The sequence below is a fragment of the Flavobacterium terrisoli genome (assembly GCF_030167905.1).
GTDB classification, from domain to species: domain Bacteria; phylum Bacteroidota; class Bacteroidia; order Flavobacteriales; family Flavobacteriaceae; genus Flavobacterium; species Flavobacterium terrisoli.
On sequence record NZ_JARGNA010000003.1, the window covers coordinates 346,029 to 403,699 of the forward strand.

Consider the following 57,671-nt stretch of genomic DNA (forward strand, 5'->3'; position numbering starts at 1 on the left):
CCGATTTCTTTGGTAAAAAGAGACGGTAAAGTAATCAAATCAAGAATTAAGGAATTACACACTTTTGAAGGTCTTGGCCGTAAAAAAGTAGAAAGTGTAGTAGCCGGAGATATATGTGCGATTGTTGGAGTAGAAGGTTTTGAAATTGGGGATACCATCGCCGACTTCGAAAACCCTGAAGCATTGCAAACCATCGCTATCGATGAGCCAACAATGAGCATGTTGTTTACCATTAATGATTCACCTTTCTTTGGTAAAGAAGGAAAATTTGTGACTTCACGTCACATTAAAGACAGATTGGCAAAAGAATTAGAGAAAAACCTAGCGTTAAAAGTTGGGGATACTGATTCTGCTGATAAATTCATGGTTTTCGGTCGTGGAGTTCTTCACTTATCGGTTTTAATCGAAACGATGAGAAGAGAAGGTTACGAATTGCAAATCGGGCAGCCACAGGTTATCATCAAAGAAGTTGATGGTGTTAAATGTGAGCCAATCGAGGAATTAACCATCGATTTACCGGAGCATTTATCAGGTAGAGCGGTTGAGTTCGTTTCTGTTCGTAAAGGTGAAATGCTTTCTATGGAAGGGAAAGGCGAGCGTATGATTGTGAAATTCAACATTCCGTCACGTGGTATCATCGGATTGAGAAATCAATTGTTGACCGCTACTGCTGGTGAAGCAATCATGGCACACCGTTTCATTGGTTATGAACCATTCAAAGGAGAAATTCCTGGAAGAAATAACGGTTCGTTAATCTCTATGGAAAATGGAAAAGCGATTCCTTATTCAATCGATAAATTACAAGACAGAGGTAAATTCTTTGTCGATCCAAACGAAGACATATACGAAGGTCAGGTTATTGGTGAAAACACCCGTTCAGATGATATGACGGTAAACGTTACCAAAACCAAAAAATTATCAAACGTTCGCTCTTCAGGAGCAGATGATAAAGCCAGAATCATTCCGGCCATTAAATTCTCTTTGGAAGAAGCATTGGAATACATTCAAAAAGACGAGTATGTTGAGGTAACACCAAAATCGTTGCGTTTGCGTAAAATCTATTTGAACGAAAACGACAGAAAACGTTTCAAAATCTAAGCGATTTTAAATTACAATATTTAAATCCCAAATTCCAATTAGTGACTTTGGGATTTTTTTTTGAAGCTATTTCCCGCTGTTCGCGTCAATCTTTTGCTGTCGCTTCGCAAACTCAGCGCAAGCAAAAGGATTTTTGCTTCCATCGGGGCTAGGGTTATTTTTGCAATAAGAACTCCAGCGGAATATTCAATCTTTTCTGCCAGGCTTCTTCCGAATGATTTTCTCCGGGAAAGAATTTGGTCGTCCAATTGATTCTGCTGAATCCTTTTTCACGCATGACCAAATCCACTTTTTGCTGCAACGGCGGATACAATTCATCCAACGTTTTATCACCATAGTCAAAATAAATCCGGTTCGTTCTCGGATTCGGAAGATAGGTTCTCAAATAATCATTAAAGGCTTCCGGAATTGGATTGTTTTCTACCGCAAAAATCCCCGGCCAATGCGTCGAGATACAAGCAGCAGCTCCAAATACTTCCGGATATTCACATATCGCATACATCGAAATCAAACCGCCCATACTCGAACCGGCAATACATGTATTGTCTTTATCGGTTAAAGTCGAAAATTGGGAATCAATAAAAGGTTTCAACTCGGTGACTAAAAATTTCAAATACAAATCGGAATAAGGTTTGAAAACCGCTTTAGTTCTTCCGGCTTTTTGCAATTGAGCCGTAATGGTATCTTTCTGCGTTTGCGTTAAACTTTCGTAAGGTTTCTGCGGAAAATACTCAGGATGTCTTTTTTCGGCGATATTCCAAATGCCCACGACAATGAATTTCTTGACTTTGCCTTCGTCATTCAATTTTCCCGCGACTTCGTCGACTTCCCAAGCCTGCTTGTTCCAAGTGGTTTCGGCATCAAAAAGCATCTGACCATCATGCATGTAAACTACGGCATATTTTTCTTTTTCCGAATAATCATTGGGCAACCAAACATCAACATTACGGGCATCCACAAATTGGGATTTGAAATTCTCAAAACGCTGTACTTTTCCTCTGGAAACTTTCACGTTCTGGGCATTGGTAATCGTGGCCATAACCACTAAAAGGGTTGTGATTAATTTCGTTTTCATAATCTATCTTTTTAAGGCAAAATGCCCTTTGGCATTGCGGCCATCTTCAAATTGTATGGAGTACCAATAATCATCGGCTGGCATTTGGTGTCCGTTATAAGTACCGTCCCAAGCGTCTTGAGGTCCGAATTGTGTTAACACTTTTCCGTATCGATTAAAGATATAAATTTTACTATTGCCATTCACAGTCAGGTCCAAACCTTTTATTTGCCAATAATCCTGATAGCCATCACCGTTTGGCGTGAAATAATGGGGAATGCCCAATACAAATACGGTCTGATAAATCGTTCCACAACCGTTCATATCCTGAACAGAAACAATATGTTGTCCCGGAAGGACAGGAGAAAAGAAATTAGTTGGCTGATAACTATTGCCATCAAGGCTGTACCAGTAATCACCATTTCCGTTAACAAGCACTGTCACCGAATTGATTTGTACCAAATCATGAACTTCCACAGTATCTATAATGGGTGCTTCTGAAGCGTCTAAATGAACGGTAACCGTTTTGGCACAGGAAGACAAAACATCGGTAACAGTTACAGTATAATCTCCTGGCTGGAATACCGAAATGTTCTGTGTATTAGCTCCGTTTGGTGACCAATAAAAATCATAATTTCCGGGAGTATTGATTATAGTATGTAAGGTAACAGGATGATTGGGTAGGTTGGCACACAAGATTCCCTGTACAGCAACAGAGGTCTGAGGAATGGCGGAAACTTCAAGCCGGATGATGTGTATGCCGATGCAGTCATTTCCATTTTCAACCCTGGCATAAATATCCTGCCCTGAAAATTGATTGGTTGTTATAGGGTTTTGTTCCATCAGAGCATCATTGATATTGTAATAATAACTTGCGGAGTTGCCATTGACCTCAAAACCAGCATCTGCCAAATTAAAAGAAGCGATTCCGTCTTCGGCATTGTCATCACAACTTTGAAGCGTGACGGTAGTCGTTGGATTCAGGCTCACATTTAAGGTTAACTGTGTCAAACTATAGCAACCTGTAGAAGGATTTGTAACTTTAACCGTCAATGTTTGCGGATTGGTTGTGTTGTTGAATGTTGTATTTAGCGCATTTTGATTGTTTATGGCATCAGTTGGGTTGAGATAAAATTGCGTCGTTAGGGAATTGTCTCCATTGGTTAAAACCGAATTGGCCTGTGACAGATTAAAGGTAGTCATGCCATCAGGGAAAATCTCGAAATCACATTGGGTTATTTGTGAGGCAACTACTGTTGGAGCAGAGTTCAATATGATATTGAAGGATTTGTAAATAGTACATCCGGTAACTGAATTGTAAATTTTTACCCAGATGACTTCATTGGTAAAGGCGGTTTGATTGGTGTACAAATCGGGTAGGCTTATGGGATCAGTATTGGAATGATGAAAGCTAACGGCATTGTTTGGATTTGCGGTTAACAGATTTCGAATTACGGATAAATTAAAAACAGCAAAACCATTATTATCGTTATCGCATTCCTGCAAATCAATAAGATCAGGAACACTAAAAGGAATTACGTTCAAGATAAAAGAAGCGGTGCTAAAACAACTGGTGATTGAATTTTGCACCCTGATAAATAAGGTTTGAGGATTTGTAGTGTTACTGAAAGCGGTTGGATTTGCAATGGCATTTGTACCAACAATGGCGTCATTTTCTGTTAAATGATAAGTGGCTATCATATTGCTTTGGCTTCCTATGGCTAGATTTCCACTTTGGGTCAAATCAAATTCGGTTAATTCATCCGAAATAGCATCGCTGTCGCAAAGCTCAAGGTTCAACGCACCGCTTAAACTTTGATTAACCACAGGAGGTTCGCTAAAAGTTGCCGTTCCGGTCCATTCAAGCGAAAAATTGCCATTTCCCAGAGCCCTGTCTATGACAATGAAATAGGTTTCACCTACAAGAACATCTAACCATTGCACATAATTATTTCCCATTTCTGAAGGCCCTTCCCACCAGTCTGATTCTGTGTCAATCATTCCGGTTAGATTGCTATTGGATCCCGAAGCAATAGGATTTGTGGTAGAACATCTTATACTGGTACCTAAACTTTCACAGCTGGCATCGGGGCCAAAAACAAAAAAGTCAAAATCGGCACTAAGAAAAGTACTTTCAGGGGTAATTAAAAACCCTAGTGTTCCGTCGGTTTTAATGGTGACCTTAATCCATAACGAATTGTTTTCGCCACTTCCACAAGAATTAGCGCCGGTTACTTCCTGTATGCCTGCTCCCTGAACAGACAAGTTATTGAAGCTGGTATTTCCGCAGGAAACAATTGCATTCAGGCAATCATTTTGAGAAAAACCAAATTGAAAGCAAAGGAGTAAAAACAGAATAATTAATTTTCTGATAAAAGCCATTGGTCTGATTTAATTTAACGTTTTAAAGTAAAATGACCCTTGACACTGCGGCCGTCTTCCAACTCAATCGTATACCAATAATCATCGCCGGGCATCTGATGTCCATTATAGGTTCCGTCCCAACCCGGACTAAAGGCACTGATTTGTTTCAGCAATTTTCCATAACGATCAAAAACATAAATGATTGTATTGGTACTCGATAACATGCTGACACCTTTGATATTCCAATAATCGTGGATGCCATCACCGTTTGGCGTAAAATATTTTGGTATGCCGAGCACTGCAATCAGGATTGGTCCAAGTGAACCACAGCCGTTTTTGTCACGGACATATAATTCATGGAAACCAATCGGCACATTGTTAAAAAAATTACTGTCCCGGTAGGGTCCGTTGACATCATCTAAGGAAAATTCATAATCACCCGAACCGGTTACATTGATTAAAATCGAATTGATATCAGTCAATTCAGTCACTTCAATGGATTGAATCGTTGCAATTTCGGAACCGATAACTGTAATGACTCTGGTTCTGGTACAACCAAAACTGTTAGTCACTGTAACACTGTATACCCCTGGCGTGTTTACGGTTAAGGAATAGTTGATTTGTCCGGCCATGATGACATTGTTATCATACCATTGATAAGTATAGGCTGAAATCGGTGAGCCATCCACAATACCGGCATCAATAACCGCCTGGTTGGCAGGAACGCAAATAATGATTGTTTCTTCCTGATCAATTTTGGGTACCGGATTAACCACAAATGGAATAATGGTTTCGGCATAACAAGCGGTATTGATAGGATTTTCAACTACAACTCTCACGTTTTGTGTACCGGTTGTAAAAGGATTTGGTAATTGATTTGGAATTGTACTCGGGATAAGCACATTATTTTGGTCATAATAATAAACATTCATTCCAGTTTGCGTGCCTAGAATGGTATTCAGATAAGTAGTAGTGTCAAAGTCATACAGGCCGTTCTGTTCAATCGAAATGGCTTCATCATCACAGGTTGTCGTCAGCGCATTTGAAACAGCAAAAGCTTCGGGCAAATCATCTACAATGAATTGCAACGGCACTTCATCATAACAAGGTTGGCCACCGGTTTGTGTGGTATTATTGCTGACCCTGATGGTAATCGTCTGACTTCCGGTTACATTATACGGATTGGGAAACGGTTGGATTTGTGTTCCGTTAGCCCTGAAATAGGTGACATTTACACCGGTTTGACCATTCAAAACCGCAGCCTGGATTCCCGAAGTGTCAAAGCCATAAATACCATCCTGATTGTCATCACAATGACGGATTAAATTGGCAGCATTCACAGGATAAGCTGTCGGTAAGGCTTCAACAACCACATCAAAAGTCTTATAGCCAAAACAGGAATTGTCTAATGTGCTGTCGACACGAACCCAAATCGTCTGCGTATTCGGGAAACCGATATTTCTGTAATTAGTAATATTGGCAATGGCTAAAGAGTTTCCGCTGGCATCAGTTTCCGCTAAGAAATCGGCTTCGGTTTTATAAAACTTAACCGATACATTGGCCGGTAAAATGGCCATCAAACTATTTTGAATAGCGGTGAAATTAAATGGTCCCGAAATACCATCACGGTCATCATTAACTGCATCAAGATAATCATCACATAAATACTGATTTGGAACCACAAAGTTAGCCGGGATTTGCGTCACGGAAACAATCAAATCAATTCTTGCGACTCTAAAACAACCATTGCTGTTTTCCACATGAGCATAAACACTTGCGTTTCCGGAGGTATAGGCTAATGGCGTTGTAATTTCAAAAGTGCTGTTTTCACTATTGGCAGCCGCCAAAGTCGTATAATAGGTGAAAGTTTCATTGAGGTAATTGGTTGAAATCACATCGTTTTTCTGAGTCAGGTTAAAAACAGAAATCCCATCGGTATCATCATCACATTGTTTTAAAGTGATTGGCGTAGTCACTACCGGTAAGGCATAAGTAGTCAATACCGCCGCATCAGAATACAAACCGCAACTGTTCCCATTTTTATTGATAAACACACGGTATTTGTAACCAGCCATCAAAGGAGAAACATTGGAAACGGTTAGTGAAACGGTATTCACACCCGAATAAGTAGCGTTATTGACCAAGTTGGACCAACTGGTTTCATTATCGGTGGAAAGTTGCCATTGGTAACTGTCAACAGGAACAGAAGTAATTGTAAAAGTGGCAGATTGCAATTCGCAGGTAGTAATGTCAACCGGTTGTGCTGAAATAGATATAGGCGCCCCAATAACATAATTCCCGTTAGGTACTCCATAACCACTGGCGTTGACAACTACTCCGCTGCCGCCGATTACGATTGGGGAATCTTCCCCTAAAACGCCATCATTGTTCACATCACTAAAGCCGGCTTCTTTTACATCAAAACAATCGTCATCATCGCTGTCCAGTTCTATATAATTCAAAATGCCATCTCCATCTGTATCTGCAATGGTATAATTTACAACGCCACTGTCCGCTGAAGTTTCAAGACTGTTATCGAGACCATTGCTTCCAATAGGATTAAGGGTTATTCCATTGGTGTTGGATCCATTGCCCGGACTTCCTGATTCGATGATGTCAAAAATTCCATCGTTATCACTGTCAATATCCAAATAGTTTGGATAAGTATCATTGTCTGAATCAGCAGGAGTAATTCCGGTTCCGAAAATATCATCAATCCCGTCATTATTAGTGTCTGAGTTTGAAAGCGCTACGACGTTTTGGCCTTGCGATTCAACAAAATCCGGAATAGCATCATTGTCACTGTCATAATCCAGTTGGTCAGCAATTGCATCATTATCCGAATTTTTCGGAACGCAGGTTGCTATCAGTCGCAAAGCAGCTCTACTGGTGTTGGTATCTACCAAATTTACATTGGTTACAGTAATTGCATCGATTAAATTTCCCCTGATGGAAAAAGTTCCCGTTCCCGTTGCCAATGGCACATTGCTGTTTAAACGAATGCGAATTTCAAAAGAAGAATACTCTGTTATCCCGTTTTCAAAAATCCCATCATAATTGGTGTCAACCAAAACCTGATCATTTGGATTTAAGATGGTTAGTGTCCTATTAATTGGACAGGTAATCCTGATTTCTGTTGAAGCAGTAAATAAATCATTGGCCAATGCTGTGGAAGCATATTCAACCGCCAAACTGATCGGATTGTTCCAAGTGGTGGTAAAGCTTACTTTGTTTTGTTTTCCATTGGCGGCTTCTGTGACAAAATTGCCATTAGCGTCACCAACCACCGGAGTTGCAGAAGGTGTTCCGGTTCCGGCAAATGCTACGGTACCGACAAAAGAATTGGTATAACTGCCAACAGCAACTGTTCCATTGCTTGTATTGGTCAAATTGACTCCTTGATCTCCGTAGGATTCAGTACAATTGGTAATGCCATCATTGTCATTGTCCAAATCGGCATTGTTGTTGATGCCATCATTGTCTGTGTCAATAGGGCATGAGCTAACCGGGATTTCATTGGAATTTATCGGAGCACTACAATTGGAAATAGTTGCGGAAACCAAATAATAACCCGGTCCGAGAGCCGATGGTGTATAACTGCTGTTGGTTGCGCCAGGAATCACACTTCCATTAAAAAACCATTGAAAAGTATCAAATGGACTCAAAGTATTCACGGATAAAATCGTATTTGGAATGCAGCTGAGTTGTGTGATGTCTAATTGGTTAAAAGAAATTTCAGGTTCAAAAGTAAATCCTGAATAAAATCCACCAAAAGTTGCGGCACCACTGGTGCCATAAGCAGCCAGATACAATTCTTCAGTAGAGAATACCGAGACATCACCAGTCAACCCTGTGATGACATAGGTTTCATAATTCGTATTACCAACTACAGCGGTTGGTCCGTCAACATTAGCAAACGCTGATAAAGTGGCTAAAGTATAATTGACGCCGTCAATGATAAAATTTAAGGAAGCTCCGGTTTTAGTTACGATGGTTACCCTTCCGGTGAACTGTCTTCCGCCAACATAATCGATGGAAGGAATATTATCTATTATCCTTGGTGTCTGACAACTCAAGGGCGGCACAAAAAATAATTCCTGATTTCTTTGGTCTGTGGCACTATTGTCTCCTATACTCTGATAGGCAAATACTTTTTGACTGGTGTTTACATATAAATTTCCATTAAGATCAAAATTAGAACCATCAAAAACAACATAATCTCCAGCGTTTAAAATAGTTGCCGGTGTAGCTGATCCGCTCAGGTATACTTCAGTATTGTCAACATCTGCCACCAATAAAACAGTTTCAACCAAATCTATACCGGTACTTTTTATAAAAATGTATTCGGTTTCATTGATGCGCTCTACCGGTACTATTTGGTCAAAACCTAAATCGAGATTACCAACGGCATTAGTTCCTCCAAACGAACCACAGTTTAAGGCTATCGGTTTGTCTGAGGTTACTAATGAACCAATTAATCCGTCTTTGTTGGCCGGATTTGGTCCCTGAACTGCCATCACATAACTTTCACCACTATTTAAAACGATGCTGAATGGGGCATTCCCTAATGCGCTATTGATAGGCTGAGTACCGGTTCTCATGCCACTGAAATTGACTGTTGTATTATTTTCTGAGGCTAAAACCGAAATGAATGTAGTGTGAATATCGGTATAATTACCAACATTGAGATTGGTCAATGCTCCAACCCTGAAATGGGTTCCTAATGAGGCTTTTCCTTTGGATACCAATTCACCGGCCTGGTTTCCGGAGCCTGCGGTTACTCTGGCAGAAACATAAATTAAGTCATCTGCTTCGACGATATAGCCTTTATTGTTGAATACGGTATTGGCCAAACTGGCATCAACATGCAGTTGGGTATCATTGCCATAACCTATATCGTAAATGTAAGGCGCGCTTCTGGAAACCGTTCCGTTTATGACGCCTCCGCCCAATTCGATAATCCTGAAATTTATTGGATTTATATTGGGAGTTGAAATATATAAAAACTGATCCTCGGCAGTAACATTAGTTGATCCTGAAAGCGGCGGTATATAGTGTGTTTTACTAAACTGTGAAAAACAATTTATAGTGAAGAAGGCAATAAATGATAAAAAAAGTAACTTCATTTTCATTTGCTAAAATTAGCAAATAAAAAAGAAAACATAAAAGAAGTTTTCCTATTTATGTTTTCTTTAAGAATTGGTAAATGATTGATTATAAATCTCGTTTTTTGATTATCTGATAAGAAGAGAGAATGAAGATGGCTGTCCAGGCCAACACAATAAGAATCGAGGAAAAATGAACATCATAATCTTTGACACTGTTTTCTCCTACTGCGTTTTGGATATTTTGGATGGCACTCATTCTGGTAAATGGTTCAATGATTAGATTGCTCATTGATTCAAGAGGCGCAAAGGAATAAAACGTATCGACTCTCGGGTCTCTGTCAAAGAATTCAAATTTGGCGAAAGCATAGGATATTTTTTCACCTATAAACCAAAAGAATAAAAAACCTAACGCAAAAGCAGAGCGCTTTATCAGTACACCCAAAAACAAACAGAAGGAGAAAAACCCAAGAAGTTTCACAAAGTAAGCCAAAAGGTATTCCAACTCTGAAAATATTATGCTAGGTTCATTGTATGATGAAAAGCTCAAGCCCAGCAGTAGTGACATGACAAAGACAAATACTGTAGAGACTAAGGCAAAAAGCACGACGGTTAAAAACTTGGAAAGCATGAATTCCTTTTTGCTCATGCCGTCAATAAGGTTTTGCTTCAAAGTGCCATAACTGTACTCGTTGGCCATCATCGAGACGATGACTACCGCCAGGAAAAATTTGAGTAACGAAGCTACCCAGGTATTAAAATGCCAGATAAAGGGAAAATTGAAAATCCCCATTTCGGCAAAATGTATTTTAAAAGTTCCTATCTCAAACTTGATGGAAGCAATCAGGGCGATAAAAGAGAGAATGACAAAATAGCCTATAGTCAAAACTTTACTGGCGCGATTTTTCCAGATTTTTTGTAATTCAATGGCAAGTAATCTTTTCATGGTCGAGGCGTTTATTATTTGGTTAAAGCTAAAAATTGTTCTTCTAAACTCAGTTTTTTCATGACCAAATGATTCAGATAAATGCCTTTGCCAACCAGGTATTTGTTCAATTCGGCAGGATCAACATTTCTTTTGAAATGAACGATTACCTTACCTTCAACTTCCGAAATTTTTTCAATTTCCTGATGTTCATTGATGGTTTCAATCAGCTTGTTGTTGTCATTGGCTTGAAGTTCGAAATAAGCTTCGTGCGCTATCATTCCGTCAACTGTGCCATTGTACAGGATTTCGCCATAGCGCAAAACCAACACATGGCTGCACACTTTTTCGACTTCGTCCAATAGGTGAGAAGCCAAAAGAATCGTTGTGCCTTGAGAGGCAATCAATCTTATGATATCCCTGATTTGGTGAATTCCCTGTGGATCCAAACCATTGGTTGGTTCGTCCAAAATTAAAATTTCCGGGTCATTCAAAAGCGCAGAGGCAATGGCCAATCGTTGTTTCATTCCCAGGGAGAAAGTTTTGAACTTGCTGTCTTTCCTTTCCATGAGGCCAACAACAGTAAGTTTTTCATCGACTTTATCATAGCTGATGCCTTTGATTTTGCAAACCAATTCCAGGTTTTCTTTTGCCGTCATGTAAGGATAAAAATTGGGACGTTCGATGATAGCACCTACTTTTTTCAAAGCGTCGTGGGTTTCCATAGCGCCGTCAAACCAACTGTAGTCACCGGACGTTTTGTTGACCACATTCAAAACGATGCCTAAGGTGGTGGATTTTCCACTTCCGTTTGGACCGAGAATGCCATAAACATTGCCTTTGTGTATTTCGAGAGAAACGTCTTTTACCGCATGGATTTTGCCGTAACGTTTATTGAGTTTATGAATGGAGAGAATAGTAGATTCCAATGGTCAGTTTTTTTGATTTAAAATAGGACGAATGAAATCTTAATTTGTTACTGCTCTTTTTTTGGAAAGTAAAATTTATTGATAAATTGTTTTTTCAGATTCAAATAGAAAAGCGTTTCGTTAATGTCTTTGAGTTTAGAAGTCAAGGTTATTTTATGACCTCTGCTGTCATTGGTAGCCTGCAGTCTGCAAACTTCACATTCATACTCGCTGAAATGAAAATTGATTTTTTTGGTTTCCACAAAGCGATGTCCAAGAATGGAACAGCGATAATTCTTTTTCACCATTCCTTGAGTTAAGTAATTAATATTCATAGGATAGGGTTTTATTCCGCTACGCTTGTCACTAATTTACCGAATGTTCACTGAACATTCTCCTCTTAATATCAAATGTCTCGGGTTTGTTAGGCATAGTAAACTTATCATTTTGCCGTTTAAGTGCAAAATATAGTCGTTAAAATGCATTGTTTTAACTATTTAATAAGTATAAAACCTACAAAATTTAACAATTTGAAAACAATTAATTTACTTATAAGGAACAATGATTGGCTGCCCAATTTGGTAATCCGGAAGTGCTAAGTCATTGTTTTTGAATGAGTTTGACTTATAGATATTGCTTCCGTCAAAAGGAATAGACGGGTAATAAGAGAACGAAATTTGGAAGCTGTTGAACACCAAATAATCATTGTTGATTAAAACACCTAAACTGAATTTGGAATACAATCTGCCATCAAAAGAGTCATCGGTTTCATCTCCCAAAAGACCAAAAGTCATATTGTAAAACGGACTAAAGTGAAAACCATGCCAATTGCCCGGGGCATAAGTTTGGGTTTGAAAAGCCAATGATAATTTTCGGGTTCCATAGATCAGCGGATTATTAAACCCAGAAATACCATCGTCATCAGAGAGTTGAACCCGATCTTTTATGATTGGATTTCTGTGATTTCCGATGACCAAAATTGGTTTTATAAACTGTCTGATTTTCCAATCACCCCAAAACATAAGATTGGTAAAATAATTGCCTTCAACCCTGAAAGTGGTTTCTTCGGTACAACCATTGCTAAAAAAGCTTCCCCATTGGGCATTGATGCCAAAATAGCCCAACTTAAAGTAATCACCATAGGCAAAACGACCGCCAAAATAACTTCTTCTTCTATCGTTTTTATCCTGAAATCCTGCAGTTATCGAATATACTTGTCCATACGGAATATCTTCGATGATGCCAAAGTTGAACAAGTATTTGTCTTCGGCAAACTTTCGGGTATTCAAACCGATGGTGCCTAAATACAATTTTTCAGAAGCAAAAAATCGGGTCGGATCATAAGGCAATGTTGGTGTTTCCAAATAGTCTACATTCTTATAACCTATGGTAGTCACTAAATTGGTCGTCCTGAAATCTTCGTCTTTTCCTTTGAAAATCTTAAATGAATGGCCTAACCAATATTCCTGAGTTTCCAATTTGAATCGATGGTCTTCAAAAATACCGTTGGTATCCGGTAACGAATCAACGTAAAACTTATTTTCAATATAAACACCTCCGGCCAAACGGGTCAAAGGAGAGACAAACTGTCGTTCAAAACGCGCACTTTTGGTGGTATTGTTGTAAATTGAATTTTCATAAGTAAGAACCGTATTGATGTAAGTATTTTTAATATTACTAATCGAGTACTGACCGATATAAGCAGTTTGTCCCGTATCAAAAATTTTGGTGAAATCGTTTTTGAATTCGTGACCGAGACCAAAGAAATTACGCTCGGTGAGCTCAAAATTCCCTCGGGAACTCGACAAACTTCCGGACGGAATCAAACTCCAGGAATCCAAAACGCGTATCGAAATATCAACCGAATCTTTACTGCCGGGAATTTCTACCGGTTTGATAATCACAGAACGGGTATAGCGCTGGCGACGAATCAAACGCTCGGATTCTTTGACCACAATCGAATCTAAAGGTTCATTTTTTTTGAAAAGCAATAAGTTACGGATGGTCCAGTTTTTGGTTTTGAGATGCAGTCTGTTTCCAAATTTTTCAACGCCATTATGAGGTTCGTCTTTGTAATTGTCGACAGCATATCCAAACGGATCAAGGGTTTCTATATTGATGTTTCGGATGATTTTGCCTTCGCTTCTGTCGAATGCCTTTTTGATTAAGAACCTTTTCCTTTTGGCGCCGGAAGTAGGTTTTGGTTTTCGGCTGGATTTGAACAGTAATTTATAAACGGCTTTACTGAACTTACTTTTCTTGGAAATGGTTTCAATCTTCTTCAGTACTTTGGTAGAATCATTACCGCTATGCACTTCTTTTTCCTGCGCCAGGATATTTTGGCTGACAAGAAAAAACAGTAGGAAGTATGTGAAGTGTTTTAGGGTCATTATTGCTTTTATACAAAACGGGAAAGATATAAAAATATTGCCATGCATAAAAAAATCCCCAACCGTTTTAACAATTGAGGATGGTGTTTTTTCTTATGTTAGCTCTAAGATTTGTTTTCTTTATTGAAGTAAACCAAATAGTAATACATCTGTTTTTCTTCATCCCAACCTTTTTCAACAAATTTCTCTGCACTTTCCGGGTTGATGAAATCCAATTTGATTTGGATGTTGGTATCGAGATTAATCACGTTTTTGATTGACTTTCTCGCGTCGGTTACAGCGCTATTGGCAATCGGGAAGTTGGTAATGTCTTCGATGCTGTATTTTTCACCTTTGTCTACTTTATAGTTTTTAAACTCCGGAATCAAATCAGGATTGTCCAATACTTCGTTTAGAAAAGCCGTTTCTTCAAACTGGTCATTTTTGGCAAAATGATTCACCGCGCGGTTCATGAACATTACTTCTTCTTTTTTGTCTTCTGCAGGAAGCACCACATCTTTCGCAAAGCCCTGACAGAATTTTAAATACTTTTTGGTATAGAAATTCTCATCCTGGAATGCATCTACCGAAAGGAAATGCTCCAACCAATAACGCGCGTCATAACGGTTACTGTCTACAGTCAAAATCTTATAACCTTCTTCTTTTTTGTAATTGAAAATCAAACAGCCTTTGTCCAATTTGCTTAGGTTGATTCCCTGTTGTAAAATCATTTCCAAAGTAGTGCCTTTTTCTTCAAACTGCATAAAATCAGATTTGATTTCGCTTTTGAAAACCCCAATCGCATCCACGACATTATTGTCGATGGAAACATTGGTTAAATGCGCTACATATACTTCACCATTCTTGATGTGCGGATGATTTGATTGTTCGAAAAGGTGTTTGGTAATCTTTTTAGAAACCTCATGTGTATCACTTGGATTGGTGAAAAGCTCAGTCGCCAAGTTGAACATATCGTTGTATTCCAAATCTACATCGTGTGCAAACTGGAAATAGTTTTCTTCTTTTTCGCGGAACGATTTAAAGAAATATTCTTTTAAAAGCGGTACGATTTCGTCATTCAAACCATAAGGCTGGTCTGAAAGGAAAATGGCTTCGTTGCGGCTTTTGTTTCCAACACGGTGGATGGATAAAGATTCGATGTGGGCGTTAAATAGGTTGATCATTTGTAGCGGTTAGCTAGCTATCAGCGATTAGCCTTTAGCAGTTAGCTTTTTATAATTAATTAAATAGTGTAATGTTATCAAAGCTGAGCGCTAATAGCTTTCAGCTAAAAGCTAGGTTAATTCCAATTCTCCTCAAACCCATAGTCTTCGAAGCTGTCATCGCCGCCAAACATATCCAAATCGTCATCGTCTAAATCGTCTTCAAATTCCGCATAGAAATCTTCATTTTCGGCTTCAAATTCTTTTTCAGGAGCAATCGCAGGTAATACGCCGTGAGAGAACAATAGGTTTGGATAGATTACGCCAATTTCTTCCTCTTCAACTGCGGCCAATTCTACTAAAAATGTCCACATATTGATAAAGTCGTAAACGTAGATGATTTTGGTTTGGTCTTCGCCCAATAACTGATTCAATGGATAATCACTCATGATTTTTTGTTCGCCGACAATATCACCGGTATCAAACATCGGGATTTCCTCTTCCTGGTTCCATTGGTCATCACAAGTATAAAAAGAAGCCACTTCCAAACCGTCAAAACCAAACGCATTGACAATGGCATTGTGCAAATCTTCTAAAGTATCGGCTTCCTGAATCGCAATATCTCTGAAAACATCTTCTTCGGCATCAAGAATTGCTCTGAATTTATAAATCATAATCGTAATTTTTATAAGCGAGCAAAGATAAATTATAATTCATCATTATGAATTGTGAATTATGAATTGTTGAAAAGATTTTTTGAATTGCTACCCGAGTACGAAGTGCAAACGGTATGGAGCGAAGCGGAATAAATTGTTGAAAAGTATTTGCACAAAAAAACCTAGCGACTGTACTAGGTTTGCTTTATGGCTATTTTTTGGTTTTACACGTCTCAATGATTTTGTGAAATGTGTCGTTTAGCTTGGTTAAAGCTTTGGTTATTTCATCATCCGTCGCTTTTTCGAGTACCAATTGATTGACGGTCTTGGTTTCTTTTTTCAGAATGATCAAGGCTTCAATCAGCTTTGGACTGCGAAATTCCTGAGGCATGTTTTCAACCGATAAAGCTTCTGCTTTTTCCACCAGCAATTCAGAATACGTTTTAATCGGATCCAGATTTCCTTCTTCTGAAGAGTGAAATGTTTTTAGCATTACATCGTGGTACGCCTTAATTTGTGGCCATCTTTCGGTAATTGATAGTGCTGAAGCGCTATTAAAAGCAAAGAACGCGGCAAATGCAAAAAGCGATTTGAGAATTTTCATTGGTTAGGTGGTATATATTTGGCGGCACAAGTCTAACCATTTTTATTGATTATTTAAGTTAAAGCAGAAAATTATTTTAACAATTGTTTAGCTCAAAGATTTGCTGCGCGTTTGATTTTGTTTCTGATTTTGGTAAATCTTTTATCCGTTGGATATTGTCTGTTGGAAGTCATGTTGTTGAAAATCAAAGCCACTACGAGTAAGATAATCGAGCCAACAAATACAGGAGTGATGACATACCAATAGCCTAATTTTAGGATGGCTGGTGAACCGGTTACTGCTATCAATGCCGTTGCGCCACCCGGAGGATGTAAGGTTTTGGTGATTTGCATCATTACTATCGAAAGTGAAACAGCCAATGGTGCCGAAAGCCACAAAATATCAGGAATCAGTTTCTGAACTGTTACACCAACAATCGCTGAAATCAGATGACCACCAACCAGGTTTCGGGGTTGGGCTAACGGACTTTGGATTACGCCATAAACCAAAACACAAGAAGCGCCGAAGGAACCAATCAGAAAGACATAATCGGGTGGTGAAAATTTACCATACTGCAGATAAGCAATAATGCCCATTCCAATAAATGAACCCAAAAATGCCCAAAAGTGTTCTTTGAAATCAACTAAGGTTTCTTTGTAAAGTACGTATCGCGCCTTGCGGTAATTGCGTTTTATTTTTTCAACAGGCATGCAGCATTATGATTTAGCCGAAGCATTATAGGTATAAACCGTAAACGGATAAATGGCTTGCGCAGTATATTTGGCGACCAAACAAGTCAGGAATATCGGGAAAAACAAAGTGTAATCATTAATAATCCCACAGGTTAAAAAGATGGCTGTAAATGGGGCATTAATGCTGGCACTGAGCATAGCGCCCATTCCTAAAATCATAAAGTTAAGCGGAATCACATTGGTATTAAAAAAAGTATTCAGGCAAATCGCCAACAACAAACCAAGAAATCCACCGATAAAAATACTCGGAGCAAACACACCGCCATCGCCACCCGAAGCCAAAGTCGCCGAAGTGACAATGGGTTTCAGAATAATAATTCCTAAAAAAGTTATGGCTAATGACAGTGTCAATATCGTTTGATTGGCCACCAAAATATTTTCTTTAATGGCATGATATCCTTCACCGTACAATTGCGGAAGAACCAGTAAAGAAGCACTTAAAATGATAGTACCAAAGAGAATTCTGTTTGTATGTTTTTTGATTCTGGAAAAACTTTTTTTGAAATACAACACACATTTCGTCAGGTAAACAGAATGTAAACCAGCAATGATTCCCAATAAAACAAAATAGGGAATCGCATACCAATGCCAACCGTGAAGCTGTACCGCAAACAATGGTTTCTCATCCAACAGGAATATGATTAGGCAAGCAACGGCTGTGGCAATGGTGCAAGTCAACAGAAAAACGTTATTTACTTTTTTGGAAATCACTTCCCAGGCAAATAAAATTCCGGCAAACGGACTAAAAAATAATGCCGTTATTCCCGCTGAAACACCGGCGCAAATGAGTTCCGTTTTGTGTCGGTTGAAAAAGTTTTCTTTCTCTTGCGCGATAGAACCAATAGTAGCTGTAGCGACAACCGTAGAAACTTCAATCCCGGTTGAACCTCCAAAAATGACCGTAATAAAGCCATTGATAAAGTGCGACGGAATTTTGTAGAGAGGCAAACTATTTCTGCGTTGGGCTGTAGTTTCAAAGATTTCGCGTATGCCTTTGTTTTCTTTTTTCTGAAACAAATACCGGCGTAAAATATAAATAACCGATAAGCCCAACAGCGGGAAAAGGATAAAAAAGAACCAATTTTGGGTGGCTTTTCCTAAAAGGATGGTTTCATAATGTTCGGTGATTCGTTTCAGAACAATCGCCAAAAAAGTACTGAGCAACCCAATTAAAACCGCTACAAGAATCAGTTTTTGGTATTTAATAAAGTGGAATTTTTTTTTAATCTGTGCTGTGGTACTCATCCGGGGAAACTAAGTTTTTACAAAGTTACTCTTTGAAAAACGAAATCCTGACAGCAGAAAGTTAAAATTTTAAACCAAACCCAATTCCTTTTTAATCTTAAGCGATAGTTTTTCTTTGACTAATTTATACGATTGTTGAGTATAATGTTCCCATTCCTTAGCCGAGAGTGTGTTGATGTCTTCCACCAAAACCCATTTGTATTTGGCCACATAAGGCGCAGGTTTGATTCCGGTTCGGGTGTTCATTTCTTCAAATTCTTCTTCCAGAACCTTGAATGAAGCTGAAGTTGGCGATTCATTCAAACCAACGACACAAAACATTTTTCCGCCAATGCAAAAACACAAATCGTTATGCCACTTGATATCTTCAGTGACGTGAGGTAATTGGTTGCAAATGGCTTGGAGTTCTTCGATGTTCATCTGTTTTGATTTTCTTTAGACTGTAAATTTACAATTCATCCCATCAATATAACAATTCGGTAAACTTAAATTTCATAGTTTTATCCTTTGTCGGAAGTTTGCTTCATCAAAACAAAACCAATGAAATCGGAGATTCACGAACACAGAAAAAAAACAATAAGCAAAAGAGTGAGTAATGCAACAATTTGCACTTTTTTACTTTTCTTAATTGCTTTAAACAGCAATGCACAACAGATTATTTCGGGTAAAGTACTTGATGAAAAAAGCAAACCAATCGCCGGCGCCAATATCTTTATTGATGGCACTTACGATGGTGGTTCCACCGATGAAAAGGGTGAATTCAAATTTACCACAACCGCCAAAGGCAATCAGATTTTGGTCATCAGCTTTTTGACTTATGAAACGCTGAAAGTCACGATTGAGATAGCAACTTGCCAAAACAAATCATTCAAACTCAAAGAAAGTGTCAACACACTCGATGCGGTGATTGTTACCGCCGGAACGTTTGATGCCGGAGATAAAGCCAGGGTTTCTGTCTTGAAACCATTGGATATTGTAACTACAGCCGGAGCGATGGGCGATATTGTTTCGGCTTTGCAAACCTTACCCGGAACACAAACGGTAGGTGAAGACGGTCGATTGTTTGTTCGTGGTGGTGAAGCCGATGAAACCCAAACGTTTGTGGATGGGATTCGCGTGGCCCAACCTTATGGCGCAACAACCGCGAATGTGCCAACACGTGGACGCTTTTCTCCGTTTTTATTTAGCGGAATGTCATTTTCGACCGGTGGTTATTCTGCCGAATATGGCGAAGCGTTATCGAGTGTTTTGTTGTTGAATACCCAAGATGAAGCGACCGAAGAGAAAACCGATATTTCATTGATGTCGGTTGGATTAGGTTTGGCCAATACCCAAAAATGGAAAAACAATTCGTTGAGTTTTAATACCGCCTATATCAATTTGGAACCCTATCAAAAAGTATTTCCGCAACGCGCCGATTGGAACAAACCTTTTCAGTCGCTTTCGGGTGAAGCGGTTTACAGACACAGTTTTACCAATGGTATGTTCAAACTGTACGCTGCTTTTGATGCGTCGCAATTTGACATCAACAGCGAATCCATCAACAATCCCGATAAAATCAGAGTGGATTTGGATAACAATAATTTCTATCTGAATTCGTCCTATAAAGGCAACTTTGGTTCGCAATGGCAATTGTTTACCGGATTGAGTTATGGCTACAGCCAAAATAAAATCGGCTTGGATTTGGACAAAGTATCCAATTTGGAACATTCTTCCCATCTGAAATTAAAACTGAAAAAGTCTTTTTCCGACAGGGTAAAGTTGTCTTTTGGTGGAGATTATTTCATTACCCAATTTGACGAAGATTTCAAGCAATACCAAGGCGATACGTTCAGCAGTGGTTATAACGCGAACATCGCGGCATTCTTCACCGAAGCGGATATTTTCTTCTCTAAAAAGTTTGCCATAAAAGTGGGTGCCAGACTATCCAACAATGATTTGCTGGAGGAAACGGTGGTTTCTCCGAGAGCATCATTGGCCTATAAAGTTTCCAAAAACGGTCAGTTTTCGTTTGCCTACGGCAGTTTTACCCAAGCGCCAAGACAAGACTATTTGAAATACGCCGATTATCTGGAAAGTGAAAAAGCGCAACACTATATCCTGAACTACCAATATAGCAAAGACCGAAGAACTTTCCGTTCTGAGATTTATTTAAAGGAATATTCCGATTTGGTAAAATATGATACCGAAGCTTCTGAATTTGATACCAATTTCAGCAACACGGGAACAGGTTATGCCAGAGGTTTGGATATTTTTTGGCGCGACAATAAAACCATCAAAAATGTGGAATACTGGATTTCCTATTCCTATATCGACACGCAAAGAAACTATAAAAATTTCACGGCTGAAGTAACACCGAGTTTTGTGGCCAATCACAGTTTGAGTGTTGTAAGCAAATGGTGGATCAACAAATTAAAATCGCAGTTGAGTGTGACCAATTCGTTCACGACCGGAAGACCATACAACAATCCGAATGAGGCAGAGTTTATGAACGGCAAAACCAAAGGCTACAATAATTTGAGTTTGGGCTGGGCTTATCTGATGTCACAACAAAAGATTTTGTATTTTTCAGTATCGAATGTATTGGGAACAGCCAATGTTTTTGGGTATGAATATGCCAATTCACCAAATCCCGATGGCGTGTACAACCGAAGAACCATCAGGCCAACAGCAGATCAGTTTTTCTTTGTAGGTTTCTTTTGGACGATTAGTGAGAATAAGAAGGACAATCAGTTGGATAACCTTTAAAAGAACAATTCATCCATCAAAAATGACAGTTCGGTAAGTATAAGTTTTACAGCAAATAAAACCGCGATACTTTTGAACTATAAATTAAAAGAGTTTTAATCATCAATAAAATTAAAAGACATGACAAAAATTATCACCACAATCGCATTATTGGTTTGCTCATTATTAGGAGCGCAAACACAATTTGAACAAGGAATGGGAAAATCACTCGGGCTTTGGAAAGAAGGAAAAGCACAGGAAGCTTCAGATTTGATGGAGCGCATTGCGGCCGCAGAAAAAACCAATTGGTTACCGAATTATTATGTAGCTTTAATCAATACAACGGAGGCATTCAATCCGGCGAACAAAGCAAAAGTGGCGGCCTTATTGGAAAAAGCGCAAAACGCACAGGACGAAGCGTCAATGATCAGTTTGAATAACCCGGAACTTATGGTGATGCAGGCAATGATTTACACTGCATTGATTGTTCAGGATCCGATGGTCAACGGGATGAAATATTCTCCAAAAGTGATGGAATTGTATACCAAAGCCAAAATCATAGCGCCGGAAAATCCAAGAGCCGTATATTGTAAAGCCGAATTTGAAATCAATGGTGCACAATGGACCGGTGCCGACGTGAAAAAATTATGTCAGGATTTGCAAAGTGCTATTCCGTTATTTGAAAAGTTCAAACCGGAAAGCCCTTTTCACCCAAACTGGGGATTGGATAGAGCAAAGGAAGCTTTGAAGAATTGTAAATAAGAACAAAAACTAACCAATAAAATAAACAAATCATGGAAAATCAAAACCAAAACAAAGAAGTAAACAAATTAGCCGGAATGATATTCGTCGGATTTATGTTTGTCGGTATCGCCTCGGGAATGTATTTTGGCCACGTAGCAGTGGGAACTTTAGCCGGAATGGGTGTTGGATTTATTGCTTCGGCGATGTACCGATCGGAAAAGAATAAATAAAACACTTTAAAATTTCAGTAATGAAACCATTGATAAAAGAAATCCCAAGAGCAATCATTTTATCGGTCACTATCTTTTTAGTGCTGCAATTGATTCGGTTGATTACGGGAAACCAGATTCACTTCGATGCTGCTTTGTTGAGCAACTTTGGCTATACGATGTTGTATGGACTTTCGTTATACATGGCCAATGCAATGCTTTTCATGTATTTGGATCGCGTTTTCAAAGCCGACAGATTTACGCCGAAAAGAATATTTCTTGGTTTTACCCTGTCATTTCTGATTTCAATTGTCGTTATTTTTTTACTGAGGGTTTTTGAAGATGTAATTGTTGAAGGAAGATCGTTTGCCACTTTTTTCAACAACGAATCGTTTAGCAATTACCTGGTTTCAATCATCATAACGTTCATTGTCACCTTGGCATTTCATGCGATTTACTTCTATAAGGCTTATGCCGAAAGCAAAGTCAAAGAGCAAAAAGTTATCGCCGGAACGGCTTCGGCACAGTTTGAAAGTTTGAAAAACCAAATCGATCCGCATTTCCTGTTCAATAGCCTGAATGTATTGAGTTCGCTTATAGAGGAAAATCCGGATAACGCACAAAAATTCACGACTTCACTGTCTAAAATCTACCGCTATGTTTTGGAACAAAAGGACAAAGAGCTGGTTTCAGTGGATGAGGAATTGGCTTTTGCCAAAACCTATATGAACCTGCTCAAAATGCGTTTTGAAAACAGCATCAGCTATGAATTACCGGCAGAATTCGGGAATCCGGAGGCTAAAGTCGTGCCTTTATCGCTGCAGCTTTTATTGGAAAACACTATCAAACACAATGTTGCGAGCGAACAAAAACCATTGCACATCAGGATTTATATCGAGAACAATTACCTGATAGTTGAGAATAATTTACAAAAGAAAGAAGTCCTGCAGGATAGAAAAGGCGTTGGCTTGCAAAACATCGTCAACCGTTATGCCTTGATTTCGGAACGAAAAGTTTTGGTAGATCAGACCGAAACGGCTTTCAAGGTAAAAATCCCGATTTTAACCAAACAAATCGTCATCATGGAAACGAAAAATATATACAACGAAAATATGGCTTATATGAAAGCCAAGGAGAGAGTGGAAAAACTCAAAGGATTCTACGGTAACCTGATTTCGTACTGTTGTGTGATTCCGTTTTTAATCTTTATCAATCTCAGAACCGGCGGATTTCAATGGTTTTGGTTCCCAATGTTCGGCTGGGGAATGGGCTTGACGTTTCACGCTCTGGAAACCTTTGGCTATGGAAAATCATGGGAAGAGAGAAAGATCCAGGAGATTTTGAATAAGGAAGACAACAAAAACCAAAAATGGAGTTAGCCATGGAAACAAACAACGACTTCGAAAGATACCAACGCGCCAAAAAACAGGTAGAAAAAATCAAAGGGTTTTACACGCATTTGGCGGTTTATATAGTTGTTATGGCAGGCTTGATTTATCTCAATCTGAGGTATACACCACAGTATTTGTGGTTTCTCTGGACCTTTGTAAGTTGGGGAATTGGATTGCTTTTTCATGCCGCGCTTATTTATAATGTCTTTTCATTCTTGGGAAAAGACTGGGAAGAAAGAAAAATTAAACAATTCATGGACGAAGAAAATAAAAGAAATAAATTTGAATAGTTATGCTAAACGAAGACGAAATTAAATACCAGGAAGCCGCCAAACGCGTGAAGAGAATCAAAGGATTTTATACGCATGCCATAGTTTATGTGGTGATTAATATTATGATCATCATTGCGAAAATGCAATTTGGTGATAATGGACATTGGAGTTTTGAATTGAGACATTTTTCCACGGCTTTATTTTGGGGAATCGGTTTAATAGCGCACGGCATGTCGGTTTTTATGCCAGGCATTATCCTGGGTAAAAACTGGGAAGATAAAAAGATTAAGGAATTGATGGAGAAGGAAAAGAATAATAAATGGGAATAATTCAAAAAGCAGAATGCAGATTGAATTTATCAAATAACCAAATTGACGAATAACCAAATGAACATAATAATCATTGAAGACATTTGAAATTAAAAGGAGAATGTCCAGTGGACATTCGGAACTAATATGACCTCAATTAGCAAAAGGAAAATGAATATTATCATAATAGAAGACGAGAAGCCCGCCGCAAGACTGCTCCAACGCAAAGTCGAAAAACTCGGCCTGCAGGTCAATACCCTGTTGCATTCTGTAGAAGAATCGATTCATTGGTTCAATTCCAATACGCATCCCGATTTGATTTTTCTGGACATCCAGTTGTCTGATGGTTTGTCGTTTGAAATCTTTGAAAATATCGATATCAAAAGCGCGGTGATTTTTACCACGGCCTATGACGAATACGCCTTGCGTGCGTTCAAGCTGAACAGTATTGATTATTTGTTGAAACCGATTGACGAAGATGATTTGGAAACTGCGGTCAATAAATTCAAGACGAGAAATATGGCGGCGCCCAATCTTTCGCTCGACTTCGAAATGATCAAGAAAATGTTGGTCAACCCGATTGACAGAGTGTATAAAAAGCGCTTCACCATCAAAATGGGACAGCAACTCAAGATGATTAACATTGAGGAAGTCGAATGTTTCTACAGCGAAAACAAAGGCACTTATATCCATACGCTGGACAACCGTGATTACTTATTGGACATCACTTTGGAACAACTCGAAACCGAACTCGATCCGGCAGATTTCTACCGTGTGTCGCGCAAATTCATCATCCCGATGAAAACCATCAAAGAGATCCAACTCCACAGCAATTCAAGACTGAAAGTGATTTTACCGACCTACAAAGACGATGAGGTGATTGTGGCAAGAGAAAGAGTGAATGATTTTAAGGAATGGTTGGGGTAAGGCCTATTCTTTTAATTTTGCAATTCTGGAATTAATAAGTTCAATTTCAGTTTCTACATCAAATAACTCCGCTTTATATTCGTTGCGTTTGACAATTAACCCCCATATTAATACGGCTGAAAATATACTGCCAATAAATAAAATGCTTTTTTCGGTGCCCATTATACTGACCAGATTTTGGCCCTTACCTCTCAACGGGATGAATGGAATCACCAAAGTCGCTATGGGATAAATGAGAATGGGTTTGATTAGGAACTTAAATTTTGTTTTTTTCAGGTGGTTTAGCTTTTCCTGTAAGGCTGTTTTTTCTTTTTCCAATTGATCGAGGGCAATCCTATTTTGCATTTTTTTATGGCAGATTAAGAGGTTAGTGTAATATTAATTCCTTTTCTCAGCGTGTTGTGTACTTCCGCAATATTGTCGGTGTATTGTATCAAGTCCTCGATTTCGCGCTGCGGCGCCTCCGAAATGATGTTTACGGTATAGGTGAAATTGGAACCGGTTTCCCCTTCGGCGCCAAATTCGCCATGGCAGACCACTTCCACATCGGTTAGCTGCAAATTTCGCTTGGCGGCTTCCCTGTAAATGTCATTGCAGAAACAGGTGGCCAGCGACAACAGTAGCAGTTCTCCGCCATTGACCGAAGAACCAAAACCGGATGCTTTTGGGGCAATGCTTATTCCTTTCGCATCATTATTGGTCTGAACCAGGATGTCGTGTTGGTTAAAACTGCTTTTGATGGAAGCTGAGATTTTCATGTTTTAATATGTTTAATAGTTTTGGCAAACCTAACGGTTATGTCAGGCGTTCGTTTTTTCTATCTTTTTATTGTTTCTACTCCATTCACTCCAGGAACCGACATAAAGTTTTGGCATTTCCATTTCAGCGTATGCTAATGCTAATAATGTATGACAAGCTGTTACACCCGAACCACAATGAATGATAATATTTTCCGGTTTCGTTTTTCCAAACTTGGCCTCGTATTTTAATTGCAGCTCATTTGGTTTTAGGAATAGCCCATTAGGGTCTAAATTTTCTGTAAAAGGAATGTTTATCGCTCCCGGAATATGCCCGGCAATTAAATCAATAGGTTCAGTTATGCCATCATAGCGTTCTGTATCTCTAACATCTACTACGATATGACTTTTGTCCTGAGATATTTTTTCTACTTCGTTAATTTCTATTGTTGGTAATTCCCATTTAACAACCTGGTATGGTTGAGAGTTTTGTTTAATAACTTCTGTTTTTGAACTTAATGGGAAATGATGATTTTTAGCTTCATTTTTGCCACCGTTAAGCACTTGAACTTTTTTGTGCCCGACTGATTTTAGCATCCACCAAAATCTGGCAGCGGCGTTTGAACCATTTTTGTCATCATAAATCACAATGTGGCTATCTTTAGAAATTCCAAGCTCTGTCAGGGTTTTAGCAAAACTTTCAATTTGTGGTAAAGGATGCCTTCCGCCATTCGAAAAGTCACTTTTTATGTCTGCGAGTTGAGAATTTAAGTCAACAAAAATGGCACCTTCTAAATGCTCCCGTTCATAATCCGATTTTGCATTTTTACTGTTGCTCACATCGAAAATTAGCACATCTGAATTTTTATATATTTTCAAAAGTTCATCTGCTTCTATAATCGGGGAAATTTTCATGGTAATTTGGTAGTTTCTGTTTGAATTGGGTTTCTGTTAAAATGATGTATAACGTTCCGCGGATTGGTACTGTTGCGGAAAGTTAGCAAAAAATATTATAAGAAATTGTAAAATTCAGCGTATTTTCCAAGACCCGCGGCCAAAGGCCGAACGGTGCGAAGCAAAAGACAAAACCAGTTATTACCCCAAACGGCTGTTAGTAGAAGGTGTTACTATTTGCTTTTACATATCATGTATTTGCAAACTTCATCACTTCTCTCAATAAAGATTTTATCTGTATTTAGTCTTTCAAAAGTATATTCAGGTAAACTATTGTCTGCTCTGTATTTTATAATATTTTGAAGAAATAAATCAATTATCTTTTTATCAGTTTCTGTAACGTTTTTCGAATCGAAATTCTCGATTCCTAAAATCCAAATATCTGTATATTCTTGTTTAGGCCTTAATAGATTTTGCAATTTTTCAGATAAGTCAAATAAAGTTGCTTTGTTAGTTAAAAACACGATTGTTGCTCGAGAATAACTATAACTGGCATTAACTAATTGATAAGTTGCATAGACTTTATCATCAATTTTACGGTGATAATCACTAATTTCTAACTTGACGTTTTGTCCAAAACAAATTCCAGTTTGAAAAAGTAAATATGTAAAGATTAGTTTTCTCATTTATGATGTTTCTTATGAAAAGCGACTCGTAAAATGCTTTTTGCTTACGTTCCGCGGCTTCGCGCAGTGCCGGCAAGTTAAAGAAAAATATAATAAGAAATGCTGAAGTTCAGAGTATTTCCAAGACCCGAGGCAAAGGCCGAACGGTGCGAAGCAAAAGACAAACTAGCTATTGTGCTAAACCGCTGTTAACGGTAGTACTTTTATATTACAATAAAACCTTTAAAATATGAGTAACTAAAAAATAAAAGAATGCTTATTTCAGCTAGTAAATATGTGATAAAATTTGTATTAAACTCCTTAAAATTTTTATATAGATTAAAAATTATTGGTGGAAATAAAACTATGTAGATTGATATTCTTCCCCACAACAAAGCCGTTGGACTCATTGAGCCAGCACCTTCTCCAAAATATCCCCAGAGGAACAAGAATGAAGCAAAAAAAAGTACAACAGAATAGAAAATTTCTAGAAATATAACTTTAACTAAAAGCTCAAAATCGATTTTCATTTTTAATATATGTTTGTCTAGCATTACCGCTAACTAGTCTATAAGTATGATAAAATCACCCCTATCTGTCTTCTTAGACCACATTGGGATGACAACCATCAGACATCAACAGCTAATATGTTCCGCTAAAATACTAATTATTTCCTACAGAATGGCGATATGTTAAAGTTGGTAAAATTTTGTTAAGTAAATGACAAGCTAAACCCTAACTCGCTAACTTCGTTACACTTAATTTTCTCCTATGAAGTTACTTTACACTTTGTCCATCTTTTTCACGCTGACCTTCGTCAATACTGCTTTGGCGCAAAAAGTGGTGTCTTATCAAAAGTTTGAGGCCTTTGAAAAAGCGGTAATCAAGGAAGATGAAAATGTGTATGTGATTAATTTTTGGGCGACTTGGTGTGCTCCGTGTATCAAGGAATTGCCGCATTTTGAAAAACTCCACGCCGAAAACAAAAAAGTAAAAGTGATTTTGGTCAGCCTCGACAGCCAAAAAGACTTAGAGAAAAAGCTCCTTCCATTTATCGACAGAAAAAAAATCACGGCAGAAGTCATCCTGCTCAGCGACAAGGATTACAATTCGTGGCTGCCAAAAATAGACAAAGACTGGTCGGGTTCCATTCCGGCGACGTTAATCATACAAGGGAAAAAACACTCATTTGCCGAAAGGGAATTTGACAGTTTTACCGAACTCAACGACTACGTTAACTCATTTATCAATCTAAATTAATAACACATGAAAGTATTACCCTTATTAATTGTTTTCGTCAGTAGCTTTTTTATGGGCGAAACGCCAGCCCATAGCGGTTACCATCCGGGAGACAAGGCAGCCGATTTCAAACTGAAATCCGTTGACGGAAAAATGTACAGCATGGCCGATTACAAAGACGCCAAAGGATTTATTGTGGTTTTCACCTGTAACACTTGTCCGTTTGCGATTAAGTATGAAGATCGTATTATCGATTTGGCCAAAAAATACAAAAAGCAAGGTTATGTATTGTTGGCTATCAATTCCAATGATCCTGAAGTGCAGCCTGATGATACTTACGAATTGATGAAAGCCAAAGCCAAAGAGAAAAAATTTGCGTTTCCTTATTTAGTGGATGAAGGGCAAAAGATTTATCCGCAATATGGCGCGACCAAAACACCGCATGTGTTTTTATTGGACAAAAATTTAGTGGTAAAATACATCGGCGCGATTGATGACAATTCAGATGATGCTTCAGCCGTAAAAGAAAAATACCTTGAGAATGCGATTGCCGCTCTCCAAAGCGGAAAAGAACCATCTCCGAATTTAACGAAAGCGATAGGCTGTTCGATTAAAGCGAAGAAAAAAGTATAAAGAAAAGCCCCGTCTGGTTGTGGTAGCAGACGGGACTTTTTTTTGGAAATAACTCATTGATGCAGTATTTCCTAATGCAATTTCTCCCATTTTTTTATTTCTCCACCTAACATAAAGAAAGTCATTGTGGGTTAAATTAATGTGACTTATTGTTTTAACAATTTGTCCACTATAAATTTCATCATTTTTAGGGAAATAGGCTTTGCAAAATTATTATTCAAAATTGCATAATTCACACAATAATTTCTTTCCGAATGTCAATTTAAGGAAGCGTATTATTTTGATAACCTATGCAAGGTATAAGTCATCGCTGTCAGTAGGAAGAAAGCCATCACTTGATGCGTCAATCCCAACCAAAGCGGAACGGCATACAACAAAGTGAAAACCCCTAAGGCGAATTGGACAAACACCAATAAAACCAAGACATTCAATCCGTTTTGTTGTTGGGCAGAAAGCGTATGTTTTTTACTTTTGAAATATAAGAAAAGAATCAAGCCAACCACGACATAAGCCATCGTTCGGTGCACAAATTGTACACCGCTTTTGCCTTCGGTAAAACGGAGTAACCAACTGTCTTTTTCCAAAGCAATGCTCTCATGAAAAAACTGTCCGTCACTCATCAGCGGCCAATGGTTGTGAATTAATCCTGCATTTAATCCGGCGACAAAACCACCGTAAATAATTTGAGCGATTAGGAAAAACATCGTAATTTGCGCTAATTTTTTCAACGGCAAAATGACTTCCTTTCTTTCGGGATAAATTAAATCCAAAGCCACCCAAAGCGTGTAAGCAAAGGTGATAAAGGCAAAGGTCAAGTGCAGCGCTAATCTGAAATGACTCACATCGGGATTGTCAACCAATCCGCTTTTGACCATAAACCAGCCAAAGAAACCTTGCAACGCACCCATTCCAAGCAGGACAAAACATTTGTTCAATGTTGGTTTGTCGATCCTCTTTTTGAGTAAAAAATATAAGAAAGGCACAATAAAAACCAACCCAATAATACGCCCGATAAAACGGTGGAACCATTCCCAAAAATAAATGAATTTGTAATCCTCTAATTGGAAATCGTTATGGATATTGATTTTTTGGTACTCGGGAAATTGCTTGTAAGCGTCAAAAGCCTGCTGCCATTTTTCTTCAGTCAACGGTGGTAAAGTATCGGTTACCAAATGCCAGTCGGTCATCGATAAACCCGAGTTGGTCAAACGGGTAATACCGCCAACGACCACCATGATAAACACTAAAACACATCCGGAAAGTAGCCAGTAAATGACGGCTTTGTCTTTTTTCATATTCTTTTAGTTTCTGAGTGCCTGAGCTTCTGAGTGCCTGAATGGCAAATTTAAATTGCTTTTATTCTTTTTTACCTTAAACAAATTATAATAATCTATTAATTCATTTTCAAATTTTCAAATTGCTTCATTTTCAAATTAGTTAGCCACTTTCTTCAACCCCATTTTCTCGGCTTTCGCCAAAACAAAATCATACGCAGCTTGGTACTCATTCGGGATTTCGCCTTCGAGTATTGCTTCTTTTACCGCTTCTTTCAAAACCCCAATTTCTCTTGAAGGCTGTAAGTTGAACATCGCCATGATTTCCTCACCTGAAATTGGCGGTTGGAATTGACGCACATGATCGCGCTCTTCCACCTCAATGATTTTGCGACGCACAATATCAAAATTGTTGTGGTATTTTTTGAATTTGGCCGGATTCTTAGTCGTAATATCGGCTTCGCAAAGGGTCATTAAATTGTCTACATCTTCTCCGGCATCAAACACTAATCGACGCACAGCCGAATCGGTTACAATATCTTCCGACAATACAATCGGGCGCGAACTCAGCATCACCATTTTCTGCACGAATTTCATTTTTTGGTTCAATGGCATGTGCAATCTTTCAAAGATTTTCTTTACCATTTTGCCTCCTAAGAATTCGTGTCCGTGAAACGTCCAGCCTTGTTTTTTATTGAAACGTTTCGTCGGCGCTTTACCAATGTCGTGTAATAAAGCAGCCCAGCGCAACCAAACATCGTCAGTATTCGGGCAAATATTATCTACAACTTCCAGCGTGTGGTAGAAGTTGTTTTTATGGGTATGGCCTTCGATTTCCTCTACGTTGTTGAGCGCTGTCAATTCGGGCAGAATGAACTCGAGTAAGCCTGTTTTGTATAAATGTAAAAAACCAATCGATGGTTTTGGAGTTGAGAGAATTTTGTTCAATTCGTCCACAATCCGCTCGCCAGAAATGATTTTGATACGGTCTTTGTTATCGGCAATCGCCTGCAAAGATTTTGCTTCAATCGTAAAGTTCAATTGCGTTGCAAAACGAATCGCACGCATCATTCGCAACGGATCATCAGAATAGGTAATATCCGGATTTAAAGGCGTTTTGATGAGCTTGTTTTTCATGTCAGTCAAACCATCAAAAGGATCAACCAATTCACCATAATTATGAGCATTCAAAGAAAAAGCCAACGCATTGATGGTAAAGTCACGACGATTTTGGTCGTCTTCCAACGTGCCGTTTTCTACTAAAGGATTTCGGCTGTCTTGGGTGTAACTTTCTTTTCGGGCGCCCACAAATTCAATATCGATTTCCTTGTAGCGCAGCATAGCCGTACCATAGTTTTTGAAAACCTGCACTTTGGGTTTGTGTGGCAACAATTGGGAAACTTTCAGCGCTAAATCAATCCCGGAACCAACAGCAACGATATCAATGTCTTTTTTGAAATCGCGTTGCAACAAAAAATCACGCACAAAGCCGCCAATCACATAACTTTCAAGGTTAAGTTCCTGACTTGCCTGCGCTATAATTTTAAATATTGGGTTGTCTAAGGCTTTATTGTAATTCATACATTAATTTGAAGATTTGAGGATTTGAGGATTTGAAGATGCAATAATTAATTTTCAAATTATCTCATTTTCAAATTTTCAAATCAAATCATTTGCGAATAATTTTCACCTGACTATCGCTTGTTAGTTTGATAATCGTGGATGGTTTATCGCAGATTTTTTCGTGCTGCAAATTTACTACATAGTCCACACCATTTATAATTTCGGGGCTAATTTCTTTAAAAGATTTTGGCGTAAACATGCCTGAAATATTAGCTGAGGTCGAAACCAATGGTCTTTTCATGCGTTCCATCAATTTGAAACAAAATGGTTCTTTCACGATACGCACGCCAAGGGTTTTGTCTTCTGCGATGATATTCGCGGCGACATTTCTCGGATTGTCCAGGATTAAGGTCGTTGGTTTTTCGGATAAATCCAAAATTTGCCAAGCCACTTCCGGGATTTCTTTGAAAACATTGTACATCATTTTTTCGCCATTCATCAAGACAATCATGCTTTTGGTTTCTTCGCGTTGTTTCAAAGCGTAGATTTTCTTCACGGCTTCTACATTGGTAGCATCACAGCCGATTCCCCATACCGTATCGGTAGGATAGAGGATGATGCCGCCATTTTGGATGACTTCAAAGGCTTTGTGTACTTCTGCATTGATATCACTCATGGTTTATTTGATTTTGTAAACACCAAAGAATCTTTTGAAACTCTTGCTGATGACTTTATACTTGACAATAATTTTGTTTTTCCAGCTTAATTTCAGCCATTTGCTGTGTGGCAGCAATTCGTTTTTGATTAGCTCATTGGCTTCTTCCGAAAGGATAAAATCAACTTTAAGTTTGTCCCATTTTACATTGTCATAACCGTTGAAATTGTTGACTTTGTTCTTTTCATGAATGACTGCAATCCACAATCTTTTATGGGTGACCTGTTTGATGCGGGTTTCCTTTTTCCACATGTTGTGGTGGTAAAACCAAATGGTTTTCGGGTCGTCATTTTTTTCAATCAAACTCATAAACGGATTGAAAATGTGCTCTTTTTTGCCCAACATGACCGTTGGTCGAATTTGCAGCGAATAGCCTTTGATAATATCCAAAACCAGATACTCCTGTTGGTTAAACTGCAACTGGATTTCGTTGATAAAATCCTTGTGTACCGCATCATCATTGTCGATTCGTGACGTGATGAGATAAGGTTTAGGATTTGGAATGGCTTTGATGTAATTTTTTAACTCATCATAAAACGCAGGCATTCCATCGATATAAAACACTTTGAAATTGGGTTGGTTTTGAATCAACTCTGTCATTCTGATTTTATATTTCTCCGGAGTAGTAACATCAAAATACAGCAACCATTCAAAATCCTGGTTGGTTTGTGCCACGATGCCCGGAAAACAGAAGTTCTCGAAAAACCACATGCGTTCTTCCATCCAATCGTCGGTGAGCAGTTTTTCGTTGTTTTTGGTTACGTCCCATTCCGGATTCCTAAGGTTGAAACGGGTAACTAAAAGGTGATGGAACATATTTACAGGTTTAAATAATCAAATGCTTTTTCGGCAAATTTCAAATTGGTTTCGCGACAGTCTTCCAAAACACCGGTATAGGATTGTACTTTCTTCAAATCGGCTTCAAAGTTCGAGAAAGTCGAAATCACCGGTTGGTATTTGAAATTGTAAAACTTAGAAGAATTGGGAAACACCATGACTTTTTTGCCCAACATCAGCGACCAATACATGGCGTGGTAACTGTCGGTCAAAATCGTATCGGTTTCGCCAATGAATTGCACTACATCTTCAAAAACCGCATTGTTGGCAGTGGATGGAAATTGCTCAAACTTCTTCAAAACGCTTTTATCGTTCAGCGTTTTCTTGTGGAAAATCATCCCGATTTCGTTTTTCACTTCGTGCTTTTCGTCAAATATCGGATGCAGGCAACTCACACACGGCACCCATTCTTCTTTCATACCATAATCGCGAACGCCAACCAAGCCGAATTTAGAAGTATCGACATTGTATTTCGAGATTTTCCCGTAAGTGCTTTTTTCTTTTGCATTATGACCTAATCCCCAAAGCACGGTTTTCTTTCCTTTGTCGCCCAATTGCTCAAACATTTTCATCTGCAAATCAAAACCTTCGCGGTTTAACAATCCGCCACCGCCTATGATTAAGGAGTTTTTAGTGATTTTCTCAAACCAATTGTCTCTCGTAGCTTCATCTCTTTTGTAATCAAAAATGTCCAGGTGTTTGCCTTTTAATTGTTCAAAATAATGGTGAACGCCACAATAATAATCGCCAATGTTCGTCGGGTCATAGCGATGCAAATTAATCACATCGATATTTTCCTGAGTGGGATTTTTAAGAATTCGATTGATGACTTCTTTTTTACGAGCAGAGCGATTGAAATGGGATAATTTATTTAAAAGGAAATCAGATAGAGACATATGCCGAATAAATTTCGGTAAAAATAATCAATTTGTTTGAGTCTAAAAGCCAAATGGTTACTTTTACGAACAATATTGCTTTAAAAAATATCCCAAAAAACCGATGGATGTTGCCCAAAAAAGTGTAATTTCCATTTTTATATTTACATGAAATTATCAGTTATTATTACAACTTACAACTCGGAAGAATGGTTGCGCAAAGTACTTTTGGGCTTCACTGTTCAAACCGAAAAAGACTTTGAAGTTGTAATTGCTGATGATGGTTCGACAACCAAAACCGCTGAGGTCATCGCCGCTTTCCAAGGTCAATTCCAATACCCGATTGTGCATGTTTGGCATGAAGACAAAGGTTTCCGAAAGTCGAGAATCCTGAACAAAGCCATATTAAAATCCAGTTCCGATTATTTGCTTTTTACCGATGGAGATTGCATTCCGCGAAAGGATTATGTGGCCGTCCATGTCAACGAAAAACAGGAAGGTTATTTTCTTTCCGGAGGTTATTTTAAGTTGCCGATGAGTATTTCAACTGCGATTTCGGAGGATGATATTTTAAGCCAAAAATGTTTTGAGATTTCTTGGCTACTCAAACAAGGACTGAAAGCCAATTTTAAAGTTTCCAAACTCACACACAACAGATACATAGCGGCTTTTATGAATTGGCTTACGCCAACCAAACGCTCGTGGAACGGACACAATTCGTCGGGTTACAAGCAAGATATTCTGGATGTCAACGGTTTCAACGAAGAAATGGATTATGGCGGCATGGATAGGGAATTGGGCGAAAGAATGTTCAACAACGGAATGTTGTCTAAACAGATTCGGTATAGTGCGATTTGCCTGCATTTGGATCATACACGGGGCTATGCCAATGAAGAAAAAATAAGGCACAACATGGAAATCCGACGTTATAATAGAAAGCACAATGTAATCCGAATCGAGAATGGGATTGATAAATTGAAAATATAATTACCTTTGCAACATAATTATCACCATATGAAAATATCAGTTATCGTTAGTACTTACAATGCCGAAGAATGGTTGGAAAAAGTATTGATTGGCTACAGCGTTCAGACTTACAAAGATTTTGAATTGATTATTGCCGACGATGGATCAAGACCTTCAACCAAGGAATTGATTGATAGTTATGCCAAAAATTATCCGGTTCCGGTGCGTCATTTGTGGCACGCGGATGAAGGATACCGCCGTCAGGAAATCCTAAATGTGGCGATTATGGAAGCGTCTCACGAGTACATTTTGATGACCGATGGTGATTGTATTCCTAGAAAGGATTTTGTCGAAATCCATGCGAAATATGCTGAAAAAGGAAGATTCCTTTCCGGTGGTTACTGCAAATTATCGATGAAACTGAGTTCGGAAATTTCCAAAGACGATATATTATCAGGAAGATGTTTTAATTTGAAATGGCTAAAAAGCATTGACAAATTGAACCTTTCCAACAAACTGAAAATCGGTGCCACTGATTTATCGGCTAATATTTTAGATTTCTTTTCACCAACCAATGCGTCATTCAACAACTGTAATTCTTCGGGATTCAGGGAAGATATGATTGCAATTAACGGTTATGACGAACGCATGAAATACGGCGGTCCGGATAGGGAATTTGGGGAACGTTTGGAAAATAATGGTATCAAAGGAAAACAAATCCGCCACAAAGCCATAGTTTTACATTTAGATCACCCAAGAGGTTACAAAACGCCCGAGTCTTTGGCAGCCAACTTGGCGATTCGAAAAGAAGTAAAAGACAAAAAAATAGTTTGGACACCTTTTGGTATCAAAAAAGAGAATCAATAGTTCATGAGGATATTAGTCACCGGAGCAGCAGGTTTTATTGCGTCACATCTTTGTGAAAAACTGCATGATTTAGGACATGAAGTGGTTGGATTGGATAATTTCAATGATTATTACAGTCCGGCGCTAAAACGTTTAAATGCTTCCGATTTGAAAGCCAAAGGCATTGCAGTCTTCGAAATTGATTTGAATGACGATTTGACTTCGGTTTTTGAAAGACCTTATGATTATATCTATCACTTAGCGGCACAACCCGGAATTTCTGCCGAAACACCTTTGAGCGATTATGTGACCAATAATATTTTTGCGACGCAAAATCTACTCGATGCCGTTCAAAAATACAATCCGAAACTGAAATCCTTTGTCAATATTGCAACGTCTTCCGTTTATGGATTGGTGGCCAATGTTGATGAAAACGTTCCGGCCAAACCGATTTCTTTTTACGGCAGTACCAAATTGGCCGCAGAACAATTGGTTTTAGGTTTGCAACGCTTGGGCAAATTAAATGCCTGTTCGATTCGATTGTATTCCGTTTACGGACCAAGAGAACGTCCGGAAAAATTATACACCAAACTGATTGAAAACCTTTATGCCGACAAGCCTTTTCCACTTTTTGAAGGCAGCGTAAAGCATGAAAGAAGTTTTACTTTCGTGGGTGATATTGTGGATGGATTATCCGCTATCATTGGCAAAGAAGACATCGTGAATGGAGAAATCATCAATTTAGGTACAGACGAAGTGCATACTACACAGGAAGGCATCAATTTGGTGGAACAAATCATGAACAAAACCTTGATTATCGACCACAAACCGGCGCGTAAAGGTGATCAGGAACGAACTTCTGCGGTGATTGATAAAGCCCGAAAACTATTGGGCTACGAACCCAAAGTCACCTTCAAAAAAGGTTTGGAGCAACAAGTACAATGGTATTTGGATAAGTTTACTTCGTAATTCGGTTTACAAAAGCAATCAATTTTTCAGCAAACAATTCCGGTTTTAATTTTTCGTACCATTCAAAGGCCAGTGCTTTGTAGTTTTTGGCATGTTTTTGATACAATTCCGGCTCATAATCGCTCAGGTGAACGATGTCATAGAAACCGGTTTCTTCCTTGATATTCCACGAAGTTCGGTTGATCCACGGCGCGTAAATCGTAAAAGTTGGGATGTTTAGGGCTTTCGCCATATTGGTCGCGCCGCCTTCGTTACCAATCAAAGCATCACATTGCGATTGAAGCGCAATAAAATCCCTTAAGCTTTTGGCATAAAAATCTAAGTTGATTTTCTCCTGAGTAGATTTGGCACACAAATCATAAATCGCTTTGACTTCTTCCAACTGATTGGGCATATAATTGAAAAGCAGCTGAACGTCTTTAGCATTGGCAATAATGTCCAACGTTTCCGCCATATATTTTGGTGGCAAACTTTTGTTCTTTCCACTGCCGAGAATCCCAATCATAAAAATCGGTTTTGAAGTATCGCAATTGGCCTTGATGTCTGCTTTGGCTTTGTCAATTTCTTCTTGTCGCAAATGAATCTGCGGATAAATCATTTCCACTTCCTTACCCAAAGCGGTTTTGGAAAGCAACAATCGATACGCATTCGCCGTCGCATTGCAGTCGGCATCGGGAACTACGGTTTTGGTGTAGAAAAATGTCGTGTACCATTTGTAATGCCCAACAATAGTTTTGGCACCCGAAAAATAAGCCGGCAGAATACTGTCCCATTTACAATACGCATCAATGACAATATCGTAATGGTCTTTTTTGAGTTCCTGACCAAATTGGTACAGATTCCTAAAACCTTTGTGTTCCTCGGGTTCAAAGAAAATCACCTTGTCAATAAACGGATTGTTATCGACTACGGCAAAAGTATTTTTCTGAATCAGATAATGCACTTCGGCTTCGGGATGGTTCCTTTTGATGGTCTCACAAATGACAGTACTGGCCAACACGTCGCCAATCATCTTGATTTGAATTACCAGTACTTTCATCTGTCAATATTAAGGATTAAACCGCAACGTCATATTCTCTCAACGCATTGTTAAGTGACGTTTTCAAATCGGTTGAAGGTTTACGGGTTCCAATGATTAAGGCACACGGTACTTGGTAATCGCCGGCAGCAAATGATTTAGTATAACTTCCAGGAATGACTACCGAACGCGCAGGAACAAATCCTTTGTATTCTTTTGGTTCATCACCGGTAACATCAATAATTTTAGTAGAAGCGGTCAAACACACATTCGCACCAAGTACAGCTTCCTTACCAACATGAACACCTTCTACCACAATACATCTTGAACCGATAAAAGCGCCGTCTTCAATAATAACCGGAGCGGCTTGTAACGGTTCTAAAACACCGCCGATTCCAACACCACCCGAAAGGTGAACATCTTTCCCGATTTGGGCACAACTTCCAACCGTCGCCCAGGTATCAACCATCGTTCCTTCATCAACATAAGCACCGATGTTGACATAACTTGGCATTAAAATCACACCTTTAGAAATATAAGCGCCATAACGGGCTGTGGCCGGTGGCACCACGCGGATGCCTTTTTCGGCATAACCGGTTTTTAGTAGCATTTTGTCGTGGTATTCAAAAATTCCGGCTTCCCAGGTTTCCATTTTTTGGATTGGAAAATACATCACTACGGCTTTCTTTACCCATTCGTTTACTTGCCAACCATCGGTTGTTGGTTCGGCCACACGTAAAGTTCCGGCGTCTAATAAAGCGATAACTTCCCTAATGGCATTGGTAGTCGTTTCTTCTTGTAATAAAGCGCGGTTGTCCCAGGCTTTTTCAATAGTATTTTGTAGTGCTGTCATGGTTTTTAAATTTGTCACAAAGATAGTTTCATTTTATAAAGTAGCAAAGCATTTGTTTGTTGGAATAGTATATCAAAGAAATGTTAAAATCCTGCTGTGAGTTGGTAGAATAAGTAAGTTTGTCTTGACCAATTTAACATGGTGACTCTCTAAACTTATGAAGGCAAAACTTTTACTTTTCACCCTATTGTTAAGCTTTTTTATAAGCTGTCAAAAACAAACTAATGATAAGGCAACGGCCCAGGATTCTATTGCCAAAGTAGATTCGTTGAACAATGTTGCCGCACATAATGCCAAAAATTCGCTGGATTATATTGGAACCTATAAGGGCATTTTGCCTTGTGCCGATTGTGAAGGTTTGGAAACAACCATCTGTATCAATGAAAACAATACCTATAATGTCAAAACGTTGTACCAAGGGAAAGGCGATAAGATATTTGAGCAAAAAGGAAGTTTTTCCTGGAACAAAGCCGGAAACACAATTGTTCTTGATGATGTGAAAAATGGACCAAATCAATATTTTGTGGGTGAGAATACCTTGACTCAATTGACTTTAACAGGAGAAAAAATTACAGGTAATTTAGCCGCTCAATATGTATTGGCCAAACAACCAACTACTAATGCAGCCATTGAAACGACAACCGAACACAAAGAGACAGTTGATTTGAACAGCAGGATTGAAGCCCAAACGGTCATTAAAAAAGTAAATCCGGCGATTGGCAAAGCGACTTTGGCAGAAACCAAGTGGAAACTGATTACCTTAAACGGAAAAGTGGTGACGCACAAAGGAAAGAAAGAATACTTTATCAAGCTGAATTCTTCCGACGGCAGATTTGCTGCATTTGCCGGCTGTAATAATATGATGGGGAATTATGTGATGCCATCGGCTTTTGCCTTGTCTTTTACGACTGTTGGAATGACCAAAATGGCTTGTCCTAACATGGATTTGGAAACTCGTTTCTCAACCATGCTTGAAAAAGTAGATCGTTACATTTTAAAAGACAATATCCTGAAATTTAAGAAAGGGAAAACAGAAGTTTTGGCTACATTTGAGCCATCAAAATAATACCAAATGCCAAGAATTCTCGCTATCGATTATGGAATGAAACGCACCGGAATTGCGGTCACCGACGAGTTGCAAATCATTGCTTCGGGTTTGACAACAATTCCTTCTGAAACAGCGATTGCTTTTCTTGCGGCTTATTTCTCGAAAGAAAATGTGGCTAAAGTATTGATTGGCGAACCCAAGCAAATGAACGGTCAGCCATCGGAAAGCACACCAATTATTGAGAAATTTGTTGCCGATTTTACTGTTGCTTTCCCCGAAATGAAAGTGGAAAGAGTAGACGAGCGCTTTACTTCTAAAATGGCTTTCCAAACGATGATTGACAGCGGTTTGTCAAAGAAGCAAAGGCAGAATAAAGCTTTGGTGGATGAAATAGCCGCAACGATTTTGCTTCAGGATTATTTGACAAGGAAAATGATATAAATTGCTTATTTTTGCAAAAAAAATTCAGAAATGATTATTCCCATTTACGGATACGGTGAACCTGTTTTAAGAAAAGTTGGAGAGGAAATTACTCCGGATTATCCGAATTTAAAAGAGGTTATTGCCAATATGTACGACACCATGTACAATGCTTATGGTGTAGGATTGGCCGCGCCACAAGTTGGTATGGCTATCCGATTGTTTGTCATCGATACCGAACCATTTAGCGACAGCGATGATTTGAGTAAAGAAGAACAGACACTGTTGAAAAACTTCAAAAGAACTTTTATCAATGCCAAAATGCTGAAGGAAGAAGGCGAAGAATGGGGTTTTAACGAAGGTTGTTTGAGCATTCCTGATGTTCGTGAAGATGTATACCGCAACGAAAGAATCACGATTGAATACTGTGACGAAGATTTCAACAAGAAAACAGAAGTGTTTGACGGATTGATTGCCCGCGTAATCCAACACGAGTATGACCATATCGAAGGGATTTTGTTTACCGATAAAATTTCGACTTTGAAAAAAACACTGATTAAGAAAAAATTGCAAAACATCATGGACGGCAAAGCCTTTCCTGATTACAGAATGAAATTTGCCAATAAAAAAGGCAGATAATTAACATTTGAGAAATAAACATTTAAATATATTTGTGCCCTAAATTAAATTAAGACAATGAACGTAGAGAAAATATTAGCTATTGCCGGAAAACCGGGTTTATATGAATTGAAAGTGCAAACTCGTTCCGGGTTTTTAGCAGAATCACTTTTAGACGGAAAAAAAATCACCGTAGGAATGAGAAGTAATGTGAGTTTGCTTTCAGAAATTTCGATGTATACTTATAGCGAAGAAAAACCGTTAGCCGACATTATGAGAGCGATAGCCATCAAAGAAAATGAAGGTCCGGCGATTTCTCACAAAGAAGATAACCACAAGCTGATTGCCTACTTCAAAGAAATTCTACCTGATTATGATGAGGAAAGAGTGTATGCTTCTGATATTAAAAAAGTATTGAACTGGTATAATCTTCTTCAGGCTAAAGGTTTGGTTTCAAAAGAAGAACCAAAAGTGGAAAACGCTGAAACCATTAAGGAAGAAGTGGTTGAAGAGGTAAAGGCAAAGAAAGCACCCAAAAAAGCAACTAAGAAAGAAGAATAGTTAATTACTTCTTTATAAATACAAATCCTATTGTTGAAATTCAATGATAGGATTTTTTATTTTTACACTCGAGGCCTTTAGGCCGAACTGTACGAAATAACAAATCACACTTTATGAACACGCGCCAACAACAACTCGAAGCTTTCAACCGATTACTGGATATCATGGATGATTTGCGCGAAAAATGTCCCTGGGACAAAAAGCAAACCCTCGAAAGCCTTCGTCATCTGACCATTGAGGAAACCTATGAATTGGGCGACGCTATTCTGGATAATGATTTGCAGGAGATTAAAAAAGAGTTGGGCGACCTGTTGCTTCACATTGTTTTTTATGCCAAAATAGGAAGCGAAACCAATGACTTTGACATTGCCGATGTGGCGAACAGCATTTGTGATAAGTTAATCGACCGTCATCCGCATATTTATGGCGATGTAGTCGTAGCCGATGAAGAAGAAGTGAAGCAAAACTGGGAAAAACTCAAACTCAAAGAAGGCAAAAAATCGGTACTCGAAGGCGTTCCGAAAAGCTTACCGGCTTTGGTTAAAGCCAGTCGAATTCAGGACAAAGTAAAAGGCGTAGGCTTCGACTGGGAAGAACCGCATCAGGTTTGGGATAAAGTACAGGAAGAATTGAATGAACTTCAGGTTGAGGTCAACGCAGGCAATCAGGATAAAATTGAAGGTGAATTTGGCGATGTTCTGTTCTCGATGATAAACTATGCCCGATTCCTAAAAGTCAATCCCGAAGACGCTTTAGAACGCACCAATAAAAAATTCATGAAGCGATTTATGTATCTCGAAAGCAAAGCCGGTGAACTCGGCAAACCTTTAGCCGATATGACGCTTGCTGAGATGGATGTGTTTTGGGAAGAAGCGAAGAAACTTTAACTATATTTGAAAAACTAACCAACCAACACCCGAGGCGCAGCCGAATTGTATGGAGCGCAGCGGAATAAAAACCAACTTTATGTCTGAAACCAAACACCAATTACAACGTTCTTTAGGATTACTCAATGCCACCAGTATAGTTGCCGGATCCATGATAGGTTCCGGTATTTTTATTGTTACTGCCGCCATGGCACGCGATGTCGGATCGGCAGCTTGGTTGCTGGTCATTTGGCTGGTCACCGGATTGTTAACCATGTCGGCCGCTTTGAGTTATGGCGAATTGGCAGGCATGATGCCCAATGCCGGCGGACAATTTGTTTACATCCAACGCGCTTATGGTAAACTCGCTTCCTTTCTTTATGGCTGGACCGTTTTCACCGTAATCCAAACCGGAACCATTGCCGCTGTAGCTGTTGCTTTTGCCAATTATACCGCGGTTTTCTTCCCGGTTTTAGAGACCAAACTTTTTACGCTTGGCGAAAGTTATGCCTTTACCAACAAACAGGTTTTGGCGATGGCCAGTATTCTTCTGCTCACTTATATCAATACCAAAGGCATCAAAACGGGAAAAACCATCCAGTTGATGTTTACCCTGGCAAAGCTAACCGCGCTTTTTGCCTTGATTGTTTTGGGCTTGTATGTTGGAATGAAAACCAATGTGTTGTCCGATAATTTTACCAATATGTGGGAAGCCTCCAAAACGGTGTTGAATCCTGATGGTTCAATTACAGTGACACAACTTACCGGAGTGGCGCTACTTGGTGCGATGGGCGCCACGATTATTAACTCCTTATTTTCGAGTGATGCCTGGAACAATGTGACTTTTATTGCTGGTGAAATTAAGGAACCCAAAAAGAACATACCGCGTAGTTTATTCCTTGGAACCTTAATCGTGACCATCATTTATATTATGGCCAATATTGCCTATCTGGCTTTGTTGCCGATGAAAGGAACGCCGGATGCCATTGCTGTTTTTGACAACGGAATCATGTTTGCAGCTCAGGATAGAGTAGGTGCAGCTGCCGCCAATATGATACTCGGAAACATCGGTGTTTTTGTGATGGCCGGATTGATTATGGTTTCAACTTTTGGCTGTAACAGCGGATTGGTTTTGGCCGGAGGAAGAGTATTCTATGCGATGTCAAAAGAAGGTTTGTTCTTTAAAAAAGCAGGTGAATTGAATAAAAACGACGTGCCTGAAAAAGCGCTTTGGTTCCAATGTATTTGGGCTTGTTTGCTTTGTATTTCCGGGAAGTATGGTGATTTGTTGACCTATGCTACTTTTGCTTCGTTGTTATTCTATATGCTGACAACCTATGGTATTTTTATCCTGAGAAAGAAAGAACCCGATGCGGAAAGACCCTACAGGGCTTTTGGTTACCCAATCATTCCTGCGTTGTATATCATTCTGACTGCAGCCATTTGTGTGGCCTTATTGATTTACGATACCGTAAACACAGGATTAGGTTTGGTCATTGTCGCCTTAGGAATCCCGGTGTATTATCTGTTTATGAACAAAAAAGAATAAAAAAAGAGTCCCAAATTTGGGACTCTTTTTTTATATAATGTACATTGAAAATTATTTAGTCGGAGCAGTTTCTAACATTTCAATTTCGAAAATAACATTTGAATTTGGCGGAATAGCACTTCCTGCACCTCTTTCAGCCCAAGCCAATTTAGCTGGAATGAAAACCAATGCTTTGTCTCCAAAGTTCATGAAACTCAATCCTTCAATAAATCCGGCAATCAAACCATCTTTTTTGCCATAAGGGAAAGGGAAAGGTTGGTAACCGTTTTGTTTGGCTCTGTTTTCATCAAATTTCCCACACTCTTTGTTTACGCTTTCATAGCTGCTGTCAAATAGTGTTCCGTCTTCTAAATAACCGGCATAATTGATATAAACGTTTGTTCCATCAGCTGGTTTTTTATCAGTTCCTTTTTGGATGATTTTGTATCTTACTCCTGTTGGTGTTTCGGTACAAGTTGGTTTTGTCTCAGTAAAATATTTTGCTTTTGCAGCGAATACCGGAGCATATTTTGCTTTGTATTCAGCTTGTTTTGCCGCTTCAGCTTCCGCTTGTTTTTTTCTGCTTTCTGCAAGAGCAGCAGCTTCTTTAGCATCATCACCGGCTTTGTTGGCCATATAGTCTGCAAAAGTTTTGGCAGCATCAAATTTTTTGGCTTCAGCACCAATTCTGTTGATGGTTATTTTCTTGATGATATCATCTTGTTTGATAGCATTTACGACATCCTGACCTTTGGTTACATAACCAAAGATGGTGTGCTTTCCGTTTAACCAAGAAGTTTCTTTATGTGTGATGAAAAATTGGGAACCATTGGTTTTTGGTCCTGAATTGGCCATAGCCAAAATACCGGCTTTGTTAAAAACGGCATCAGTGAATTCATCTTTAAAAGCATAACCCGGGCCACCTGAACCATTTCCGGCAGGATCACCACCCTGAATCATAAAGTCGGCAATTACCCTGTGGAATTTTAATCCGTCATAAAAAGGCTTTCCTTTTAAATTAGCATCAACAACAGAAGCATTTGTTCCTTCTGCCAGAGAGATAAAATTGGCAACGGTAATTGGGGTTCTTTTATAATCCAACTGAATCAGGATTTCACCTTTGTCAGTATCAATTTTGGCAAAAATTCCTTCTGTAGTACTGCTTGTTGAAGGTTTGCTGTCCGCAGCGGCTGTTTTTTTCTTGGTTTGTGCTATGCCACTTGTCAATCCCATAACAAGTAAGCAAAGAATACTAAATTTTATTTTCATTGTTCTAATTGATTTGTTATTATTATTTATTTTAAAATTTCAATTTCAAAAACCATGTTAGCATTAGGCGGAATCACTCTTCCGGCGCCTTGTTCACCATAAGCCAAATCTGATGGGATGAAAAGTATGGCCTTTTCACCCGCTTTCAATTGTTGTATCCCTTCAATCATCCCGGGAATAAGTTGGTTTGCACCACCAACATTGTAAGTCAACCTTGAATATCCGTTTTGCATTGCTCTTCGTTCGTCAAAAATTCCATGTTGTTTGGCAACTTCAGGTTCACTGGTATCAACAAGTGTTCCATCTTCTAAAAAGCCTGAATAGATAACCGTTAATTTACTTCCTTGTTTAGGACTTTCTGAAGTAGAAGTCTGAGTAATTTTATAAGCAACTCCCGATGGTAACTTTATGGCCGCCTTTTTTATATCGTTAAAAGCATTTGTTTTTTGGTCTTTTGCAGATTTTTGTTTTTTGAAATAATCAGAAAAAACCTGAACGGCATCAAACTTTTTGACATCTTCACCTTTTCTGATAATGGTTACCGCAATCATTTCATCGTTTTTTTCAATTTTATTGACCACGTCCATACCTTCAGCCACACGACCAAAAATACTATAACCACCATCTAATTGTGGTGTTGCTTTTAAAGTAATATAAAATTGACATCCATTAGTGTCAGGTCCCGAATTGGCCATAGCCAAAATACCAGCCTTATCATGTTTTAAAGTACTGATTTCATTTTTAAAAATATAACCCGGATCGCCTGAGCCATTCCCGTAAGGATCTCCGCCCTGAATCACAAAACCTGGTTCAACGCGGTGGAAAATCGTACCGTCATAAAAAGGTTTTCCTTTTAAATCATCCATCACAAAAGGATTGTTTCCTTCGGCTAAGGTTACAAAATTAGCCACCGTAACCGGTGCTTTTTTATAGTCAAGCCGCAAAAGGATGATTCCTTTTGTAGTTTCAATTTCGGCATACAAACCGTCTTTTAAATTTTTGTGTTCTTCTTTACAAGAGCTTACCATAATAGATAAAGCCAATACAAAAAGACTGATTGTTTTTTTCATTTGGAGTAATAATTAATTTTCGGTTTTTATTTTGGTTTCTGGTTTAAAATCGTGTAGCGTTACGGTACAAATCAAAGGCACATTGGAACCAATTCTTTTGTTGTCACCGTGATAGCCATAAGCCATGTGTGATGGAAACAGGAAAGTTACTTTTTCATTTTTGTGCATTAACTTAATGCCATGACGCAATCCCATCATGATGTTTTGCTTGTCGACCACATAAGTTTGCGGACGCAATTCCACTTCAGAATAGACAACATTGCCTTTCAAATCTTTAATTTCGTAGTCAAAATTGGCCACGTCGCCTTTTTTAGGTCGAAGCGTATCGGTTTCATTTTTGGTTTCATAATGGTACCAATAGCCTTTTTTGGAAGCGATGTATTTTATCTGCGGATTGCTTTTGATGATTGAATCAATTTTAGCTTCTTCTCCGGCAATCATTTTCTTATTGCGCTCAATGGATTCTTTCATAAAAGTTCCTGATGAACGGGAAATCGGCATGCGCGCTTGTTGTTGTTTGCAACTCATCAGGGTTACAAAAACTATTAGTAAAGCAATTTGGGTGATCTTTTTCATGTACTAAATAGTTATTTTCGAAATTAAGTTTTCAAATTTTTTGATGGTTTCTTTCATACTTTCATATGATTTTCCTCCGGCAGCATTAATATGACCGCCACCGTTGAAATGGTCTCTTGCAAATTGATTCACATCAAAATTTCCTTGTGAACGGAACGAGATTTTAATAATGTTTTCATCTCTGTGTTCAATAAAAATGGCTGCAAAATGTATGCCTTTAATAGTCAAACCATAATTTACTACACCTTCGGTGTCGCCTTTTTCATAATGGAACTCGTCCAATTCCTTCTGAGAAAGCGTGATATATGATGTTTTATATTCGGGGAACACTTTCATGTTTTGTAAAGCTCTTCCCAAAAGCTGCAAACGGTTGTATGAGTTGTTGTCAAAAAGCTGATTGTGTATCTCACTGTTGTCAATGCCCAAATCAATCAGTTCGGCCACAATTCTATGTGTTGTTCCGGTGGTTGACGGAAAACGAAATGATCCAGAATCCGTCGCGATTCCGGTATATATGCAACTTGCAATGGTTGTATCAATCAGGTCTTTTTTACCTAAAAATGAAATGAAATTGTAAATCATCTCACAGGTTGAGCCAAAAACCGTATCCGAATAAGTATAAGTCGCAAAAGTATCCGGTTTTTGATGATGGTCAATCATAATCATCGGAGCGGTCACTTTGCTCAAAACCTGTTCCATTTCACCGGTTCTGTGCAATGCATTAAAATCCAAAGTGAAAACAATTTCAGATTCCTGGATTATTTTACTGCATTTTTCTTTGTCGTTTTCATAAACCAATACCGTTTCAGAACTTGGCAGCCAAGCCAGAAAATTGGGAAATTCATTCGGTGAAATCACTATGGGCTGATGGTTCATCTTTAACAGGAAATGATACAATGCTAAAGTAGAACCCATGGCATCTCCATCTGGACTTCGGTGTGGAATTATCGCAATTCTTTTTGGCGTCGCCAATAATTGTTGAATGGCAAAAATGTCTTCTTTTTTCATAGATGGCGAAGTTACATTTTTTTCAGGAAATGGAAATTATTTGGATACAAAAAGTCCGAACCAAACCGCAAAAAGTCCGAGAAGAATGCTCAAACCGATATAAGCAAAAGCCAAAAGTGAATTGTTGTTTTGAAACAGCGTATAATTTTCCATGCCAAAAGTAGAAAAAGTCGTATAGCCGCCACAAAATCCGGTGACTAAGAACCACTTCAGGTTGCTGTCAGTCAGTTGGTTTTTTTCTAGAATTCCAATGAATAATCCAATCAGAAAACAGCCAACAATATTCGCTAAGAATGTCGCCAACGGAAAATGATTCGACCAGAATTTGGATACCAAAACCGTAGTCAAAAAACGCAGAACACTTCCGATGGCACCGCCTAAAGCAATATATAAAATGGTTTTAAGCATTTAGTCTCTTTTGTTGATTCTTCGGGTAATTTTTTCCTTAGGTAAACTCGCTTCTTCGGTTTTGCTTGAAGGCTCGATCAATTTGTTCAGTTGCTTGATTTCATTATCGGTTAAATCGCGATAGCGGCCAACATGGACATCGAGGGAAATATTGATGATTCGCGTTCTTTTCAATGCGGTTACTTCGTAACCCAAATATTCACACATCCTGCGGATTTGACGGTTCAAACCTTGGGTCAGAATGATTTTGAAAACATATTTACTGATTTGCTCGACTTTGCATTTTCGGGTAACGGTATCCAAAATCGGAATGCCATTGCCCATGCGTTCGATAAATCTGTCGGTAATTGGACGGTTAACGGTTACGATATATTCTTTCTCGTGATTGTTTCTTGCCCGAAGGATTTTGTTGACAATATCACCGTCATTGGTCATAAAAATCAAGCCTTCACTGGCTTTGTCCAAACGCCCGATAGGAAAAATGCGTTTCGGATAATTGATATAATCCACAATGTTGTCGCGTACATTCTGGTTGGTAGTGCATTCAATGCCAACCGGTTTGTAGAAAGCCAAATAGACCGGTTTTTCGGTTTTTTCGCGTATGAGTTTGCCATCGACACGTATTTCATCGTCAGCAGAAACCTTAGTTCCCATTTCCGGAACGATGCCATTAATGGTAATTCTGCCTTGTTCCAATAATTTATCGGCTTCGCGTCGCGAGCAAAACCCACTTTCGGAGAGGAATTTATTAATACGGGTTTGATTGACTTCCATTTGGCAAATATAAAACAATTTAGCGATTGAAAGTTCTTGATAAGATGTTCAAAAGTTAGCCTTAAAAAGCGTTAAAAAAGGTTTGTAGGTATTAAGTTTTTGTTATTTTTACCCACATGAATATACGTGGAAAATTAATAATAATAGGTGGCGCTGTTGATAAAGGTAGTTTCACTGAAACCGATTTAGATAAAAATGCGGCAAAGAATTTAAACTTTTTTGAAGCCGGAATTTTAAAGAGAATAATTGAAGAATCTAAGCATAAAAAAGACTCTCGAATTGAAGTCATTACAACGGCTTCCAAAATCCCAAGAGAGATTGGTCCCGAATATGTGAAAGCCCTGCATTATTTAGGTGCCGACAATGTGGATGTGTTGAATATCGAAAGACGCGAACAAGCTTCAGAGCCTGAAGTATTGGCGCGTTTGAGAGCAGCTGATGTAGTGATGTTTACCGGTGGTGATCAATTGCGATTGACTTCAATACTAGGTGGAACGCCGTTTCATGATATTATCTTGGACAAATACCACAACGAAGAATTTATCTACGCCGGAACTTCAGCCGGAGCTGCAGCCGCTTCCAATAATATGATTTACCAGGGAAGCAGTAGTGAAGCTTTGTTGAAAGGCGAAGTAAAAATCACTTCAGGTTTGGGACTTATTGATGGTGTGATTATCGATACCCATTTTGTGCAACGCGGAAGAATTGGTCGTTTGTTTCAATCCGTAGTTGGAAATCCAAAGGTATTAGGAATCGGGCTTGGAGAAGATACCGGTTTGTTAATAACACACAATACTAAAATGGAAGCTATCGGTTCGGGATTGGTAATTCTGGTTGACGGAAGAGAAATCAAAGACACCAATCTGACTCAGGTTGAATTGGGCCAACCCATTTCGATTAACCATTTGGTGACCCATGTAATGAGCATGTATGACACTTTTGATTTGGCTACTTTTAAAATGACTATTAAGTCTTCCCAATACGTTCAATCCTAATGAAAATCATCATTCACGGCGGATTTTTTTCAGAATCGACTACTAACCATGAAACGAAAGTAGCCAAGCAACAGGCTTTGCTTCGCATAGCTAAGGAATCGTATGCTTATCTGCAAACGCATTCAGCCTTGGAAACCGTGGTACACGCAACGTCACTTTTGGAAGATGATGAATTGTTCAATGCCGGTATTGGTTCCCAAATCCAAAGCGATGGCAAAATTAGAATGAGCGCTTCATTGATGGATGGTTCGACGATGAAAATGAGCGGTGTGATTAATATTGAAGAAGTCAAAAACCCGGTACAGGTCGCACAGGTTTTAATGCATTATGATGATAAGGTTTTGGGTGGAAGCGGTGCAACTAATTTTGCCCGCCAACACGGATTTGAAAAATTTTCTACCGAAATACCACAACGGCGTTCAGAATATGAAGCTAAATTAGCAGCAACCCGAATAGGAACAGTGGGTTGTGTGGCTTTAGATGCCGAAGGTAAAATTGCGGTAGCCACATCAACCGGAGGAAAAGGTTTTGAAATCCCGGGAAGAATATCGGATTCGGCCACCGTAGCCGGAAATTATGCTAACGAATTTTGTGGAGTAAGTTTGACCGGAGTAGGAGAAGACATTGTCAGCGGTGCTGTTGCAGCTAAGATTGTAACGCGTGTTACCGATGGTTTTACCTTAGAAAAAGCATTTGAAAAAACCTTTGCTGAATTAAAACCTTTTGATGGTTTTGCCGGGGCAATTGCCATTGACCATAAAGGAAATATCTTCCATCAGGATTCGCATCCGAGTATGGTTTTTGCCAGTTTTGATGGTACGAACGAAGAGGTTTTTAACTAGAAATAAAAAATCCCAACTATTTAGTTGGGATTTTTTGTTTGAATTATTAATCCAATGCCATTTCTGTAGCAATGGCAATGCGGTTCCAGGCATTGATTGTCGTAATCATTATGATAATTTGTGCAATGTATGTTTCGTCAAACAGTTTTCTGGCATTATCATAAGTCGCTTGTGATAAATGATTCTGAATTAAAGTTATTTCTTCGGTCATGGCCAAAATGGCTTCTTCTTCGGGAGTGTAAAGTGTGGTTTCTCTCCAGGCATTCAAAAGATAAATGCGTTGCTCGGTTTCACCCAATTTTCGGGCATCTCGGGTGTGCATATTGATGCAATAAGCACAGCCATTAATTTGGGAAGCCCTGATTTTGATTAGCTCTTTGTGCGTTGGTGTTAGTGAAGTGGATGCGATGTATCTTTCTAATCCCATCATGGCTTTGTAAGCCTCAGGTTGTGTCTGTAAAATGTTTACTCTGGTGTTCATTTTGTTGTTTTTTAAAGTTCGATACAAAGTTCCGGCAATGATTCTTTAAAAAACTTGAACTAGTTCAAGAAATCATTTTTGCTTTTTACCTCCGCGTATTTTGCTAAGCAGCTCCGCCGAAAAATCGAGATAGGAAGCAATCATGTATTGCGGAACGCGTTGTATGAATTCGGGAACGACATTGTTGAAATGATGGTAGCGTTCTTCGGCTGACATGGTAAACAAAAACATAATCCGCATTTGCGAAGCCGCAAAAGATTTTTGAAGAACAATCCGGAAATAGCGTTCGAGTTGTGGAATTGCAGCATACAATGCATCAAGATTGGCTTTGGAAATTGAAATGATTTCCGAATTTTCGATGGCCTGGATATAAAAATGTGATGGTTTTTGATTGGAAAAACTCATATAATCGGTAATCCACCAATCTTCAATCCCAAATTGCAGCGTTTGTTCAACACCTTTTTCATTGATGATAAAAAGGCGGAAACAGCCTTTCTGGATAAAATTCTGATGGGTACAAACTTCGCCTGCTTTTAGCAGCAGGTCTTTTTTCTTCACCGATTTCAGTTCAATCTTTGCCAGAATAAGTTCTTTTTCAGCTTCAGTGAGCTGAATGTGTTTGCTCAGATGTCGAATAAGATTGTCAGCCATCATTTAGTTTTTACCAAAGTTACTTTTTAAAAGCAAAAAATCCCAATCTTTCGATTGGGATTTTTATTTTGGTAACCTAATAGATTACTTAATTGTCAATGCGTTATCAATTAAGAAAGTGATGTAGTTTCTGTGTGCTCTGGTGCTTTCATCTAAAGAGGAAGCGGTAACCAGCATCAGTCTTATTTTCTTTAAGGTTTGACGCGCTGCTGCTTTTGAAATATCATCGTGTCTGTTTTTTGGATCGTTGATATCCGCAATTCCAATCACTTCTTTTACAAAATACGTTTGAAGGTATTGACGTTGCATATTCACTTTGCCTATCAAATCAGCTTTGAAAATACCGTTGGTCAAATCGCTCATTACTTCAGCTACAGAGTAACTGTTGCCATACAAACTTGAATTGGTAATTCTTTGTAAGGTTGTTGGGTGAAGAATGTGACCCAATGCAACATCAGTTTGAAGCGATTGGTACATAGCGCCTAATTTTGGATCTTCAGTAGAAGAGAAGAAGCCAAATCCACGTCTTTGCAATTGTAAATATGGATATAATGGTGCATCAGCATCAAAAGCATCCGGAGCAAAAGTATATTTATTCAATACTTCGATAGCTCTTTTTTGTTGGGCTTTTGATACCGGTGTAAAAGGTTTTACCGTAGTATTTTGACCAACAAAACTCCTGTCTACATAAATACCTCCAACATAACGGCTCACCACGGAAGCCATATTTCTTCTTTGTGCATTTAAGGTTCCGAATCTTGCTCTCAATTCAGCATAACTTTGTCCGTTTTTGCTGTATTTGGTTTTCAGTTTGGCCATTACATTATTAACCAATTTGAATCTTTCTTCAGCATTTCCAATCGCATCGCTGCTCAGGTCATTCACCATTACGCGTGGATCGATTGCTTTACCCGGAGATCTCATATCATCAGCATCGTTACCAAAAGCCAAACTCGGATCAGTACTTCTGTTTAGGATTTTGGTCAATTCAGCTTCTTCTGCGTTTTCGTCAAATTCTTTATAACCATATTCAATGGCCCAAAGATCATATGGTCCTGGTTTTGTGGTGTAGTAATTTCCTTGTTTGCTTCTGTCTAATGAAAGATTGATGGCAGGATAATCCATTACCGAACCGATAAGCCCAACTTTTTCAGTGATGGCTTTGTTGTGTAAGTCGGCCGGACTTAACATTTGGCTGGATTTCATATTGTGGTTCAAACCTAAAGTATGACCCATTTCATGAAGCACTAAATAGTATAAAAACTCTTCGTGTACTTTTAAGATGGTACCGGCATCTTCTTCATTGGCTTCTGCCAAAGTCGTACCCATTAAGAATTGGTTTTTAAGTTCGCTGGCCAAAGTACAAGTACTTCCGTCATTGTGGAAATAACTATCAAGATGTGCCTGGGATTCTTCAGAACCTTTTAACGAATACAATTCATCTAAGGATGGAGAACTACTTCCTGATGCCCATTCGATAGTGATATCAGCGCCTAAAATCTGACCCGTGCGTGGATTGGCAAAACTTGGTCCGATGGCTCCGTAAGTCGGATTAGCTGAGGCAACCCAACGAATTACATTGTAACGCACATCTCCGGCATCCCAATCAACATCATCCGGCTGGACTTTCATTACAACTGCATTTCTAAAACCGGCTTTTTCAAAAGCTTCGTTCCATTTGTTTCCGGCAGCCACAATGGCGTCACGGTATTCTACCGGTGTCGTGTTTTCTACCCACCAAACGATAGGTTCTACAGGCTCGCTAATCGCAGCAGCTGGATCTTTTTTAGTCAAAAACCAACGATTAATGATGTCTTTATATGGTGTTACTTTTATACTGGTTTGGTCGTTAATGGATTGTCCAAAGTAACCAACACGTGGATCATCTCTTCTGGCCCTGAAATTATTTACAGGCATTTCCAAAAAGGTGTGTTGCATGCGAACACGAACATAACGCGCATCGGTAATATCGTCACCACCGCCGTTTAACGGACTCGGATTGTCATAAGCTAAGTCGACAACAACGTCAGTATTGTTCGGAAACGAACGAACGCTGTAATATTTTGATTTCGCTGAATTGAAATTTCCAAGATTAAAAAAGGCTCCCGGTGGAATTCCAGGAGGCATTACTGGTTTTACCGGATCTAGTTTTTCACTTAAGAATAAACCATCGGCCGCGATTAAATAACCGGTATTGTCTTCGGCAACTACTTTTTCTGCCAGGAAAATAGCTTCGGCAATATCAGTACCAGCACTCTTACTTACCGCATTGTTTTTGTCGTAGTAAAAGTTAGTATTGACTAAACCAAATTCAACTTTGTCATTGGCTTTTTTGATGTTAAAGATATTGGTTGAACGGTGCATGCTTTGGTTCAAACCTAAAGTAGTTGGGCCGCTCATCGAATAACTCTGATAAATAAATTCTTTATTCAATTGCTCTTTCTTTATGAAGAGTTGAATGCTACCGGTAACCGTATCCTGGTAAATGGTAAAAAGACCTTCCGACTTTTTGCTGGTTTTTACCTTGTCGGCGATGGAAACCTTAGGTGGTTTTTTTGCTTTGATTGAATCTGCTTTTGCCGCCGCCGCTTCTTTGTCATTTTTCTTTTTACGGTCTGGTTTGTCTTGTGCCTGTGACAAACCCGAGGTCAAAAGGACTGCTAAAGAAAACATGAACGTTAGTCTAATTTTGTTCATAATTTTTAAATTAAGAGATTGATGAATAAGGTTAATAGTTAGATTTAAAAAAAATCCAATTTACTATATAATTTGATATATCAAGTATATGTTATGATTTTTTTAACGGGACTAAATTTAAGCAAAAAATCCCAATCATTTGACTGGGATTTTTCTATAATGTTACAATACCATTTTAATAATTGAATATTTCCTCTAAAGTAACTTCTTCGATTTGGCCTAATTTCTTAAGCGCTTCAAAGTCTAAGCTTTCTTTTTTACCAATGATGGCCGTATTGTATTTTTTAGGCTTTACTTCTTTGTTGAAGAATTCATTGGTGGCATTCAAGGTCAGGCCTTCAATGCTCTTGTAAGCGTCTTTGCGGATATCATAGTCAAAACCAAGTTTTTTCACGTTCAATTGGTTGAAGAAGATGTTGGTTTTGATGATTCTGCTTGAGGCAATTTGTTTTAAGCTTGACTCTTTGGCATTGTTGAACTGTTTGTCAATTTTTGGCATATCGGCCAGCAAAGCATTAATGGCATCAACCGCTTCCGGTAATTTATTGGCTTGTGTTCCGATAGCAACCTGCATATAATCGTTTAGATTTTTGTCATTGGCGATCATATAATTGGCTCTTGCCGAATAGGCCAATGATTTTGACTCCCTGATTTCCTGGAATACAATGGAAGACAAACCTGAGCCAAAATAAGAATTGAAAACATTTACCGTTCCGGAAAATGATGGATTGTATTTTCCGCCTTTGGCAACTCGCGTCATTTCGGTCTGAACCATATCATAGTTGGCAAAATAAACCTTGTTATTGGTTTCGGGTTCCGGATATAATTTTGGTGCCGGAATAGGCTTGTTGGCTGCCAGATTGTGGTTCTTTTCTAAAGCGGTTACAATTGGATTCAAGTCAGTGCCATAGAAGAAAATCTGATGCTCATAACTGGTCATTCCTTTTACCAAATCGGCCAGCTTGTTTACATTCATTTCTCTCAATTCTTTTTCAGAAATGATATCCCTGAAACGGGAATCTTTACCATATTTGGCATAATTCACCAAGGCATTCAGAATACTTTCTTTGCGTTTTTTTGCATTGGCTCTAGAGTTCAGGACAGATTCTACCTGAGTATTGTAAACTTCCTGGTCTGCTTTTACATTTTTCAGTAAGTCTTCAAGCAAGGCAATTCCTTTTGGCAGATTGTTTTCCAATCCGGTAAGGGAAATATAAGTCATGTCATTGGTGAAATTCACCGAATAAGAAATTCCGATTTTATAAAATTCCTTTTTCACATCTTCCGGACTCAATTTATTGGTTCCCCAATAATCTAACATCCCGGCTGCCAATTGTAGTTTTTTGTCATGGTCAGAACCCATGTTGAACACATAGTACAGATTTGAAATCGTATTGGTGTTGTTTTTTATAAAACTAATATTGGTATTTTTTACTTTTTTGGTTTGGATTGCCGATTTGAAATCAACGAAAACCGGTGCTAAATCAGTTGAGGTAAGCTTTGCAAAGTTTTTATAAAACTCTGATTGTGCATCTCTGTTCAATTGAATAGGCGTAATCTTTGGATTGGAAACACGAACCAATTTGTCATTAACCCCTTTTCTTTTGTAGATGATTACATAGTTGTCTTTGAAAAATTCATTGGCAAACTTAACGATATCGGCTTTGGTTATTTTGGCCAATTCGTTGATTTCAGATAGGTTTTTCTCCCAGCTGATGCCTTGTGTATAGTTTCTGTAGATAGAAGTCGCTAATCCATCAGCCGATTCATAAGCCTTCATGACATCAAGTCTTCGGTTGTTGATAATTGCTTGAATCATCCATTCGTCAAATTCGCCTTTCTTTAATAATTCAATTTGCGAAAGCAATAAATCTCTTCCTTGTTCAAGTGTTTGTCCTTCTTTGGTGCTTAGGTTCAAACCAAAATAACCATATTCATCAAAAGTGGTAGAAAACCCTTGGGCGCTTAAGGCCAATTGTTTTTGATTGATGTTGAGGTCGATAAGACCAACGTCTCCGGCATTGCTTAGTATTTCAGAAGTCATATCGGCCAATAAGGCTTCTTTTGTTCCCGTTCCTGAAGTTCTCCAGGCCAAGCTCACTCTTTCGGCTGTTGGGCTTTTCACTTCTCGTGATACAATAGCAGTCATTGGTTTTTCAACCACCTTTTTCTTCATTGGCAGTTCTTTGTATTGGAAAGTGCCAAAGTACTTGTCTACCATTTTGATGGTTTTGTCAAAATCAAGATCGCCCACCAAAATTACCGCCATGTTATTAGGCACGTAATACTGGTTGAAATAGTTGTGAATAGCTACCATTGAAGGGTTTTTCAAATGCTCCGATTTTCCGATGGTCGTTTGTTGGCCATAAGGCGTATCAGGGAACAAAGCGCTCATCAATTCAAAGTTTACTAAACGTCCGTCATTGTCCTGTGAACGGTTGAATTCTTCATAAACCGCTTCGAGCTCAGTATGGAAAAGACGCAATACCAATTCGGAGAAACGCTCTTTCTCCACCATCATCCATTTTTCCAATTCGTTGGCCGGAATGTTGTTTTTATAAACGGTTTCATATAAGTTGGTGTGGGCATTGGTTCCTTTAGCACCAAGCGATGAAATCAGTTTGTCGTATTCATTGGCCACAGAATATTTTGAGGCTTCCTGAGAAACTTCATCGATTTGCTTGTAGATGGCTTTTTTCTTTTCAGGATCGGTTTCTGCTTTGTGTTGTTCATATAAATCAGAAATCTGGGCAATCAGTTTTTTCTCGACTTCCCAGTTTTGGGTTCCGATTTTACTGGTTCCTTTGAAAACCATGTGTTCTAAGTAGTGTGCCAAACCGGTATTGTCCGAAGGATCATTATTGGAACCTGTTTTCACCGGAATATAAGTTTGGATTCTCGGTTCGTCTGTGTTTTGGGCCAGGAAAACTTTAAGACCGTTTTTTAGGGTATAAACCCTGAGTCCGGTTTTGTCA

The 57,671-nt window shown here is 38.7% G+C and carries 56 protein-coding genes (2 of these 56 cut by a window edge); 21 read left to right on the top strand and 35 right to left on the bottom strand.

What is annotated here, in order from left to right:
• On the top strand, positions 1-1,098 hold the 3' portion of the coding sequence (gene typA / locus P1K33_RS05585) for a translational GTPase TypA (protein WP_284651907.1). It extends 699 nt beyond the left edge of the window; 1,098 of the gene's 1,797 nt are visible here — the last part of the coding sequence; its start codon lies off the left edge, out of view; its stop codon occupies positions 1,096-1,098.
• A gap of 154 nt (positions 1,099-1,252) precedes the next feature.
• Here the strand turns inward: typA and P1K33_RS05590 are convergent, their stop codons facing one another.
• The 13 genes from P1K33_RS05590 to P1K33_RS05650 all read right to left on the bottom strand — a co-directional run bounded on the left by P1K33_RS05590 (position 1,253) and on the right by P1K33_RS05650 (position 18,642).
• Positions 1,253-2,173, bottom strand: coding sequence for an alpha/beta hydrolase (locus P1K33_RS05590; protein WP_284651908.1), 921 nt, complete (start codon positions 2,171-2,173; stop codon positions 1,253-1,255).
• Positions 2,174-2,176: 3 nt separating this feature from the next.
• Positions 2,177-4,534, bottom strand: coding sequence for a T9SS type B sorting domain-containing protein (locus P1K33_RS05595; protein ID WP_284651910.1), 2,358 nt, complete (start codon positions 4,532-4,534; stop codon positions 2,177-2,179).
• A gap of 14 nt (positions 4,535-4,548) precedes the next feature.
• Positions 4,549-9,642: an FIDD domain-containing protein gene (locus tag P1K33_RS05600; RefSeq protein ID WP_284651911.1), complete on the bottom strand. Its 5,094-nt coding sequence runs from the start codon at positions 9,640-9,642 to the stop codon at positions 4,549-4,551.
• Positions 9,643-9,730: 88 nt separating this feature from the next.
• The gene (locus P1K33_RS05605; protein ID WP_284651912.1) at positions 9,731-10,567 is read right to left on the bottom strand and encodes an ABC transporter permease; all 837 of its coding nucleotides are present in this window, start codon (positions 10,565-10,567) and stop codon (positions 9,731-9,733) included.
• Positions 10,568-10,581: 14 nt separating this feature from the next.
• The gene (locus P1K33_RS05610; RefSeq protein ID WP_284651914.1) at positions 10,582-11,475 is read right to left on the bottom strand and encodes an ABC transporter ATP-binding protein; all 894 of its coding nucleotides are present in this window, start codon (positions 11,473-11,475) and stop codon (positions 10,582-10,584) included.
• 47 nt (positions 11,476-11,522) lie between these two features.
• Complete coding sequence (locus P1K33_RS05615; RefSeq protein WP_284651915.1) at positions 11,523-11,789, bottom strand: DUF1660 family phage protein; 267 nt, start codon at positions 11,787-11,789, stop codon at positions 11,523-11,525.
• A 210-nt stretch (positions 11,790-11,999) separates the two neighbouring features.
• Positions 12,000-13,844, bottom strand: coding sequence for a hypothetical protein (locus P1K33_RS05620; RefSeq protein ID WP_284651916.1), 1,845 nt, complete (start codon positions 13,842-13,844; stop codon positions 12,000-12,002).
• A gap of 104 nt (positions 13,845-13,948) precedes the next feature.
• Positions 13,949-15,007: a nucleoid-associated protein gene (locus tag P1K33_RS05625; RefSeq protein WP_284651917.1), complete on the bottom strand. Its 1,059-nt coding sequence runs from the start codon at positions 15,005-15,007 to the stop codon at positions 13,949-13,951.
• Positions 15,008-15,123: 116 nt separating this feature from the next.
• Complete coding sequence (locus P1K33_RS05630; RefSeq protein WP_284651918.1) at positions 15,124-15,660, bottom strand: IS1096 element passenger TnpR family protein; 537 nt, start codon at positions 15,658-15,660, stop codon at positions 15,124-15,126.
• Positions 15,661-15,853: 193 nt separating this feature from the next.
• Positions 15,854-16,246: a hypothetical protein gene (locus P1K33_RS05635; RefSeq protein ID WP_284651919.1), complete on the bottom strand. Its 393-nt coding sequence runs from the start codon at positions 16,244-16,246 to the stop codon at positions 15,854-15,856.
• Positions 16,247-16,338: 92 nt separating this feature from the next.
• Positions 16,339-16,935: an HPP family protein gene (locus P1K33_RS05640; RefSeq protein WP_284651920.1), complete on the bottom strand. Its 597-nt coding sequence runs from the start codon at positions 16,933-16,935 to the stop codon at positions 16,339-16,341.
• A 6-nt stretch (positions 16,936-16,941) separates the two neighbouring features.
• Positions 16,942-18,222 (bottom strand): chloride channel protein, encoded by a 1,281-nt coding sequence (locus P1K33_RS05645; protein ID WP_284651921.1) that lies wholly within the window; start codon positions 18,220-18,222, stop codon positions 16,942-16,944.
• Positions 18,223-18,291: 69 nt separating this feature from the next.
• Complete coding sequence (locus P1K33_RS05650) at positions 18,292-18,642, bottom strand: MmcQ/YjbR family DNA-binding protein (protein WP_284651922.1); 351 nt, start codon at positions 18,640-18,642, stop codon at positions 18,292-18,294.
• A 120-nt stretch (positions 18,643-18,762) separates the two neighbouring features.
• Here P1K33_RS05650 and P1K33_RS05655 point away from each other — a divergent pair, with 120 nt between their 5' ends.
• The 7 genes from P1K33_RS05655 (at position 18,763) to P1K33_RS05685 (ending at position 24,800) form a co-directional block, all read left to right on the top strand.
• Positions 18,763-20,970, top strand: coding sequence for a TonB-dependent receptor (locus P1K33_RS05655; RefSeq protein ID WP_284651923.1), 2,208 nt, complete (start codon positions 18,763-18,765; stop codon positions 20,968-20,970).
• A 120-nt stretch (positions 20,971-21,090) separates the two neighbouring features.
• Positions 21,091-21,711, top strand: coding sequence for a hypothetical protein (locus tag P1K33_RS05660; RefSeq protein WP_284651924.1), 621 nt, complete (start codon positions 21,091-21,093; stop codon positions 21,709-21,711).
• Positions 21,712-21,743: 32 nt separating this feature from the next.
• Positions 21,744-21,923, top strand: coding sequence for a hypothetical protein (locus P1K33_RS05665; protein WP_284651925.1), 180 nt, complete (start codon positions 21,744-21,746; stop codon positions 21,921-21,923).
• A gap of 20 nt (positions 21,924-21,943) precedes the next feature.
• Positions 21,944-23,281 carry a 2TM domain-containing protein gene (locus P1K33_RS05670; protein ID WP_284651926.1) on the top strand — a complete coding sequence of 446 codons (1,338 nt, stop codon included), beginning with the start codon at positions 21,944-21,946 and terminating at the stop codon, positions 23,279-23,281.
• A gap of 2 nt (positions 23,282-23,283) precedes the next feature.
• Entirely contained in the window at positions 23,284-23,583 is a 300-nt protein-coding gene (locus tag P1K33_RS05675) for a 2TM domain-containing protein (protein ID WP_284651927.1), read from the top strand.
• A gap of 2 nt (positions 23,584-23,585) precedes the next feature.
• Entirely contained in the window at positions 23,586-23,894 is a 309-nt protein-coding gene (locus P1K33_RS05680) for a 2TM domain-containing protein (RefSeq protein ID WP_284651928.1), read from the top strand.
• A gap of 150 nt (positions 23,895-24,044) precedes the next feature.
• Positions 24,045-24,800 (top strand): LytR/AlgR family response regulator transcription factor, encoded by a 756-nt coding sequence (locus tag P1K33_RS05685; protein ID WP_284651929.1) that lies wholly within the window; start codon positions 24,045-24,047, stop codon positions 24,798-24,800.
• 3 nt (positions 24,801-24,803) lie between these two features.
• On the opposite strand, the gene P1K33_RS05690 is transcribed toward P1K33_RS05685, so the two are convergent.
• The 5 genes from P1K33_RS05690 to P1K33_RS05710 form a co-directional block, all read right to left on the bottom strand.
• Complete coding sequence (locus P1K33_RS05690; RefSeq protein WP_284651930.1) at positions 24,804-25,145, bottom strand: hypothetical protein; 342 nt, start codon at positions 25,143-25,145, stop codon at positions 24,804-24,806.
• 14 nt (positions 25,146-25,159) lie between these two features.
• Positions 25,160-25,558 carry an OsmC family protein gene (locus P1K33_RS05695; RefSeq protein ID WP_284651931.1) on the bottom strand — a complete coding sequence of 133 codons (399 nt, stop codon included), beginning with the start codon at positions 25,556-25,558 and terminating at the stop codon, positions 25,160-25,162.
• A 42-nt stretch (positions 25,559-25,600) separates the two neighbouring features.
• The gene (locus P1K33_RS05700; protein ID WP_284651932.1) at positions 25,601-26,452 is read right to left on the bottom strand and encodes a sulfurtransferase; all 852 of its coding nucleotides are present in this window, start codon (positions 26,450-26,452) and stop codon (positions 25,601-25,603) included.
• A gap of 212 nt (positions 26,453-26,664) precedes the next feature.
• A complete protein-coding gene (locus P1K33_RS05705; protein WP_284651933.1) occupies positions 26,665-27,117 on the bottom strand; it encodes a hypothetical protein in 453 nt (150 codons plus the stop codon).
• A 203-nt stretch (positions 27,118-27,320) separates the two neighbouring features.
• On the bottom strand, positions 27,321-27,626 hold the full coding sequence (locus P1K33_RS05710) for a hypothetical protein (protein WP_284651934.1): 306 nt from the start codon (positions 27,624-27,626) through the stop codon (positions 27,321-27,323).
• Positions 27,627-27,867: 241 nt separating this feature from the next.
• Here P1K33_RS05710 and P1K33_RS05715 point away from each other — a divergent pair, with 241 nt between their 5' ends.
• Both P1K33_RS05715 and P1K33_RS05720 read left to right on the top strand, forming a co-directional pair.
• Positions 27,868-28,356, top strand: a complete 489-nt coding sequence (locus P1K33_RS05715) for a TlpA family protein disulfide reductase (protein WP_284651935.1) — start codon at positions 27,868-27,870, stop codon at positions 28,354-28,356.
• 6 nt (positions 28,357-28,362) lie between these two features.
• The gene (locus P1K33_RS05720) at positions 28,363-28,968 is read left to right on the top strand and encodes a thioredoxin family protein (protein WP_284651936.1); all 606 of its coding nucleotides are present in this window, start codon (positions 28,363-28,365) and stop codon (positions 28,966-28,968) included.
• A 275-nt stretch (positions 28,969-29,243) separates the two neighbouring features.
• Here the strand turns inward: P1K33_RS05720 and P1K33_RS05725 are convergent, their stop codons facing one another.
• The 5 genes from P1K33_RS05725 to P1K33_RS05745 all read right to left on the bottom strand — a co-directional run bounded on the left by P1K33_RS05725 (position 29,244) and on the right by P1K33_RS05745 (position 34,253).
• On the bottom strand, positions 29,244-30,263 hold the full coding sequence (locus tag P1K33_RS05725; RefSeq protein WP_284651937.1) for a COX15/CtaA family protein: 1,020 nt from the start codon (positions 30,261-30,263) through the stop codon (positions 29,244-29,246).
• 138 nt (positions 30,264-30,401) lie between these two features.
• Positions 30,402-31,823, bottom strand: a complete 1,422-nt coding sequence (locus P1K33_RS05730) for a CCA tRNA nucleotidyltransferase (RefSeq protein WP_284651938.1) — start codon at positions 31,821-31,823, stop codon at positions 30,402-30,404.
• A gap of 88 nt (positions 31,824-31,911) precedes the next feature.
• Positions 31,912-32,481, bottom strand: a complete 570-nt coding sequence (locus P1K33_RS05735; RefSeq protein WP_284651939.1) for an L-threonylcarbamoyladenylate synthase — start codon at positions 32,479-32,481, stop codon at positions 31,912-31,914.
• Positions 32,482-32,484: 3 nt separating this feature from the next.
• A complete protein-coding gene (locus P1K33_RS05740) occupies positions 32,485-33,336 on the bottom strand; it encodes a glycosyltransferase (RefSeq protein WP_284651940.1) in 852 nt (283 codons plus the stop codon).
• 2 nt (positions 33,337-33,338) lie between these two features.
• Complete coding sequence (locus tag P1K33_RS05745) at positions 33,339-34,253, bottom strand: polysaccharide pyruvyl transferase family protein (protein WP_284651941.1); 915 nt, start codon at positions 34,251-34,253, stop codon at positions 33,339-33,341.
• Positions 34,254-34,400: 147 nt separating this feature from the next.
• Here P1K33_RS05745 and P1K33_RS05750 point away from each other — a divergent pair, with 147 nt between their 5' ends.
• From P1K33_RS05750 to P1K33_RS05760, 3 genes are read left to right on the top strand one after another with little or no spacing between them, the layout of a single operon-like run.
• Complete coding sequence (locus tag P1K33_RS05750) at positions 34,401-35,219, top strand: glycosyltransferase family 2 protein (RefSeq protein ID WP_284651943.1); 819 nt, start codon at positions 34,401-34,403, stop codon at positions 35,217-35,219.
• 27 nt (positions 35,220-35,246) lie between these two features.
• Positions 35,247-36,065, top strand: a complete 819-nt coding sequence (locus P1K33_RS05755) for a glycosyltransferase family 2 protein (RefSeq protein WP_284651944.1) — start codon at positions 35,247-35,249, stop codon at positions 36,063-36,065.
• A gap of 3 nt (positions 36,066-36,068) precedes the next feature.
• The gene (locus P1K33_RS05760; RefSeq protein ID WP_284651946.1) at positions 36,069-37,013 is read left to right on the top strand and encodes an NAD-dependent epimerase/dehydratase family protein; all 945 of its coding nucleotides are present in this window, start codon (positions 36,069-36,071) and stop codon (positions 37,011-37,013) included.
• Here the strand turns inward: P1K33_RS05760 and P1K33_RS05765 are convergent.
• Positions 37,003-38,052 carry a glycosyltransferase family 9 protein gene (locus P1K33_RS05765; protein ID WP_284651947.1) on the bottom strand — a complete coding sequence of 350 codons (1,050 nt, stop codon included), beginning with the start codon at positions 38,050-38,052 and terminating at the stop codon, positions 37,003-37,005. The two genes, P1K33_RS05760 and P1K33_RS05765, sit on opposite strands and share 11 nt — an antisense overlap.
• A gap of 16 nt (positions 38,053-38,068) precedes the next feature.
• Positions 38,069-38,884, bottom strand: a complete 816-nt coding sequence (locus P1K33_RS05770) for a 2,3,4,5-tetrahydropyridine-2,6-dicarboxylate N-succinyltransferase (RefSeq protein ID WP_284651948.1) — start codon at positions 38,882-38,884, stop codon at positions 38,069-38,071.
• Between the two features lie 157 nt (positions 38,885-39,041).
• Between P1K33_RS05770 and P1K33_RS05775 the strand changes: the two genes are divergently transcribed.
• The 6 genes from P1K33_RS05775 (at position 39,042) to P1K33_RS05800 (ending at position 43,946) form a co-directional block, all read left to right on the top strand.
• Positions 39,042-39,950: a copper resistance protein NlpE N-terminal domain-containing protein gene (locus tag P1K33_RS05775; protein WP_284651949.1), complete on the top strand. Its 909-nt coding sequence runs from the start codon at positions 39,042-39,044 to the stop codon at positions 39,948-39,950.
• Between the two features lie 6 nt (positions 39,951-39,956).
• Positions 39,957-40,373, top strand: coding sequence for a Holliday junction resolvase RuvX (ruvX, locus tag P1K33_RS05780; protein WP_284651950.1), 417 nt, complete (start codon positions 39,957-39,959; stop codon positions 40,371-40,373).
• Positions 40,374-40,403: 30 nt separating this feature from the next.
• Entirely contained in the window at positions 40,404-40,991 is a 588-nt protein-coding gene (gene def / locus P1K33_RS05785; protein WP_284651951.1) for a peptide deformylase, read from the top strand.
• Positions 40,992-41,048: 57 nt separating this feature from the next.
• A complete protein-coding gene (locus P1K33_RS05790) occupies positions 41,049-41,531 on the top strand; it encodes a DUF5606 family protein (protein WP_284651952.1) in 483 nt (160 codons plus the stop codon).
• 113 nt (positions 41,532-41,644) lie between these two features.
• On the top strand, positions 41,645-42,418 hold the full coding sequence (gene mazG, locus P1K33_RS05795; RefSeq protein ID WP_284651953.1) for a nucleoside triphosphate pyrophosphohydrolase: 774 nt from the start codon (positions 41,645-41,647) through the stop codon (positions 42,416-42,418).
• Between the two features lie 79 nt (positions 42,419-42,497).
• On the top strand, positions 42,498-43,946 hold the full coding sequence (locus P1K33_RS05800) for an APC family permease (protein WP_284651954.1): 1,449 nt from the start codon (positions 42,498-42,500) through the stop codon (positions 43,944-43,946).
• A 51-nt stretch (positions 43,947-43,997) separates the two neighbouring features.
• Here P1K33_RS05800 and P1K33_RS05805 read toward each other — a convergent pair whose 3' ends face one another.
• From P1K33_RS05805 to rluF, 6 genes are read right to left on the bottom strand one after another with little or no spacing between them, the layout of a single operon-like run.
• Positions 43,998-45,194 carry a peptidylprolyl isomerase gene (locus tag P1K33_RS05805; protein WP_284651956.1) on the bottom strand — a complete coding sequence of 399 codons (1,197 nt, stop codon included), beginning with the start codon at positions 45,192-45,194 and terminating at the stop codon, positions 43,998-44,000.
• A gap of 26 nt (positions 45,195-45,220) precedes the next feature.
• A complete protein-coding gene (locus P1K33_RS05810; protein ID WP_284651957.1) occupies positions 45,221-46,264 on the bottom strand; it encodes a peptidylprolyl isomerase in 1,044 nt (347 codons plus the stop codon).
• Between the two features lie 12 nt (positions 46,265-46,276).
• Positions 46,277-46,840 (bottom strand): gliding motility-associated peptidyl-prolyl isomerase GldI, encoded by a 564-nt coding sequence (gene gldI, locus P1K33_RS05815; RefSeq protein ID WP_284651958.1) that lies wholly within the window; start codon positions 46,838-46,840, stop codon positions 46,277-46,279.
• Between the two features lie 3 nt (positions 46,841-46,843).
• Positions 46,844-47,848 (bottom strand): DHH family phosphoesterase, encoded by a 1,005-nt coding sequence (locus P1K33_RS05820; protein WP_284651959.1) that lies wholly within the window; start codon positions 47,846-47,848, stop codon positions 46,844-46,846.
• Positions 47,849-47,884: 36 nt separating this feature from the next.
• Positions 47,885-48,256: a fluoride efflux transporter CrcB gene (gene crcB / locus P1K33_RS05825; protein ID WP_284651960.1), complete on the bottom strand. Its 372-nt coding sequence runs from the start codon at positions 48,254-48,256 to the stop codon at positions 47,885-47,887.
• The gene (rluF, locus tag P1K33_RS05830) at positions 48,257-49,030 is read right to left on the bottom strand and encodes a 23S rRNA pseudouridine(2604) synthase RluF (RefSeq protein WP_284651961.1); all 774 of its coding nucleotides are present in this window, start codon (positions 49,028-49,030) and stop codon (positions 48,257-48,259) included.
• 116 nt (positions 49,031-49,146) lie between these two features.
• Between rluF and P1K33_RS05835 the strand changes: the two genes are divergently transcribed.
• Both P1K33_RS05835 and P1K33_RS05840 read left to right on the top strand, forming a co-directional pair.
• Positions 49,147-50,025 (top strand): cyanophycinase, encoded by an 879-nt coding sequence (locus tag P1K33_RS05835; protein ID WP_284651963.1) that lies wholly within the window; start codon positions 49,147-49,149, stop codon positions 50,023-50,025.
• Complete coding sequence (locus P1K33_RS05840; protein WP_284651964.1) at positions 50,025-50,867, top strand: isoaspartyl peptidase/L-asparaginase; 843 nt, start codon at positions 50,025-50,027, stop codon at positions 50,865-50,867. The genes P1K33_RS05835 and P1K33_RS05840 overlap by 1 nt, the downstream gene beginning before the upstream one ends.
• A 46-nt stretch (positions 50,868-50,913) precedes the next feature.
• Here the strand turns inward: P1K33_RS05840 and P1K33_RS05845 are convergent, their stop codons facing one another.
• From P1K33_RS05845 to P1K33_RS05860, 4 genes are all read right to left on the bottom strand, one after another.
• Complete coding sequence (locus P1K33_RS05845; RefSeq protein ID WP_284651965.1) at positions 50,914-51,348, bottom strand: carboxymuconolactone decarboxylase family protein; 435 nt, start codon at positions 51,346-51,348, stop codon at positions 50,914-50,916.
• A 72-nt stretch (positions 51,349-51,420) separates the two neighbouring features.
• Positions 51,421-51,999, bottom strand: coding sequence for a Crp/Fnr family transcriptional regulator (locus P1K33_RS05850; RefSeq protein ID WP_284651966.1), 579 nt, complete (start codon positions 51,997-51,999; stop codon positions 51,421-51,423).
• A gap of 84 nt (positions 52,000-52,083) precedes the next feature.
• Positions 52,084-54,696: a zinc-dependent metalloprotease gene (locus tag P1K33_RS05855; RefSeq protein ID WP_284651967.1), complete on the bottom strand. Its 2,613-nt coding sequence runs from the start codon at positions 54,694-54,696 to the stop codon at positions 52,084-52,086.
• A 175-nt stretch (positions 54,697-54,871) separates the two neighbouring features.
• Positions 54,872-57,671, bottom strand: the 3' portion of a protein-coding gene (locus P1K33_RS05860; protein WP_284651968.1) for a M16 family metallopeptidase. Its footprint extends 119 nt past the window's final position; only the last 2,800 of its 2,919 coding nucleotides appear in the window; the start codon falls outside the window, past its right edge; its stop codon occupies positions 54,872-54,874.

What these genes read in the sequence shown, in the direction of transcription:
- P1K33_RS05590 (WP_284651908.1), bottom strand. Translation starts at nt 2,173, where the DNA reads ATGAAAACGAAATTAATCACAACCCTTTTAGTGGTTATGGCCACGATT.
- P1K33_RS05595 (WP_284651910.1), bottom strand. Translation starts at nt 4,534, where the DNA reads ATGGCTTTTATCAGAAAATTAATTATTCTGTTTTTACTCCTTTGCTTT.
- P1K33_RS05600 (WP_284651911.1), bottom strand. Translation starts at nt 9,642, where the DNA reads ATGAAGTTACTTTTTTTATCATTTATTGCCTTCTTCACTATAAATTGT.
- P1K33_RS05605 (WP_284651912.1), bottom strand. Translation starts at nt 10,567, where the DNA reads ATGAAAAGATTACTTGCCATTGAATTACAAAAAATCTGGAAAAATCGC.
- P1K33_RS05615 (WP_284651915.1), bottom strand. Translation starts at nt 11,789, where the DNA reads ATGAATATTAATTACTTAACTCAAGGAATGGTGAAAAAGAATTATCGC.
- P1K33_RS05620 (WP_284651916.1), bottom strand. Translation starts at nt 13,844, where the DNA reads ATGACCCTAAAACACTTCACATACTTCCTACTGTTTTTTCTTGTCAGC.
- P1K33_RS05625 (WP_284651917.1), bottom strand. Translation starts at nt 15,007, where the DNA reads ATGATCAACCTATTTAACGCCCACATCGAATCTTTATCCATCCACCGT.
- P1K33_RS05630 (WP_284651918.1), bottom strand. Translation starts at nt 15,660, where the DNA reads ATGATTTATAAATTCAGAGCAATTCTTGATGCCGAAGAAGATGTTTTC.
- P1K33_RS05635 (WP_284651919.1), bottom strand. Translation starts at nt 16,246, where the DNA reads ATGAAAATTCTCAAATCGCTTTTTGCATTTGCCGCGTTCTTTGCTTTT.
- P1K33_RS05640 (WP_284651920.1), bottom strand. Translation starts at nt 16,935, where the DNA reads ATGCCTGTTGAAAAAATAAAACGCAATTACCGCAAGGCGCGATACGTA.
- P1K33_RS05645 (WP_284651921.1), bottom strand. Translation starts at nt 18,222, where the DNA reads ATGAGTACCACAGCACAGATTAAAAAAAAATTCCACTTTATTAAATAC.
- P1K33_RS05650 (WP_284651922.1), bottom strand. Translation starts at nt 18,642, where the DNA reads ATGAACATCGAAGAACTCCAAGCCATTTGCAACCAATTACCTCACGTC.
- P1K33_RS05655 (WP_284651923.1), top strand. Translation starts at nt 18,763, where the DNA reads ATGAAATCGGAGATTCACGAACACAGAAAAAAAACAATAAGCAAAAGA.
- P1K33_RS05660 (WP_284651924.1), top strand. Translation starts at nt 21,091, where the DNA reads ATGACAAAAATTATCACCACAATCGCATTATTGGTTTGCTCATTATTA.
- P1K33_RS05665 (WP_284651925.1), top strand. Translation starts at nt 21,744, where the DNA reads ATGGAAAATCAAAACCAAAACAAAGAAGTAAACAAATTAGCCGGAATG.
- P1K33_RS05670 (WP_284651926.1), top strand. Translation starts at nt 21,944, where the DNA reads ATGAAACCATTGATAAAAGAAATCCCAAGAGCAATCATTTTATCGGTC.
- P1K33_RS05675 (WP_284651927.1), top strand. Translation starts at nt 23,284, where the DNA reads ATGGAAACAAACAACGACTTCGAAAGATACCAACGCGCCAAAAAACAG.
- P1K33_RS05680 (WP_284651928.1), top strand. Translation starts at nt 23,586, where the DNA reads ATGCTAAACGAAGACGAAATTAAATACCAGGAAGCCGCCAAACGCGTG.
- P1K33_RS05685 (WP_284651929.1), top strand. Translation starts at nt 24,045, where the DNA reads ATGAATATTATCATAATAGAAGACGAGAAGCCCGCCGCAAGACTGCTC.
- P1K33_RS05690 (WP_284651930.1), bottom strand. Translation starts at nt 25,145, where the DNA reads ATGCAAAATAGGATTGCCCTCGATCAATTGGAAAAAGAAAAAACAGCC.
- P1K33_RS05695 (WP_284651931.1), bottom strand. Translation starts at nt 25,558, where the DNA reads ATGAAAATCTCAGCTTCCATCAAAAGCAGTTTTAACCAACACGACATC.
- P1K33_RS05700 (WP_284651932.1), bottom strand. Translation starts at nt 26,452, where the DNA reads ATGAAAATTTCCCCGATTATAGAAGCAGATGAACTTTTGAAAATATAT.
- P1K33_RS05705 (WP_284651933.1), bottom strand. Translation starts at nt 27,117, where the DNA reads ATGAGAAAACTAATCTTTACATATTTACTTTTTCAAACTGGAATTTGT.
- P1K33_RS05710 (WP_284651934.1), bottom strand. Translation starts at nt 27,626, where the DNA reads ATGAAAATCGATTTTGAGCTTTTAGTTAAAGTTATATTTCTAGAAATT.
- P1K33_RS05715 (WP_284651935.1), top strand. Translation starts at nt 27,868, where the DNA reads ATGAAGTTACTTTACACTTTGTCCATCTTTTTCACGCTGACCTTCGTC.
- P1K33_RS05720 (WP_284651936.1), top strand. Translation starts at nt 28,363, where the DNA reads ATGAAAGTATTACCCTTATTAATTGTTTTCGTCAGTAGCTTTTTTATG.
- P1K33_RS05725 (WP_284651937.1), bottom strand. Translation starts at nt 30,263, where the DNA reads ATGAAAAAAGACAAAGCCGTCATTTACTGGCTACTTTCCGGATGTGTT.
- P1K33_RS05730 (WP_284651938.1), bottom strand. Translation starts at nt 31,823, where the DNA reads ATGAATTACAATAAAGCCTTAGACAACCCAATATTTAAAATTATAGCG.
- P1K33_RS05735 (WP_284651939.1), bottom strand. Translation starts at nt 32,481, where the DNA reads ATGAGTGATATCAATGCAGAAGTACACAAAGCCTTTGAAGTCATCCAA.
- P1K33_RS05740 (WP_284651940.1), bottom strand. Translation starts at nt 33,336, where the DNA reads ATGTTCCATCACCTTTTAGTTACCCGTTTCAACCTTAGGAATCCGGAA.
- P1K33_RS05745 (WP_284651941.1), bottom strand. Translation starts at nt 34,253, where the DNA reads ATGTCTCTATCTGATTTCCTTTTAAATAAATTATCCCATTTCAATCGC.
- P1K33_RS05750 (WP_284651943.1), top strand. Translation starts at nt 34,401, where the DNA reads ATGAAATTATCAGTTATTATTACAACTTACAACTCGGAAGAATGGTTG.
- P1K33_RS05755 (WP_284651944.1), top strand. Translation starts at nt 35,247, where the DNA reads ATGAAAATATCAGTTATCGTTAGTACTTACAATGCCGAAGAATGGTTG.
- P1K33_RS05760 (WP_284651946.1), top strand. Translation starts at nt 36,069, where the DNA reads ATGAGGATATTAGTCACCGGAGCAGCAGGTTTTATTGCGTCACATCTT.
- P1K33_RS05765 (WP_284651947.1), bottom strand. Translation starts at nt 38,052, where the DNA reads ATGAAAGTACTGGTAATTCAAATCAAGATGATTGGCGACGTGTTGGCC.
- P1K33_RS05770 (WP_284651948.1), bottom strand. Translation starts at nt 38,884, where the DNA reads ATGACAGCACTACAAAATACTATTGAAAAAGCCTGGGACAACCGCGCT.
- P1K33_RS05775 (WP_284651949.1), top strand. Translation starts at nt 39,042, where the DNA reads ATGAAGGCAAAACTTTTACTTTTCACCCTATTGTTAAGCTTTTTTATA.
- ruvX (WP_284651950.1), top strand. Translation starts at nt 39,957, where the DNA reads ATGCCAAGAATTCTCGCTATCGATTATGGAATGAAACGCACCGGAATT.
- def (WP_284651951.1), top strand. Translation starts at nt 40,404, where the DNA reads ATGATTATTCCCATTTACGGATACGGTGAACCTGTTTTAAGAAAAGTT.
- P1K33_RS05790 (WP_284651952.1), top strand. Translation starts at nt 41,049, where the DNA reads ATGAACGTAGAGAAAATATTAGCTATTGCCGGAAAACCGGGTTTATAT.
- mazG (WP_284651953.1), top strand. Translation starts at nt 41,645, where the DNA reads ATGAACACGCGCCAACAACAACTCGAAGCTTTCAACCGATTACTGGAT.
- P1K33_RS05800 (WP_284651954.1), top strand. Translation starts at nt 42,498, where the DNA reads ATGTCTGAAACCAAACACCAATTACAACGTTCTTTAGGATTACTCAAT.
- P1K33_RS05805 (WP_284651956.1), bottom strand. Translation starts at nt 45,194, where the DNA reads ATGAAAATAAAATTTAGTATTCTTTGCTTACTTGTTATGGGATTGACA.
- P1K33_RS05810 (WP_284651957.1), bottom strand. Translation starts at nt 46,264, where the DNA reads ATGAAAAAAACAATCAGTCTTTTTGTATTGGCTTTATCTATTATGGTA.
- gldI (WP_284651958.1), bottom strand. Translation starts at nt 46,840, where the DNA reads ATGAAAAAGATCACCCAAATTGCTTTACTAATAGTTTTTGTAACCCTG.
- P1K33_RS05820 (WP_284651959.1), bottom strand. Translation starts at nt 47,848, where the DNA reads ATGAAAAAAGAAGACATTTTTGCCATTCAACAATTATTGGCGACGCCA.
- crcB (WP_284651960.1), bottom strand. Translation starts at nt 48,256, where the DNA reads ATGCTTAAAACCATTTTATATATTGCTTTAGGCGGTGCCATCGGAAGT.
- rluF (WP_284651961.1), bottom strand. Translation starts at nt 49,030, where the DNA reads ATGGAAGTCAATCAAACCCGTATTAATAAATTCCTCTCCGAAAGTGGG.
- P1K33_RS05835 (WP_284651963.1), top strand. Translation starts at nt 49,147, where the DNA reads ATGAATATACGTGGAAAATTAATAATAATAGGTGGCGCTGTTGATAAA.
- P1K33_RS05840 (WP_284651964.1), top strand. Translation starts at nt 50,025, where the DNA reads ATGAAAATCATCATTCACGGCGGATTTTTTTCAGAATCGACTACTAAC.
- P1K33_RS05845 (WP_284651965.1), bottom strand. Translation starts at nt 51,348, where the DNA reads ATGAACACCAGAGTAAACATTTTACAGACACAACCTGAGGCTTACAAA.
- P1K33_RS05850 (WP_284651966.1), bottom strand. Translation starts at nt 51,999, where the DNA reads ATGGCTGACAATCTTATTCGACATCTGAGCAAACACATTCAGCTCACT.
- P1K33_RS05855 (WP_284651967.1), bottom strand. Translation starts at nt 54,696, where the DNA reads ATGAACAAAATTAGACTAACGTTCATGTTTTCTTTAGCAGTCCTTTTG.